We start from the raw sequence: 54517 nt of genomic DNA on the forward strand, positions 1-54517 counted from the left end.
CCGACGGCCGCATCGTCGACGAACTCCACCACCCCACCGCCGACACCGTCCTGGACCGCATGCGCCGCTTCGACGCCAAGGGCCGCACCAGCTGAGCCCGTTCACACGTCCGAGCCCACCGATCCCCGAGTACCCCCAGGACTGACGCTCCCCCATGTTCCGCACCGCACTGCGCAACGTACTGGCCCACAAGGGCCGACTGCTGATGACGATGCTCGCCGTCCTGCTCGGCACCGCCTTCGTGGCCGGCACCCTCGTCTTCTCCGACACCGTGGGCCAGGCCCTCCGGACCCAGAACTCCAAGAGCTACGCCGACATCGCCGTCACGGTCAGCGACGACTCGGCCGTCGGCCGCGGCTACGACCACGGCGTCAGCCACGCCGCCGGCGCCCCGGCCCTCACCGAGGACGCCCGCCAGAAGATCGCCGCCCTCCCCGGCGTCGCCGACGCCCGCGGGGTCGTCAGCGGCTTCGCCGGCATCGCCGACAAGAAGGGCGCGCTGATCGGCAACGGCTTCTCCACCACCGGCACGAACTACGTGCCGGGCGCCGACGGCACCGACCCGCGCTACCCGCTGGTCCAGGGCCGCGGCCCCAAGGACGCCACCGAGATCGCGCTGGACACCAGGACCGCCGAGAAGGGCGGCTTCAAGGTCGGCGACACCGTCCGGGTCGCGGTCAACGGGCCGGTGATGGAGCTCAAGCTCACCGGCACCCTCCACACCAACGACCCGCGGGTGATGGCCGGGGGCTCGCTGGCCGCCTTCGACGGCGCCACGGCCCAGGACCTCTACCTCAGCCCCGGCCGCTACGCGTCGCTGGACGTCAAGGCCAAGCCCGGCACCGACGACGCCGCGCTGCTCACCGCCGTCAAGCAGGCCCTGCCCCAGGGTGACAACATCGAGGCCCGGACCGGCCGCGAGCTGGCCGCCGCGCAGGACCGGATGATCGCCCAGGGCAGCAAGATCCTGAACACCTTCCTGCTGAGCTTCGCCGCCATCGCCCTGTTCGTCGGCATCTTCATCATCGCCAACACCTTCTCCATGCTGGTCGCCCAGCGCACCAAGGAGCTGGCCCTGCTGCGCGCCGTCGGCGCCACCCGTCGGCAGATCACCCGCTCGGTGAAGATCGAGGCCGCGCTGGTCGGCCTGACCGCCTCGGTCGGCGGCCTGCTGACCGGCATCGGGATCGCCGTCGGGCTCAGGGCGCTGCTCAACGGCCCGATGGACCTCAACCTGCCCGACGGCCCCCTGGTGATCGCCCCCAACACCATCCTGATCGCGCTCGCGGTCGGCGTGCTGGTGACCCTGGTGGCCGCCTGGCTGCCCGCCCGCCGGGCCTCCCGGATCGCCCCGGTGGCGGCGATGAGCGCCGTCGAGCAGCCCGCCACCCAGAAGAGCCTGGTGGTCCGCAACACCGTCGGCCTGCTGTTCTCGGTCGCCGGACTGGGCGGACTGGCCGCCGGTATCAGCGGCAAGGAGGTCAAGCTGGTCGGCCTCGGCGCGGGCGCCCTGCTGCTCGGCGTTTTCGTGCTGACCCCGCTGCTGTCCCGGCCGCTGATCGCGCTTCTCGCCCCGCTGCTGCGCGCCGTGTACGGCACCCCGGGCAAGCTCGCCCAGGAGAACGCGGTGCGCAATCCCCGCCGCACCGCCGCCACCGCCTCGGCGTTGACCATCGGCGTCACCCTGATCACCTCGCTGACCGTGATCGGCGCCTCGGTGAACAAGGCCGTGGACGACTCCACCGACAGCGACATCAAGGCCGACTACACCGTCGCCATGCAGAACGGCACGATGCTGTCCAATGAGGTCGCCACCCAGATCGCCAAGACGCCCGGGGTCAGCGCGATGAGCGTCGAACGCGGCCTCCGGGTCACCGTCGGCCAGGGCGAGGACGACGAGTACCTGACCGCGGTGGACGCGGCGACCATCGACCGGTTGGCCACCGTCAAGATCAAGGAAGGCTCGGCGGACGCGCTCAAGCAGGGCAAGCTGCTGGTCAGTTCCAGCCGCGGCGAGCGCGCCGGCTACCGGCTCGGCGACACCCTCGCCGTCACCTACCCGGACGGCACCAAGGGGTCGCTCACCGTCGGCGGCGTCCTGGAGGCCAACACCGCGCTGGCCCCCGTGATCGCCCCGGATGCCGTGGTCGCCCCGCACGCCCAGCCCGGCTCCGGCCCGGACAAGGTCCTGGTCAAGGGCGACCACGGCGCGACCGAGCAGCTCAAGCAGGCGCTGCGCGACGCCACCGGCGGCAACCCGCTGATCGCGGTCAAGGGCGACAAGGACATCAAGGCGGAGAGCCGCAAGGCCGTCACCGGCCTGCTGAACATGATGTACGGGCTGCTCGGCATGTCCGTGGTGATCGCGGTGCTCGGTGTGGTCAACACCATGGCGATGTCGGTGTTCGAGCGCCGCCGGGAGATCGGCATGCTGCGGGCGATCGGCCTGGACCGGCTGGGCATCCGCCGGATGGTCCGGCTGGAGTCGCTGCTGATCGCGCTGTTCGGCGGGCTGGTCGGGATCGGCCTGGGCATCCTGACCGCCTGGGCGGCGATCCGGACGCTGGCGGACGACCTCAAGGGCATCAGCACCGTGGTGCCGCCGGTGCAGATCGCCTGCTTCCTGCTCGCGGCCGCCGTGATCGGCCTGCTGGCCGCGCTCTGGCCGGCCCACAAGGCGGCGAAGCTGGACATTCTGGGCGCGATCAAGAGCGAGTAGCCTTCCCGCCCCGCGTCACCCCTGGAGCCCCGGACGGTCCGACCGTCCGGGGCTCCGTCGTTACTCCCGCACCGGGACCGGTGCCGGTCCAGGGCGGTCCGGGGCGATCGGTGCCGATCGGTGGCGGCTTGTCGGTGGTGCGTGCAAGGATCGGCGGAAACTGACACAACGTCACACCACGGGGGTGGGTCGTGATTTCGAGCTGGATCACCGGGACGGACTCGAGCGGACACGCGCACACGGCGAAGATCGTCACGCGCGGGAACGACGAACGCTATGTGGAGTGCGACAGCTGCGACTACCAGCGGCGGGTGTCCTGGAGTGCCCGCGACACCGCCGAATCGCACCTGTGGAGCGCCCACGGCGCGTCCGGGTTCCACCAGCGGCTCGCGGCCGGCCCGTGGGTGGCGGCCGGGATCGCGCTGCTGCTGGTGTGCTTCTTCCTGGCCAAGGCCCACGTGTTCTAGGCGTGTCTGACAATTCGCGTCGGCGCGCGCCCGGCGGGAATTGTCAGACACGCCCTGGGGCCTCCGGAACGACCCCGCCCCGCCCGGCGGGTGGCCGGGCGGGGCGGGGGCGGTGCGACTGTGTTGCGGAGGCGTGCGGTGAACTGCCGGGTCAGGCGGCCGGCTTGGCGGCGACCGGCTTCGCCCCGGCCTTGTTCCCGGAGTTCCCGAACAGGTTGAAGAACACGGCCAGCGTGGGCAGCAGGTAGACCAGCCAGATCACCAGCTGCAGCACCGTCGGGTCCGGCTGGAAGTTGAACACGCCCTTCAGAAGGGTGCCGTACCAGCTGTCCTTGGGGATGGTGCTGGAGAAGTCGAAGGCCACGCTGTGCAGGCCGGGCAGCCAGCCGGCCTCCTGGAGGTCGTGCACACCGTAGGCGAGCACGCCGGCCGCGACCACGACCAGCATCGCGCCCGTCCAGGTGAAGAACTTCGCCAGGTTGATCTTCAGCGCGCCGCGGTAGAACAGCCAGCCGAGCACCACCGAGGTGAGCAGGCCGAGGGCGGCGCCGACCAGCGGGTTCCAGCCGTCGTCCGTGGCCTGCACCGCCGACCAGATGAACAGTGCGGTCTCCAGGCCCTCGCGGCCGACCGCCAGGAAGGAGGTGACCACCAGGGCCGTGGTGCCCATCGCGATCGCCGCGTCCAGCTTGCCGTGCAGTTCGGTCTTCAGGTGCCGGGCGGTCCGGCGCATCCAGAACACCATCCAGGTCACCAGCCCGACCGAGATGATCGACAGCGAGCCGCCGAGCGCCTCCTGGGCCTCGAAGGTGAGCTGGGAGGAACCGAACTGCAGCACCGCGCCGAAGACCATGGAGAGCACCACGGCCGCGCTGACGCCCAGCCACACCGGCGACAGCTTGTCCCGGCGGTCGGTCTTGACCAGGTAGGCGATCAGGATGCAGACGACCAGGCTGGCTTCGAGGCCTTCGCGCAGGCCGATCAGGTAGTTGCCGAACACGGCACTCTCCTCGGGGTTCGAACGGGGCGGGGGATCAGCCGAGGAGCGATTGGCCCCACCACTCCCCCGGCTTTCGCACGCCCGCCGGACAGGCGAAGTGGGCGGAGCCGACGTGCTGGATGTACTCGTTGAGCTTGTCGGAGGCCGCGAGGCGCTGCTGCAGCGGCACGAAGGCCTTGCGGGTGTCGCGCTGGTAGGCGAGGAAGAACAGCCCGGCGTCCAGACGGCCGAGGCCGTCGGTGCCGTCGGTGAAGGAGAAGCCGCGGCGCAGGATCATCAGGCCGCCGTTGGCGTCCGGGTGGGCCAGCGCGACGTGCGAGGTCGCGGGCATCGCCTTGAGGTCGGGGGCGTCGTGCTCCTTGGCGCGGCCGTACGGGGCGCCCTCGCCCTTGGTGCGGCCGAAGGTGTCCTCCTGGTCCTTGAGCGAGGCGCGGTCCCAGGTCTCGATGTGCATCCGGATGCGGCGGGCGACCAGGTAGGAGCCCCCGGTCATCCACTCCGGGCCGTCGCCGGGGGCGGCCCAGACGTGCTGGGCCAGGTTGGTGGCGTCGGTGCCCGCGATGTTGTGGGTGCCGTCCTTGAAACCCATCAGGTTGCGCGGGGTCTGCTCGTCCGGGGTGGTCGAGGAGGTCTTGCCGAAGCCGAGCTGGGACCAGCGGATGTTGACGGTGCCCATGCCGATCCGGGCCAGGTTGCGGATCGCGTGCACGGCGACCTGCGGGTCGTCGGCGCAGGCCTGGACGCAGAGGTCGCCGCCGCTGCGCAGCGGGTCGAGCTTGTCGCCCTTGAAGGGGGGCAGTTCGACCAGGGCGTCCGGGCGCTGGGCCTTGATGCCGAAGCGGTCGACGCCGTCCTTCTCGAACAGGCTGGGACCGAAGCCGATGGTGAGGGTGAGCCGGGAGGCGGGCAGGCCGAGCGCCTCGCCGGTGTCGTCCGGCGGGGCCTCCGCCGAGCCGGGAACGGCGCCGGTGCCGACCTCGCGGCCGCCGGTCATCGCGGCGGCCGCCTTGGTCCACTCCTTGAGCAGCTTGACCAGGGACTCCCGGGTGGCCTTCTCGGAGACGTCGAAGGCCGCGAAGTGCAGCCGGTCCTGGACCGGGGTGGCGATCCCGGACTGGTGCTCCCCGTAGAAGGGCACCTCCCCGGCGGCCGTCGCGCTCGCCGCCGGGGCCGGGTCGTCGTCCTGCCGGACGGCTGCGGCCACCGAGCCGACCGCGGCGGCGCCGAGTGCGACGCCCGCACCGGCCCAGCCGATGACGGCGCGGCGGCTGACCGCGCCCGGGTTGGCGGGGGCGGCAGCGGCCGGGGTGCCGTTCTGCTGCTCGTTCTCGGCGTCCATCGGTGGGCGGGCCCTTCTCACTCTCACTGAACTACTGCAACTGCTGGAACTGCCGGTGCCGAACGACTACTTGACGACCACGGCGGCGGCCAGCCGCGACAGCGGCTCGCCCAGCGAGTTGACCGCGTCGGAGAAGGTCTTGCGCTCGGCCTCGGTGACCTTGTCGTACGGCGTGAAGGTGCCGTCGGCCTGCTTGTACTTGGCGAGCAGGGTGGTGATGGCGGCGAACTCGGAGTCCAGGGTCCTGGCCAGCTCCGGGTCCTTCTCGGCGGCGACCGGCTTCAGCAGCTCGTAGGCCTTCTGGGCGCCCTCGACGTTGGCCTGGAAGTCAGCCAGGTCGGTGTGGCTGTAGCGGTCCTCCTCGCCGGTGATCTTGTTGGTGGCGACCTCGTCCAGCAGTTCCTTGGCGCCGTTGGCCATGCTGGTCGCGGTGATCTCCGCCGCGGGGATCTTCTTCTGCCAGTCCTTGAGGTCGGCGACCAACTGGTCGGCGAGGGTCTTCTCCTGGTCGCCGATCTTCGCGTCGGCCCAGAGCGCCTTCTCCAGGCGGTGCCAGCCGGTCCAGGCCTGGCCCTGCTCGAGCTTGTCCTCGCGGGTGTCGGTCTTGGGGTCGACGTCCCCGAAGCTCTCGGCGACCGGCTCGGTGCGCTCCCAGCCGGTGCGCGAGGGCGCGTACAGCGACTTGGCCTTCTCGACGTCGCCAGCCTTGATCGCGGCGGCGAACGCCTCGACGGCCGGAACGGTGAGGTCGGCCTGCTCCTGGGCGTACGTGCGGTAGGAGTCCACGGCGGCGGCCAGGCGCGGGTCGGCCGGGGCGGCGGTGCGGCCGCCCTCGCCGGTGACCGTGATCTTCTGGCGGATGCCGTCGCCGACCATGCCGGGCTTGCAGGCGATCTCGTACGAGCCGGCCTTGATCTCGGCGTTGATGCTGGCCTTGGTGCCGGGGCCGATGTTCTCCCGCTCGGTGACGATCTTGTCGCCGGCGGCGTAGACGTAGACCTCGGTGGTCTTGGAGCCCTTGTTGCTGATGTCCAGCACCACGTGACCGGCCGGGAAGCTGGTCCTGGAGACCTCGCAGGCGGTATCGGTGGCGTTGATCTTCACCGCGTCCGAGCCGCCCGCCTTGTCGTCCTTCTTCGACGCGCAGCCGGCCAGGGCGGCGGTCGCCACGGCGAGGCTGAGCAGCGCGGCTGCGGTGGAACGACGACGGGCGGGCATGGGGGCTCCAACGGAAAAGGGCATGGGGGTGCCAAGGCCGGGTAAAGCGCCGGCCGGGCCGGTGCCTCCTGTTTAGCTAAGGCATACCTTACGTAAGAAGTCTTTACCGTCGATACCCGGCCCCCTGCCCTGCCCGAACCGTTACCTCCCCGCCCGAACCGTCACCTCCCCGGCCGCCGCTCCCCCGGCACCCGACGGGTCGCCGCGCGGGCCGTCCAGCGGCCCTCGTGGCGGCTGATCCGGATCGGGTGGCCGAAGGTGTCGCTGATCAGCTCGGTGGTCATCACCTCGTCCACCGGCCCGGCCGCCAGGCACTCGCCCTCGCGCAGCAGCAGGGCGTGGGTGGTGCTCTCCGGCAGCTCCTCCAGGTGGTGGGTGACCAGCACGCTCGCCAGCTCCGGGTGCTGGTGGCGCAGCAGGTCCAGGCTGTCCAGCAGCAGCTCACGGGCGGTGAGGTCGAGCCCGGTGGCGGGCTCGTCGAGCAGCAGCAGGCGGGGGCTGGGCATCAGCGCGCGGGCGATCAGCGCCCGGCCGCGCTCGCCCTGGGACAGGGTGGTCCACGGCGCGTCGGCCATCGCGGCCATGCCGAGCGTCTCGATCAGCTGCTCGGCCCGCTCCACCGCCTCGGGGGCGGGCTTGCGGTGCCACTCCGGCTCGATCGTGTTGGTGGCCCCGGTGAGCACCACCTCGCGCACGCTCAGCGGCGAGCGCAGGGGGTGGCGCGGGTTGACGTGCCCCAGGTGGGCGCGCAACTCCCGGATGTCGACCCGGCCCAGTCGGCGGCCGAGCACGTCCACGGTGCCCCGGGTCGGGTGGGAGACCGCGCCGAGCAGGGCGAGCAGGGTGGACTTGCCCGCGCCGTTGGGTCCGAGCAGCGCCCAGTGCTCGCCGGGCTGGATCTCCAGGGTGATCCCGCGCAGCAGGTGCCGGCCGTCGCGCACGACGTCCACGTCCTGGGTGTGCAGCAGCGGGCCGTCGAAGGACGGGTCCATGGGGCGGGTCTCCGTTCACGGTGCCGGTCAGGGGGCGGGGCGCCGCACCCGACCGGTCCGGCGCCGACCGTCCGTGTGCACCGTACAACCGTCGGCCGGAGCGGAGTCCGGCCGTCCGCAGAGTGGACCGGCCGGAACCCTGTTGTGCGAAGGGAGTTGGGAGGAACATGGTGCCCTTCAGTGGGGGACGAGGGGGAAACGTGATGGTCGCGGACGAGGAACGATCCGACAGCCTGCACGGGCTGGTCGAGCGGCAGGCCCGCCTCGCACCGCGGGCGGTGGCGGTGCGCTGCGGCGAGGCCGAGCTGACGTACGGCGAACTGGACGCCCGGGCGGACCGGCTGGCCGCCGCACTGGCCGGGCACGGGCTGGCGCCCGGCGGCCGGGCGGCGGTCGCGCTGGGTCGGGGAACCGAGGTGTACGTGGCGCTGCTGGCGGTGCTCAAGGCGGGCGCCGCGTTCGTGCCGCTGGAGCCGACCGCGCCGGACGCACTGCTGCGGCACGTGCTGGCCGACGCCGCGCCCGACCTGGTGGTCACCGAGGAGCGCCACCGGGTGCGGCTGGCGGACGCGGGCCGGGCCCGGCTGCTCTGTCTCGACGAACTGCCCCTGTCGGAGGCGGAGTTCGAGCGTCCCGAGGTCACCCCCGGCGACCTCGCCTGCGTCTTCTACACCTCCGGCTCCACCGGCCTGCCCATCGGCGCGATGGTCGAGCACCGCAACCTGCTGGCCGCGTACGCGGGTTGGCGCGAGGTGTACGGGCTGACGGCCGAGGACCGGATCCTGCAGACGGCGAGCCTGGAGTTCGACGTCTTCACCGCCGACTGGGTCCGGGCGCTGGGCACCGGCGCCACGCTGGTGGTCACCCCGTTCAACCTCACCCTGGACCGCACCGCCGACCTCGCCGCCCTGCCCGCGCTGGTCGCGGAGGAGCGGATCACCGTCCTGGAGCTGAACGTCCGCACCGCGCGCCGCCTCACCGCCCTGCTGGCCGCGAGCGGCGCCGCGATGCCGGGGGTGCGGCTGCTCACCGTCGGCGCCGAGAAGTGGTACCTGGACGAGCAGTTGGACCTGCAACAGCTGCTCGGCGGAGACACCCGGGTGCTGAACGTCTACGGCCTGGCCGAGGCCACCGTGGACAGCACCTGGTTCGAGGTGCGCGGCGCGGCCGCCGCCGAGGGCGCGGAGCGGGTCTCGCTGGTCGGCCGGCCCTTCCCCGGCACCCGGGTGTACGTACTGGGCCCGAACACCGCCCCGGTGGCGCCCGGGCGGGTCGGCGAGATCGCGATCGCGGGCTCCGGCCTGACCCGCGGCTACCTCGACCGGCCCGCGGACACCGCGCGCCGCTTCGTCCGGGCGAACTACGACCCGGACGGGCGGGTACTGCTCACCGGCGACCTCGGGCTGCTGCGGGCGGACGGCGTACTGGAGTTCGTCGGCCGGGCCGCGACCGTGGTCGGCCCGCTGAACGGGGACCGGGCAACCACGGTCACCACCCGGGTCAAGGCCGCGGCCCGCGCCGAGGGCGCGCTGCGCGCCCACCCGGCGGTGCGGGAGGCCGCCGTGGTCGAGGTGCAGCCCGCACCGGGGCGGCGGCTGCTGGTCGGCTACGCGGTGCCCGCACAGGGGGCGCCGGAGGGCGCTTCGGAGGGGGTGGACGGCTGGTCGCTCACCCAGTACCTGCTGGCGGAGCTCAAGGGCTTCTCCGCACCCGCCGCCGTGATCTGCGTCCCGGAGCTGCCGCGCACCCGCGCCGGAAAGCTGGACCGCGCCGCACTGCCGCTGCCGGCCCCGCCCGCGCACGCCGCGCCGCGCTCGGCCAAGTCGGGCGGCAGCCGGAAGGGCGGCGGCAAGGCCGGGGGCGGGGCGAACGGCACGGAGGCGACGAGCTGCCTGGCGCTGTTCATCACGGTGGTCGCCACCGTCCTCAGCCGGGCCCTCACCGACGACTTCTTCCCCGGCTCCACGGACCTCTCGGGAGTGCCCGGCACGTACCACTTCTGGTTCGGGCTCCTCTACTTCTGCGAGTGCGCCGCGTTCGGCGGCGGGCTGGCCTTCCTGCTCCTCGGCCTCCCCTCGGTGCTGCGCCAGGGCCGCTCGCTCCGGCTGTCGCTGCTCACCCACCTTTCGGTGTCCTGGCTGCTCGCCAACTGGTGGCTGCAGGACAACCTCTACCGGCTGACCGCGGCCACCGACTGGCCGCGCGAGACGACGATGGTCTACGTGTTCAACATTCCGCTGATGCTGGCCGCGGTGATCGTCGTGACCTTCCTGCTGAGCAAGCCGAAACCGAAGACGAAGCCGTAGGGCTCAGCCCAACGCAGCTCGACTCGGCTCGGCCCAACCCAACCCAGCCCGGCCAGCTCCGCCCGGCTCGGCTCAGCCCAGCGCCTCGAACATCCCGGTCAGCGCGTGGTTGGCCGCCTCGACCAGCGCCTGCGCGGCGTCCAGCGCCTCGCCGTCCGACCCGGCCAGGGCCAGGCCGACGACGGGCTCGGGGTCGTGGCAGGCGGTCGGGATCAGCGGCAGCAGGGTGACGTCGAGCCGGGCGCAGCGCGGGCGCAGCCGCTCCAGGTGGTCGTGCAGCGCCTCGGGGGCGAGCCGGGCGCCGAGCGGCATCGCGTCCATGGTGCGGACCAGATGGCCCGGGCCGCGCACCTGGTCGAGGCGCTCGCGCAGCATGAAGGCGATGGCGGGGCCGGTGAGCCGCAGGTTGATCTCGGTGGGGGCGAGCCGGCGCTGGCGGTCGGTGACGAAGTCGACGTCGTACCAGCCGCGGTAGCCGTCGGCGGCCAGCCGCTCCCCCACCGCGAGGGCGAAGGCGCGGGCCGTCTCGGCGGCGGCCCGCGGCACCGCGCCGGGGCCGACGGTGACGCCCTGGTAGCGGGTTCCGGCCACCTCCATCACGCCCGCCCCGACCGGGTGCACGGTACCGTCCGGGCCGATGACGGCGTCGTAGGTGAGGTCGCGAAGCCGGGCGGCCGGGCCCGGGTCCACGTACTCCTCCAACAGCAACTCTCCGTCCGGCGGCAGGATTTCGGAGCGCACCAGGTGGCGCAGCAGGGCGCCACCGCCGCCGGCGGCGAACAGTTCGGCGGGCTCGACCACGACGGTGCCGTAGCCGCCGACGCCGTGCGGGCTCTTCAGCACGGTGGTCAGGCCGCGGGCGGCGCGGACGGTCAGTCTGCGGACGGCCCGGCGGCGACCGCCCGGGCGCTCCTGCTGCGGCAGCACGACCCCGGGGTGTGCGGGCGCGAGCTGCGCGAACAGCCCGTGCGCGGCGGCCTTGGACTCGTAGCGATGGACGGCGGCCAGCCCGGGCCCCTCGCCCTGGGCCGCCGTGCGGCCCCAACTGACCACCGGACGGCCGGAGTCCGCGATCGACGCGGCCAGCGCCGGTCGCGCGGCGAGCGCTTCGGCGAGCGTCCGGTCGGACGCCACACCGCTGTGCACCTCGACCGGGCCCCACCTCAACTCCCGGCCCAGCCAGTCGGTCCACTCCCGGTCCACCTCGGCGGGCAGCACCAGCACCGCCGGCTCCGGGCTGTACCCGACGGCCAGGCAGGCGTAGTGGTGCGCCTGGCGCAGCCGCCGCACGCGCTGCTCGGCGTCCATCCCGGGCGCGAAGAACTGCGCGTTGAAGTCCGCGACGTTCCCGAGGTGCACCGCCGCCCGACCGCCGGTCCAGGCCCCCACCCATCCGTCCATGGAGCGAGAGCTTAGGGCGTCGGAGCGCCGACAGGCACCGCGCGCGCGGTAGTCGGCGGTCACGACGGCAGTGTGGACGGCTTGTTAAGTTCCGATCATTTTTGACCCGACAAGGACACAACTTGGCAAAGTTATGACCTTTCCTCTAGCTCAATCTGACTGATCGCCGTCAATCTCGGTCGCAGCTCTTTGCAGCCCCTTTCCCTGCAGCTACCCCCCACTGGAGCCAGAGTTGAGCCCCACCTCCCCCTCCCGTCGTGTCCGCACGGCCGGGGCGATAGCCGTCGTCGCCGCCCTCGCCGCCGTGGCCGTCCCCGCCACCACGGCCTCCGCCGCGCCCGCCACCCGCGAGGCGGCGATAGCCCAGGCCCGCGCCAACGTCACCCACAACTCCGGGGTGTTCGGCTACGGCGCGGGCCAGGACCTCGTCCTCAAGGACGTCGTCCTCGACGCCGACGGCGCCTCCCACGTCCGCTTCGACCGCACCTACCAGGGCCTCCCGGTGGTCGGCGGCGACCTGGTCGTCCACCAGGACGCCCGCGGCAGGCTCACGGACACCTCCCGGGCGGCCGCCCACGACGCCGCCGTGAAGTCCACCACCCCCAAGGTGCCCGCCCGGTCCGGCGCCGCGAACGCGCTCCCCGCCCCCGGCGTGCGGGACGCCGTCAGCACCCCCGAACTGGTCGTCTGGGCCGCCGACGGCACCCCTCGCCTGGCCTGGCGCACCGTCGTCGAGGGCACCGGCGAGCACGGCCAGCCGGCCGGCAAGGTGGTCGTCACCGACGCCACCACCGGCGAGCAGATCGAGTCCTACGACGCCGAGCACCAGGCCGCCGGCACCGGGAACTCCGAGTACACCGGCCAGGTCACCGTCGACACGACCCCGGCCAACGGCGGCTACACCCTCACCGACCCGGTCCGCGGCCACGTCACCAAGGACGCCGGCAACCTCTCCGCTAGCTCGGTCAAGGCCACCTCCGGCACCCCGTTCACCAGCACCACCAACGTGTGGGGCGACGGCAGGAAGTTCTCCACCGACCGCGCCACCGCCGCCGTCGACGCCCACGCCAACACCGCCTGGACGTACGACTACTACAAGAACGTGCACGGCCGGAACGGCATCAAGAACGACGGCAAGGGCGCGACCGTCTTCGTCCACGTCGGCACCAACTGGGACAACGCCCAGTGGTCCGACAGCTGTTTCTGCATGATGACCGGCGACGGCAACGGCAGCACCGACCCCGAGCAGGTCGACCTCGACACCATGGGCCACGAGATGACCCACGGCGTCACCAGCGCCACCGCCAACCTCCGCTACAGCGGCGAGTCCGGCGGCCTGAACGAGTCCACCAGCGACATCTTCGGCACCATGGTGGAGTGGTACGCCAACAACAAGATCGACACCGGCGACTACCTGTTCAGCGACCAGTCCACCCCGCCGTGGCTGCGCCGCTTCGACAAGCCCTCCCTGGACGGCAGTTCGGCCGACTGCTGGAGCAGCTCGGTCGGCAGGCTCGACGTCCACAACTCCTCAGGCGTCGGCAACCACTGGTTCTACCTCGCCAGCGAGGGCAGCGGCAGCAAGACCATCAACGGCGTCACCTACAACAGCCCCACCTGCAACAAGTCCACCGTCGGCGGCATCGGCAACCAGAAGGTCGCCAAGATCTGGTACCGCGCGCTGACCGTCTACATGACCTCCACCACCAACTACAAGGGCGCCCGCGCCGCCTCCCTCAACGCCGCCCGCGACCTCTACGGCGCCGGCAGCACCGAGTACAACGCGGTCGCCGCCGCGTGGAGCGCCGTCAGCGTCAACTAGCCCCGGTCCGGCCGATCTTGCCGGACCGGCTACCGGATCAGCCGTCGAACCCGACGTGCACGTGGTCGTGGTGGGTGTCGTCGGTGAAGAACCGGTTGCCGACGCCCGCGATCGCCACCGGCCCGCCCACGTTGTACGAACCGGCCGCCGCCGCGTCCCGCATGAAGGACTCGATCAGCTGCCGGGGCGTGGCCGGGTCCACCACCGCCCGGCCGTCGATCCGCCACACGTCGAAGGCCCGGCCCAGCGGATGGTCGCTGGGCCGGGCCGTCCCGAAGACGTCCAGGGGGTGGCCGGTGCGTACCACGCTCACCGACAGCGCGTACGGGCCGGCCAGCCGCAGCATCGCCGTCAGCACGGTGTCGTGGACGGTGCCGCTGCGCAGGTCGGCCGCCGCCTCCGGCGGCAGCTCGATCCTCGGCTCGGCCAGCACCCTGGCCACCGCCGGGGCGGGCGAGCCGGCGGCCGGGCCCGGGTCCCCCGGGTGCAGCGCGGTGACGGCCCAGCGCGGCTCGGCCCGGCTCAGCCGGACGTCCACCGTGATGCCGCCCGAGGCCACCGAGCCGTCCGGCTGCCTGGTCCACTGCCGGCAGACCACCAGCACGCTCGCCGAGTCGGCAAGGATCCCGCCGTACTGGGCGACGATCACCTCCAGGCTCGCCTCCGACGCCGCCGGGGCGAGCCTGCCCGCCTGGTCCGCCAGCCCGGGCGGCAGGCCCAGCGCCGCCACCCGGGCCCGGGCCGCCTCCACCCCCTGCCCGCCGGGCGGCCAGGCGCCGAGCGCGGCGACCAGCTCGACGGCGCGGCGCTTGACGTCGGGCTGGATCTCGCCGGGGCCGGGCTGCCAGAGCAGCGGATTGGGCAGCGGCGTAGGGGTCGGCGTCGGCGTTTCGGTGGGCGTGGCGGTCGGCACCTGGCTCCGGGAAGAACCCGAACTCGCCACGGCCGCACCGGGCTTGGCCCCGCTGGAACACCCGGCCACCCCCAGCAGCACCGCCGCCGCCCCCGCCCGCAGCACCCCGCGCCGGCCCGTGCCCCGGTCACCGTCCCCGGCCCCGTCCCGCCCTCCGCATCCGTCTCCGCGAGTCATGCGGTCAGTATGCGACCGGCGGCCCGGCCGGGCGCGGGCGTCAGCCCAGACGGCGGATCGGCTCACCCGCCAGGAAGGCCGCGATGTCCTCCACCGCCTCGCTGAAGTACCGCCGGTAGTTGTCCTGCGAGACGTATCCCAGGTGCGGGGTGGCCAGCAGCCGGGGCGCGCTGCGCAGCGGGTGGCCGGCGGGCAGCGGCTCGGTGTCGAAGACGTCCACGGCGGCGCCCGCGATCCGGCCGCCGGTGAGCGCGGCGAGCAGCGCGTCCTGGTCGACGATCGCCGCCCGGGAGGTGTTGACCAGGTAGGCCTCGGGCTTCATCAGGGCGAGTTCGGCGGCGCCGATCAGCCCGCGGGTGCCCGCGTCGGACGCCAGGTGGATCGACACGAAGTCGCTCTCCCCGAGCAGTTGCTCCTTCGTCCCGGCCCGGCGCACCCCCGCCTCGGCCGCCCGTTCGTCGGTCAGGCTGCGGCTCCAGGCGAGCACGTCCATGCCGAAGGCGAGCCCCACCCGGGCCACCGCGCCGCCGATCCGTCCGAGGCCGAGCAGCCCGAGCGTCCGTCCGTGCAGGTCGGCCCCGACGGTGCTCTGCCAGGGCCCGCCCTCGCGCAGCGCGGTGTTCTCCTGGACGATGCCGCGGGCCAGGCCGAGCAGCAGCGCCCAGGTCAGCTCGACCGGCGGGGTGCCGGAGCTGGCCGTGCCGCAGACCGTGACGCCGTGCGCCGCGGCGGCCTCGTGGTCGATCACCGAGTTGCGCATCCCGGAGGCGATCAGCAGCTTGAGCCGCGGCAGCCGGGCGAACAGCGTGGCGGGGAACGGCACCCGCTCGCGCAGGGTGACCACGATGTCGAACCCGGCGAGGGCGGCGGCCAGTTCCTCCTCCGAGCCGTGGTGCTCGCGGAAGGCCGTCACCTCCACCCGATCGGCCACCGGGGACCAGTCGGCGGAGCTGGTGGCGACGCCCTGGAAGTCGTCCAGGACGGCGCAGCGAAGCATCGGAAACGTCATGCCCGCAGCTTCCCAGACGGCGGCGGCCGGGTGGACCGGGCCCGTGGCGGTTGCCGGTCCGGACGACGGTCCGTGAGCGGGGCTGGGCCTTCAGCTGTCCGGGTTCAGCAGCGCCTCGGCGGTGGCCGTCCGGGCGTACAGCACCCAGCGGCCGGCGCGGTGGGCGCTGACCAGCCGGGCGTCCCGTAGGGCCGTCAGGTACTGGGAGACGGCCGAGGGGGACAGTCCGGTGCGCCGGGCGAGTTCGCCGGTCGAGGCGGGGGCGGCGAGTTCGGCGAGCAGCAGGGCGCGGGAGCGGCCGAGCACCGCCACGAGCGCCCGGGTGCCGGGTGAGGGGGCCGGCGCCGTCCACAGACCGCCGATCCCCCGGGCCGGGTAGGCGAGTTGCGGCGGGTCCGGCGGGGCGAGCCGGGTGTAGAGGGCGGGGCCGGTGAAGGCGGACGGGATCAGCAGCAGGCCAGGCCCGGCGGTGCCGCGCGGCAGCGGGCGGGAGCGACGGCTCAGTCGCAGGGCGCCGTCCGTCCAGCGCAGTTCCGTGTGCAGGTCGTTCAGCACCCGCTCGGCGCCGTGTTCGGCGGCCTGCCGGGCCCGGTGCAGCACGTCGGCGTCGAGCACCCCGCGGATCCGCGCCCAGTACGGCGCGAGGGCCAGCTCCCAGTACGCCTCGACGGCCTCGGCGAGCCGCGCCAGCCCGGCCCCGGGGTCGGCGTGCAGGGCCCGCAGCCGGGGGCCGAGGGCACCCTGGTCCGCGGCCAGCCGGTCCAGGTCACGCCGGACCTGCCCGGCGGGGGTGGCCCGGATCGCGGCGAGTTCACCGGCGAGGGTGGGGGCGGGGCCGTCCGGGGCCGGGTTGATGAAGTCGGGCACGTACCCGCTCGGCGGCACCACTTCGGCGAGCAGCCCGGACACCGCCGGGCCGAGCGTCGCCAGCCGGGGCCGCACCTGCTCCACCCAGGGCCCGTGAACGGCGTGCGGCAGCCCGGAGCGCAGCAGGCGCAGGCTCGGCCCGACCTCCCACATCGGTGCGACCGCGAACCGCATCCGTGCCAGGTCGCCCGCCGTGACCCGCAGTTCCGCCAAGGCCCGCCCCCGTGGATTCACACATGTCCGAATCAGTGGCGATCAGGCTAGTGCAGTGGCGATCATGACCGGCATGACCACCGACACCACCCCGACCGCCGACACCACCCCGACCGCCGCCGCCTCCGGCACCTGGCAGCTCGGCGACCGCGCCGTCCACCGGATCGGCTTCGGCACGATGCGCCTGCCCCAGACCGGACCGGCGCTGGTGCCCCACGCCGTGCCCCGCGATCGCGACCAGGCCCTGCGGGTGCTGCGCCGCGCGGTCGAGCTGGGCGTCAACCACATCGACACCGCCGCCTTCTACTTCTCCCCGCTGCGCTCCGCCAACGAGCTGGTCAACCGCGCCCTCGCGCCGTACGCCGACGACCTGGTGATCGCCACCAAGGTGGGCCCCGCCCGTGGCACCGACGGCCGGTGGAGCGACCACGCCCGCACCCCCGAGGCGCTGCGCGCCCAGGTCGAGGAGAACCTGCGCCAGCTCGGCCGCGACCACCTCGACCTGGTCAACCTGCGGATCCTCGGCACCGACTCGATCGCCGAACGCTTCGGCGCGCTCGCCGAGTTGGCGCAGGCCGGCCTGATCCGCCGGCTCGGTCTGTCCAACATCCACCCGCACCAGCTCGCCGAGGCCCAGGCCATCGCCCCGGTCAGCTGCGTGCAGAACCCGTACGGCATCGGCGCCCCGGCCTGCCAGGACGAACTACTGCGGCTCTGCGGGGAGCAGGGCATCGCCTTCGTCCCCTTCTACGCGATCGCCGGCGCCGGGCGGGAGGGCGGCGCCGGCGGGACGGAACCCGCCGAGGTCCGCACGGTGGCCGAGGCCCGCGGCATCAGCACCGCGCAGGTCCGGCTCGCCTGGACGCTGCACCGAGGCCCGCACGTCCTCGCCATTCCGGGCACCGGCGACGTGGCGCACCTGGAGGACAACATCGCGGCGGGCGCCGTGCGTCTGACGGCCGAGGAGCTCGCCCTGCTGGAGCGGGCCCACACCGGCTGACCCGGAACCACCGGCGGGCCCACCGGCGTCGCTCCGGGGAACCGTTCCCGACCCCGGAGCCCGCCCGTGCCCGCCACCGCAGCCGCCACCACAGCCACCGCGACCGCGACCGCGACCGCGACCCGCTACCTCTACCTCGCCCGGCACGGCGAGGCCACCCAGGACGGCCCGGACGGAGGCGGCCTCACCCCCGCCGGCCGCCGCCAGGCCGCGCTGCTCGGCCGCCGGCTGGCCTCCCGCCCCATCACGGCCGTCCATCACGGGCCGCTGCCCCGGGCCGCCGAGACCGCGCGGCTGGTCGGGGAGCGGCTCGACGGGGCGACGGTGTCGGCCTGCGCGGAGGCCGGCGACTTCGTCCCGTACGTCCCGGCTGCCGACGAACTCCCCGCCGACAGCGCCGAGTTCCTGCTGCGCTTCCTGGCCGGCGCCTCCCCCGAGGAGCGCGCCGCCGGCCCGGAACTGGCCCGCCGGGCCGTCGACCGCTTCACCGGTCCGGCGCCGGGCACCGAGGTGCGGCACGAACTGGTCGTCACCCACGCCTTCCTGATCGGCTGGCTGGTCCGCCACGCCCTGGACGCCCCGGCCTGGCGCTGGCTCGGCCTCAACGCCGCCAACGCGGCCCTCACCGTCCTACGCTTCGCCCCGGGCCGCCCATCGGCCGTCCTGGTCCTCAACGACCAGACCCACCTGCCCGAGGAGCTCCGCTGGACGGGCTTCCCGCTCGAACTGCGACTCTGAGCGGCCGACGGAGTGCCGGCGCCGGAAGTCGGCCCGCCCGACTTCCGGCGCGACCGGCGGGCGACAAGCGGCGACCGGCGACCGGCTACCGCTGGGCGGCGGCCTGGTACAGATGGCGGCTCACATCGCCGACCAGGGTGATCCTGACCCGCCGTTCCGCGAACCGCCAACGGCCGTCGACGCGTTCGAAGCGGTCCTGGTAGCGCCCGGCGGCGACGGGCTGCAGCGGTAGCTCGGGCAGGGCCTGCAGCACGGTGACGTACGAGCGCGCGGCCGCCGTCCCCGCCTGCTCGTCCACCTCGACGGCGAGGTTGCTGACCACGTGCTGGGTGCGCGGCGTGCCGTCCACGTAGACGATCACCGTGTCCCGGAACATCCGCTCGATCGCCTCGCGCCCGCGCACCGGCCCGCCGCTGCCGGTGAAGACGGCGTCGGCGAGCAGCTCGCCCAGCCCCGCGAAGTCCCCGTCGTCCACCAGCTCGGCGTAGCGCGCGATCAGGTTCCCGATCGCCTGGTGCCCCGCCGCCCGCTCCCCTGGCGCACCGTTCGCCATCGACACAACTCCCCCTCGTGCAGTCATCCGAGCCCTCCCCGGCGGGCGCCGACGACCGCCGACGACCGCCGTCGGGCCCGACGGGCCCGACGGGCTCATGATCCGGATCGTCCCTCTGCCGGGCGGTGCTGTCAAAGCGGGTCGGACCGGCCCTACCGCGGGCGTTCCAGGACCAGTTCGGTCCAGCTCACGTCCTGGCGTCCGTGCAGGTCGAGGCGTTCGCCGCGGTGGAGCAGCCGCAGGCCGTGGGTCTCGGCCAGGGTGACGGTGGGCTCGGCCGGGAGGTCGAACATCCGGCGACCGGGCGGGACCGGCCCGTGCCGCAGGGTGAGGGCGAGCCGACCGCCGGGGGCCAGCAGCCGGGCCACGGCGGCCATCGCGGGCGGGCGCTCGGCGGGGGCGAGGTGCATCCACACCGCGGTGATCAGGACGAGGTCGAAGCGCTCGCCCTCCGCGCTCAGGCCGGGCAGGGCGGGCAGCGCGTCGGCGACCCACCGTACGCCGGAGTCGGCATGCAGCCCTCCGCCGAGGGCGCGCAGTTGGGGTGTCGGCTCGGCCGCCACCACCCGGTGGCCCAGCGCCGCGAGGGCGGCAGCGTCGCGGCCGGTGCCGGCGCCGATGTCCAGGACGGCGGCGGGTGGGGCCGGGTAGAGGTGCAGCAGTGCGCGGTGGACCTCGGTGTAGTCCACGCTCTCGTACTGGACGGCGAGTTGTGCCGCCGCCTCGCCGTACCCGGCCGTGCCCGCCGGGGCGCTCACGCCGCCTCCCGGACGACCACCGCGTCACCGGCGGCGGCCGCGCCCGCGAAGAAGTCCCGCAGGTCTCGCAGGTCGTTGACGACCCGGCTGGCCCAGGACTCCGACCAGGGCGGCGCGGAGTCGAGTTGGGCGACCCTGCGGGCGAGCACCGTGTGCTGCTGGCGGACGAGTTCGCCGAGCGCGGAGTCCCGCAGGAAGGTGAAGGCGGCGGCGACCTGTTCGGGGCGCAGCACCAGCATCTCGTCTCCGTTCTCGCGGTGGGCGCCTGCGTAGACGGGCAGCCGGGCGGCCGGGTCGGGGTGCAGGCCGTTCTCGGTGAGCGCGAGTTCCATCAGGACGGCGGTCTGCCGCACGCCGAGGGCGAGTCCGGCTTCGACCAGCCGGTCGTAGTCGACGTCGCGGCTCCGGGGCACCAGTTCGCCGAGTTCCTCGGCTGAACAGGCGTCCACGGCCTGACCCGGCAGGCGACGCCAGAAGTGATCCACGCTCACCCGGAAAGCGTAGCGAACAGCGGGCCCGGCGATCGGTGACCGCGGGCCCGTCTCAGCATTCGGGCTGCGTCAGGATCCGAAGGGCGGGCTTCAGGCCTCGCCGGGGTGCCAGGCCGGCCATTCCCAGGGGCGGTCGGCCCAGTGCACCTTGGCGGGGTCACGCGGGTCGAGGCCGGGGAAGAGCTGCTGGATGCGGGGTTCGAACTCCTCGGGGGCGAGCGGCTCCCAGCCGTGGCCCTCGAAGTGGACGAGGCGGTAGCGGCTGTCGGTCCGGAACTCGGCGATCTCGACCGGGTGTGCGGACGTGCTGGTGTTATCCATGACCCCCAGCATGTGGCGCGACGGCAATCAGCGCCCGCTCAGACCCCTCTTCCGGGTCATGTCCCGGCGTCGGCGCGCTCGTTGAGCACGGAAAGGTACGGCGGGGGCGGTGCTGGAAGGACGATCACATGACTGGGCAGCCCACCGGAGAGCAGTGGCAATGGCCGTCGAACGCCTGGCAGCCCCCTCCGGTCCCCGTTCCGGCGCAGGCCGGGCCGCCTCCGCTGGGGCCGGATCCGGGGCCGGGCCAGGGCCCGCGGCGCCGTTCGCGGAAGGTCTGGGCGGTGACGGCGGGCGGGACGCTGGTGCTGCTGGCCGCGGTGCTGGTGATGTGCGGGCCGGGTTCCGGCGATGACCTCCGGGTGGTGGCGGTGCCGGGGGCCTCGCCGACGGCGTCCCCCTCGGACCTGCTGCCGGTCGTCCCGCCGGGCGGCACGCCCTCGCCCTCTCCGGGACCGTCGCCCGCGCCGTGGGGCGCCCTGCCGGTCGGCGGTACTCCGGCCGCGGCCTCCGGAGCGGCGGCCTCCGGCGGGGCGGAGCAGGCCGAAGCCCAGCACGCCTCGCCCGGGGCGCACCCCAAACCGGGGCGCGGCTCGCACCCGGGTGCGAGCGGACGCCCGACCCCGAGCGCGGGCCCGGGCGCGCCGGGGATCCCCTCGCTCGGCCCGGGCACGATCTGCGACCAGGCCGAGCGGGTCGGCCGCTGGCCGGCCGGTTCGGAGCAGGCCCGGATCTGCCGCGGCGTGTACGGCTGACCCGCACCAGGGGCCGCCGCGCGCCGGGAGCGGCCCCACGGCGTACCCCGCACGGCCCCACGGCGTACCCCGCACCGGCCTCACGACGTGCCCAGCAGCCCCTTGTCCAGCCGGGGCGCCAGCACCCGGGCCAGGGTGTCCGTGATGTGCCCGGTGTCCCGGTAGAGCACCACGCCCTCCAGGACGGCCGGGCAGTCCGGCCCGCTGCCCGGGCAGAGAACCGGCCCGAGGTCGAGGGTCCGGACGCCGTAGCGGGCCGCGAGGCCGCCGTCGAGCAGCGGGTCGGGCTCGAAGGCGGTCTCCCGGGGGAAGAAGCAGGCGTCGGAGCGGCCGTCGGAGGCGGCCAGGCAGGTGGGGATGTCCTTGCCCGGCATCGGGGTGTCGCCGAGGTAGGCGAGCGGGGCGCCGATCGCGGTCAGCCGGTCCAGGGTGCGGGTCCAGCCGGCGGTGCGCTCCTCCTGGCTGCCGTAGCGGTTGAGACCGGCCATCAGGACCAGCCGGGGCTTGGGCCCGGAGGTGAGGCGGGTGAGGGTGTTCTCGCGCCAGCGGTCGCATTCGTCGTAGGTGCGGCCGAGGACGTCGTTGCGCACGGTCAGGGTGGCCAGCGGGCAGCCCGGCTTGACCAGCACCTCCAGCGCCCAGTGCCGCTGTTCGGCCAGTTCGAGCCCGGCGGAGATCCACTGTCCGGCGTGCGAGTCGCCGAGCAGCACGATCCGGTCGGGACTGTCCTGGTTGCCGAACAGGCAGCGCGGGCTGGCGTCGGCGTTGAGCGGGATCTCGCAGCCCTTGCCGGGCGGGAAGTCCTCCCGGGCGCGGGCGAGCGAGGGGGTGAGGCCGAGCACCCGGGTGCCGGGGGCGAGCAGGGCGGGTCCGTCCACGGCTCCGGCGGGGGCGGCGGCCGGGGTGTCCGCGGTGCCGCCGAGCGCGCGGACGGTGCCGCCGCCGAGGGTGAGGGCGGCGATCAGCGGGATGACCAGGGCGCTGGCGCCGACGGCGAGGCCGCGCCGGGGCGCCGGGCTGCTGCCGTACCGCAGCGGCTGCTCGACCAGGCGCAGGGTGAGCCAGGCGGGCAGGGCGCTGGCGGCGGTCAGGGCGAGCAGCACCGTCCAGGGCAGCTGGCCGTACCGGGCCTGGGCGATGGTGAGCACCGGCCAGTGCCACAGGTACCAGGCGTACGAGAGGCGGCCGGCGGCGCGCAGCGGGCGGGTGGCGAGCAGTCCGCGGACCGCGCGGTCGGCGGGGGCGGCGAGCAGCAGGGCGGCGGCGCCCAGGACGGGCAGCAGGGCGGCCGCGCCGGGGAAGGGCGTGTTGCGGTCGAACAGCAGGACCGCCGCGAGGACGGCCGCCAGGCCCGCCCAGCCGAGCAGGCGCAGCGCCCCGGTCAGGGCGCGCCCGGGGGTGCGGGCGGCGAGGGCGCTGCCGAGCAGGGCGGCGCAGGCGCCGGCCGCGAACTCCCAGAGCCGGCTGCCGGTGGAGAAGTAGGCGAGCGGCGCGGAGGTGGCCGTCCAGCGCAGGCAGAGGGCCAGGGAGGTGCCGCCGATGGCGAGGGTGGCGAGGGTGATCGCCAGGGTGCGGCGGCGGCCGTGCAGGTAGCGGGCGAGGCCGACCAGCAGGACGCCCCAGAGCAGGTAGAACTGGTTCTCCACGCCGAGGGACCAGAAGTGCTGGAGCGGGCTGGGGTCGCGTTCGGCGGCCAGGTAGTCGGTCTGTTGGCCGACGAAGCGCCAGTTGGCGAACTGGCCGGCGGCGGCGATGAGGTCGCGGGCGAGGTCGGTGCCGCGCAGCGGGTCGAGCAGGGCGCCGCCGGCGGCCGCGGTGGCGACCAGCACGGTTGCGGCGGCGGGCAGGATGCGCCGGGCCCGGCGGGCGGCGAAGTCCCACAGGCCGATCGGGCGGCCGGTGAGCAACCCGGTGATCAGGAAGCCGGAGATGACGAAGAAGACGTCGACGCCGACGAAGCCGCCGGCGGGGCCGGGGACGGCGGCGTGGAAGGCGAGTACGGAGAGCACGGCGATGCCGCGAAGCCCCTCGATGTCGGGGCGGAAGGCGGTGCGCCGGCGGGGTTCGCCGGTCTGCGCCACCTCGGCGGTGCCGGAGGCGGAGGTCCGGTCGGTTCCGGCGGCGACGGCCTGCCGGTCCAACCGGACGGCTCCGGGCAGCAGTTCGGCGGAAGGGGACGTGGAAGACTTCGGTGGTACGGCCGTTGACACGGCGGTGCTCCTTGCTGGGCTGGCAGCGGTGGTCGGGCCGGCCGGCCGGGCCGATGGGGCGGCCGGGCGGCGGGGTCCGCGCCGGTGGGGCGACGCGCAAGGAAACGCAGCGTTGGACAGTGGGTCGGGTTCTGGAGTGCCGGCTCTTGGAAGGCCGGTTCCAGGGGCCCGTTCCGGAAGGTCGGGCTTCAGAAGATCAGCGGATCGGCCCAGCCGGAGGCGAGCACCCCGCACAGCAGCAGCACGGCGGTGAGGGCGACGGCCTCCGCCTGCCCGAAGCCGAGGTCGGAGCGGCGCCGCACCGGCGCGGCGACCTCGCCGCCCTTGCCCCCGGCCCCGCCGAGCAGCGGCCACAGCGCCCTGATCAGCGGGATCATGCTGTACGCGGTGAGCCCGAGCAGCGCGGTGAGCGCCCAGAAGGGCCGCCAGCCGTACTCCAGCGCGGCGCGCACCAGTCCCACCCCGCCGGCCAGGACGACGAAGCCGAGCCAGCCGACCCCGAGCCGGGCGACGCTTCGGGCCAGGGACGTCCCGCCGGAGACGGCGCCGGTGGGCACCCAGTCGGCGGAGCGGCGGCGCAGCGCGTGGGCGATGGCGATCACGTGGCAGAGCCCGCCCAGGAGTTGGACCCGGGTGACCTCGAAGCGCCAGCGGGTGCGGGACATCGCGGGCAGCAGGACGAGGGCGACCCAGATCGGCGGCAGGAAGGGCAGCACCTGCCAGGGCTGGATCTGCTCGGGGGCGAAGAACAGCATGATCAGCGCGGGCAGCGGCACGGCGAACACGTTCACCGCGCTGGTGAGGTAGCCGAGGATGCCGTTCCAGAAGCAGAGCCGGGCCGACCGCGGGAGCGGTCCCCGGCGGAAGTCCGGGTCACGGACGAGGGCCAGGGAGCCGAGGCACCAGCGGTACTGCTGGCTGATGAAGGCGGGAAGGCCGGTGGGCGACATCCCCTTGGCGACCAGCGCGGGGACGTAGCGGGTGCTCCAGCCGGCGCGGGCGAGGGCGAGGCCGGTGTAGAGGTCCTCGCTGTGGTCGATCTCGGCGAAGCCGCCGATCCGTTGCAGGGCGGCGCGTCGGTAGAGCGCGTTGGTGCCGCAGCAGACGGTGCCGTCCTGGGCGTCCCGGGAGGGCTGGATCCAGCGGTAGAAGATCTCCTGGGTCGCTCCCGCGGCGCGTTCGAGCCAGGACATGTCGGCGTCGGTGTCGAAGCACTGCGGGCTCTGCACGATGCCGACCCCGGGGTTGTCGAGGTAGGGCACCAGGTGGTGCAGGAAGTCGGGGCGGGGGCAGAAGTCGGCGTCGAGCACGGCGACGATCTCGCCGTCGCCCTCGGCCAGGCCGTGGTTGAGGTTGCCGGCCTTCTTGAACCGGCCGCGGTCGGGGCGGGCGCGGTACTGGAAGCCGTAGGAGCGGGCGAGTTCGCGCACCTCGGGGCGGTCGGCGTCGTCGAGGACCAGGACGGTGAGCTCGCCGGGCCACTGGACGGCGGCGGTGTGCCGGTAGGCGTTGTCCAGGACGGCCAGTGGTTCGCCGGCGGTCGGCAGCAGCAGGTCCACGCTCGGGTGGCGGGCGGGGTTCCAGGCGCGCAGCAGCAGGTCGTGCGAGTCACGGGTGAAGCGGCGGGCGCGCTGACCGTCGGTGAGCGAGAGCAGCCAGGTGACGGCGTTGAGCACGGTGAGCGCCAGGAACGGCCAGAGCAGCGGCTTGCTCAGCGCGAACAGGCCGAGGGTGGCGGTGGCTCCCGCGTAGGAGAGGGTGGCGCAGAGCAGCACCCAGCGGCGCTGCGGGCCGAAGTACCAGTAGAGCTCCTGGTCGTCGGGCGGGCTGGGGAGTCGGAGGTCGGGGTCCGCGGGTGTCCGGCGCGGACCGGTGGCGGGTGCGGGCATGGCGGTGCCATGGAGTACGGGCATGCGGAGAAGGCCCCCCTGGGCATCGGACGGAACTTTGCCGTTCGACCACAGCCTCTCATATTGGTCTGGACCAATCATGAACGAGGTATGACATCTCCGCATCGCCCCAGCTCAGCGACTTGAAGTTGCGTCAGACTGACGCCGGACCGTCGAACGATCAGTTCACCGACCCTCCAGGCGCCTCCCTCAGACCGCCTTCAGCTCCTTGATCAGCCGCTCGAAGCGGAGATCCGGCCGACGCGGGATTCCGAACCGCTCGTCCCCGTACGGGAAGGGGCTGTACTCGCCGGTCCGGCGGAAGCCGCGCCGCTCGTACCAGGCGATCAGCTCCGAGCGCTGCTCGATCACCGTCATCTCCATCACGCCGACGCCCCACTCCTCGCCCGCCAGTCGCTCCGCCCGGGCCAGCACCGCCCGGCCGATCCCGCCGCCCTGCAGGCCGGGCCGGACCGAGAACATCCCGAAGTAGGCGCGGTCGCCGCGCCGTTCCAGCTGGCAGCAGGCGAGCAGTTCGCCGTCCCGCTCGGCCAGCAGCACCAGGCCGTCGGCGTGACCGACGGCCTCCGCCACGGCCTCGGCGTCGGTCCGCTGCCCGCCCAGCAGGTCCGCCTCGCTGGTCCAGCCGGCCTTGCTGGTCTCGCCCCGGTAGGCGGACTCGACCAGCGCGACCAGGGCCGGGACGTCGGCGAGGGTCGCGGTGCGGAAGTCGGGCTCCCCGCTGGGCTCGGCAGCGGGCCCGGTGGCGGGCCCGGTGGTGGGCCCGGTGGTGGGCCCGGTGGTGGGCCCGGTGGTGGGCCCGGTGGTGGGCCCGGTGGTGGTCTCGGACATGGTGGTTCCTCCTCGGCAGACCTCGGCGGACGTCGGAAGACGTCGACTTCCGGGGCATGCTGCCACAGCACACGGCGGGCCGATCGATCCGGCCCGGAGCGTGGCCGGTCGAAACCGGAAGCCGGAAGCCGGAAGCCGACCAGGTGGCCCTCGCCGATCAGCCGCACCACTGCAGGGCCCAGCGCCAACCGCCGCCGCGACAGGCCCGCTCACACCGCGCTGAACGGAACGGGCCAGCGGCGCATGTGCGTGGGCAGGGTCAGTAGCGAGTCTCCGAGGCCGTACATCAAGTCCTCCGCCGACAGCAGACCGGCCGCCTCCCGCTGCGTCTCGGTGAGGAGACCGACCGCCAGCGGAGTGCGTCCGGCCAGGAACGTGGCGATCAGATCCGGGTGGTCGAGCATCAGATGGACGTCACGTTCCGCCCGGGCGTCCTTGACCGTGATGAACCCCGGCCCCCGCCGGAAGTAGCACAGCCCGTACCGGAACGCCTCCTCCCAGGCTCGCCGGCGGTCGGCCGTGAGCCCGGCGATCCTGCGCGGCGGCCAGAGGTGGCGCAGCGGCGCGGTATCGAGTTCGCTGCCGCCGGTGGCCGTCCACCGGACCGCCACGCCCTCCTCCAGGCAGACCCGCAGGAACGCCAGGAATGCCAGGGTGGCACCTGGGTCCCCGCCGAGGTCGACCTCGTCGCGCACGAGGATGGCACCGCGCTCCACCGTGGCGCCGTGGCCGGGGTCGTGTCTCCGCAACAGCTCTGCCGCCCGGTCACCGAACACCGCCGTCACGCGTTTCCCTCCCACGACTCCGGGAAGACGCGCGCCGGGAGGTCCCGCACCGCCAGTGCCACGGCGTCCTCCCCGTCGCGATAGACGAGCCCGAGTCCCGCCAGGCGCACCAGCGCCGCGGCCACCTCCTCCTCCGACGCCCGCCATCCCCGCTCGGCGAGCGCCCGGTGCACGGACCGCGGGGTACGGACCCGCTCGGTGAGCCGGTACACGGCAGCGTCCAGACCGCGCAGTAGGTGGTCGCGCGCCGACCAGCCGTGCCTGCGGTCGGCGATCCGCACCTCGCCGTCGGCGTCGGCCACCACCACCAGGGACGAGGCGGCGTGGGCGGCCTGCCACGCCTCGACCGCTCGGTGGAGCCGTGCCTCGACCTCGCCCCGGATCCCCTGCGGCGGTGTGTCGAACAGGTAGACCAGGTCCGCCAGTTCCTCCGGAGGCAGATCGTAGATGTGGTCGTACACGCGGGACGGGGTCCGCTCGGCGAACCCCAGCTCCGGGCGTTCGAAATTCGGGCTGAATCGTTCCAGCGCTATGCGTATCGTGCCGCCCGGCGGCTGGAGGTGCACCAGCGCGGGCATCTGGTCGATCACGGCCCGGTAGTCCGCGTCGCGTTCCCCGGGGAAGCCGTAGAGGTAGTTCCAACTCACCGTCAGGCCGCGGTCGTGGCAGTCGCGTAGCAGGCGCACGTTCCGGGCACCGCCGACGCCCTTGTCCATGAGGTCGAGCACCCGGGCGTTGAGGCTCTCGATGCCCGGCTGGATGTGCACCACCCCGGCTGCCGCGAGCAGGTCGAGCTGGTCGGGGCGGAGATTGGACTTGACCTCGTAGTGCACCCGCAGGTCCCAGCCACTGGCGGCCATCCGCGGCAGCAGGTCACCGAAGTAGCCCATGTCCATGATGTTGTCCACCATCACCAGGTCCAGGATGCGGTGGCGCTCGACCAGGTCGGACACCTCCTGCCACACGGCGTCGGCGTCCTTGCTGCGGAAGGCGATGGCCGAGCCGTTGAGCCCGCAGAAGGTGCAGTGGTGCTTCTCCCCCCACCAGCAGCCGCGCGCTCCCTCGACTGCGAGCTTGGGCTCCACGAAGGTGCGCGTCGGCGATGCCTCCAGGGCGCGCTGCCAGTCGGTGTAGTCGGGGGCGGGGATCAGGCCGGGCGGGACCTGCGCGGCGCTCTCGGGGTTCGCCACCGGCCGGTCGCCGTCCCACCAGCACAACCCTGGAACGTCGAGCGGCCGGGTGGCCGCGGCGACGTGGCCCAGCAGCGCCGGGAAGGCCAGTTCGCCCTCGCCCCGGACTGCGAAGTCGACGAAGCGGTGGTTGCGGTGCAGTGCCGCGCCCATCGGTCCGTCGCAGTTCGCTCCGCCCATGACGGTCCGCACGTCGGGGCGCCGCTGCTTGAGCAGCCGGGCGACCGCGAGGCTCGGCACGTTCTGCATGAACGTGGTGGTGAACCCCACGACGTCCGGGTCCGCGCTCAGGATCTCGTCGACGACCTGCTCGACGAAGGGGCGCGCGAAGGGGCGCATCCTGCGCACCACCTCGATGTCGACGCCACTGGCCTTGGCGTAGTGGTCGAGCTCGAACTCGCGCCAGTGGTCGTCGTCGTAGAGCACCCCGGCGAACACCCAGTCCCCCAGCCCGTGGTGCAGGCCGGTCTCCGCGACGTGCGTGTAGTCGTGCGGGGTGAGGTCCCCACCGCTCTCGGCGAGCAGGAACGCGGCCCAGTCCATCGCCGCGTGCACCTCGGAGACCTCGGCTTCCGGCCGGGTCAGTGCCACGCGGCGGCGCAGGATGCCGATCGCCAGCGAGGGCAGCTCCAGCAGCTGCCACGGCATCGACACCAGGCTCAGCCTCAAACTCCGCTCCCGCGTCGGGTCGGGACCCCGCAGTGGGTGGGGCCCCGACCGTCGAACAGTCTGTCCTGGCTTCGGCTCAGTTCTCCCGGTCGGCGGACGAATCGACCCGGGACGGGGGAGCATCGATCCGGTAGGCCGGTGGGGCGTCGATCCGGTACACCGGCGGCGCGTCGATCCGCGGAGTCGAGTTCGAAGCCCCGCTGCTCATCACGGTCTTGGTGATCTGCATCGTGGTCACCTCCTCTCCTACGGGCAGTGGCGCGCGACGACCCGGACGTTCACTCGCTTCCGGGCTCGCACGCCAAGTCACTTTAATCGGCAAATGGTTACTGGTGAATAGCCGCGCAGGGGGACGACCGATGCGGGTACAGCACGGTTCTGTACGGGTCTCGCGCGGGCGGGCCTCGAAGACGGGTGCCGTCGCGGGCGCCGATGAGGCGATCCCCCTACCCTGGCGCCGAGCTCGCCGGCGACGACCGGCTGAGCGCCCTCGCGCTCGGCTGATCCGGTGATCCGGCAAAGCGGTCCGCCGGCGGCTCCCCGCGGGCCGGGGAGCCGCTCAGGGCGTGTCTGACAGTTCGCGTCGGATCAGCGCGCGGCGTCGGGGTGCGTGCATCGCAAGGCGGAGGAGGGAGTCCGTGCGGTGGGGGCACCTCCCGGTCGAAGGCCGGGGGCCGTCGGCGACCGGCGACCACGCGGCGAGGCGCGTGCCCCGGCGTCGCGCGCCCGGCGGGAATCGTCGGACACGCCCTACGGCCGGTCGGTCAGCTCCGGCGCGAACACCGTGCCCAGCGGCTCCGGCCCCACGTACTGCTGGCAGTTGCACTGCCCGGGCTCGAAGCTCACCGGGCGGCGGTCGGCGTCCCAGGCGGTGGGCGTCTCGACCACCTCGTGGCAGCGGCCCTGCCGGTCGTGCTTGGCCAGGTGGTGGGTGCAGCCGCAGACCGGCTCGGGCGGCCGGTGGGCCTCCTCCAGGGCGAGGCGCTGCTGGTGCTGGGCGTCGAGCAGTTCGAGCTTGCGCTCGTGCCGGTCCTTGATGTCCCGGCGCACCCGGTTGACGATGTTCCCGCCCCCGTACAGGACGGCGGGCGCCAGCCACCACAGGTCCCACAACGAGCTCATCGACGTCCCCCCAGCCTGCCGTTCTTCCGGACCAGATCATACGGCCGACCAGCGGGTACGGTGCCCGCGCGGCTGGCGCCGCCGTCCGGCTCAGCGGATGATCGGCAGCACCGGCGCCGAACTGCGGCCCGCCGCCGCTTCGATGAAGGTCACCGGGTCGGTGGCCTCGGCCAGCAGCGCACGGGTGAAGTGCAGCGCTCCCTCGGCCGGGGCCGGGCCGCCGACCGCCGCGATCAGGTCGAGCAGGTGGACGGTCGCCTCCATCAGCGCGACCTCGCCGAGCGCCCCCACCGTCACGGGCCCGAGCAGCGGGTGCGTCACCACCGTGTCGGACGCGAGGTCCGCGATGCCGGCCAGGGCGGCCGGCCCCTCGGCGCCGAACCGGGCGATCAGCGCTGCCGGTTCGATCGCCTTCGCGGCCTCCTTGGCCAACTCGGCGACCTGGCCGGCGGCGGTGTGGGCGAGCCCGCCCGGCTGGTTGAACGTCCGCAGGATGTCCGCCCCGCTGGTCAGCCCGGCCGGGCCGTCGACCACGATGGCGCGCAACCCGGCGAACTGCTCCGGTACCGGCGCCACATGGGCGTAGAGGTCCCGCACCGTCCACTCGGTCAGCCGGGTGGGCCGGTCCCAGTCCGCCGCGCTCAGGGCCGCTCCGCGTTCCGCCCAGGACGACCAGGCCTCGGCCAACATCTCGTTGACGCTGGTGTTCTGACTGCCCATCGTCTCCTCCTCGAACCACCGTTCACCGGAACACCCCCACGGTACCTTCCACCCCGGGAAAAACCCCTTGCACCCCTGCGGTCCGGCCGCCACCATCGGCCCATGACCTACGCCTCCGCCCGCCCGCTGCCCCTGACCGCCACCGCCCGCCCGGCCGCCGTCCAGCAGCAGCCCGGCCGCACCCGGAGGCGCGACCGCGCCCGCGGATGAGGGCCGCGCTGCTCGCGGGGCTGCTCGCCGGGTACGGCGTGGCCGTCCCGGTGGGGGCCGTCGGGGCCTACCTGGTGGCGCTCACCGCGCGGAGCTCACTGCGCACGGGGGCCTGCGCCGCCCTCGGCGTGGCCACCGCGGACGGGCTGTACGCGCTGCTCGCGGCCGTCGGTGGCGGCGGCCTCGCGCCGCTGCTGGCGCCGGCGGCCGGTCCGCTGCGGATCGCCTCGGCCGTGGTGCTGCTCGCCCTGGCCGTCCGCACCGCCGTCACCGCCCTGCGTGCCCGACGCTCCCCGGGCACCCCGGGCACCCTGACGGCGCCGACCCCGCCCGGCCCGGTGCGCGCCTTCCTGACCATGCTGGGGATCACCCTGCTCAACCCGCTCACCGTGCTCTACTTCGCCGCCCTGATCCTGGGCGGCGACGGCCGGGCCGGCGACACCTCGGGCCCGCTCGCCCGGGCGGTGTTCACCCTCGCCGTCTTCGCCGCCTCCGCGAGCTGGCAGCTGCTGCTCGCCTCCGGCGGCGCCCTGCTGGGCCGGTCCCTGACCGGTGCCCGCGGCCGGCTGTACACCGCCCTCGGCTCGGCCGCCCTGGTCGGCGGGCTCGCCCTGCGGCTGCTGCTGGGGTGACCTCGGCGGCAGCCGACGGTGGCGAGCCGGTTCGGTTCGGTCGGTCAGTTCGTTCGGTTCGTTCGGTTCGTTCGGTTCGGTCAGATCCTGGCGCCGAGCATCCGCAGCACCAACTCGCCGTAGCGGCGGCCGAGTTCCTCCGGGGTCTCGGAGGAGCGCTCGGTGTACCAGCGGGAGACGTCGATACCCAGCGAGGTGACCGCGCGGGCCGCCGTGCGCACCTCGGAGACCTGGAACTCCCCGGCCGCCGCGCCCGCCTCGATCAGGGTGCTGACCTCGCGCTCGATGTCCAGGCGCAGCGCGGCGACCAGTGCGTAGTCGTCCTCGGGCAGGGCGTGCAGTTCGTAGTTGACCACCCGGCCGACGGTCCGGGCCCGGGCGTGCCAAGCGGTGAACTGCTCGACCAGTCGCCGCATCCGCTCCGCCGGGCCGCCGCCCCCGGCCGCCGCCTCCCGCACCAGGGTGAGGGTGGCGGCGTGCCCGGCCCGGCTGATCTCGGCGAGCAGGGCGGCCTTGGACTGGTAGTGGATGTACAGCGCGGCGGGGCTCATCCCGGCCGCGGTGGCGATGTCCCGGGTGGTGGTGGCGTGGAAGCCGCGCTCCGCGAACGACTCGACAGCCGCCTGGAGCAGCCGGTACGCCGCCTCGGGGCGGGTGTCGGCGCCGGGCAGGGTCGGCCAGAGGTCGGCGATGGGCGTGCTGGTCATGGCGTCATCCTCGCAGAGAACTCGTACAGGCTTTCCCGTCGGCCGTCCGGCGTCGGGGCGGGGGCGGGGGCCGGTCGGACTGTTGACAGGCTCCCCCACCGACACCATGCTGAGCAAGCGCTTAGTCAGCAACCCCGGACTGATCAGCGGACCCGGGTTGATCAGCGAACCCCAGACCGTCAGCAATCCAGAGCAGGGCAGACCGGAAAGGCAGGACCCTCCGTGGTGCACTCCTTCAAGGGCCGGGTGGCCGTCGTGACCGGATCGAGCCGCGGCATCGGCCTCGGCATCGCCCGGGAACTCGTCGACCGAGGCGCCAAGGTCTGCCTCACCGCCCGCAACCCCGAGCCGCTCGCCGAGGCCGTCCGCGACCTGGGCGGCCCGGACAACGCGATCGCCGTCGCGGGCAAGGCCGACGACCCGGCCCACCAGGAGGAGGCGGTCACCCGCACCCTGGAGGCCTTCGGACGGCTCGACCACCTGGTCAACAACACCGGCATCAACCCGGTGTACGGGCCGGTCCTGGAGACCGACGAGGCCGCCGCCGCCAAGATCTTCGCCGTCAACGTGCTCGGCCCGCTGGCCTGGACCCGCCGGGCGCACGCCGCCTGGATGGGTGAGCACGGCGGCTCGATCGTCAACGTCGCCTCGATCGCCGGCATCCGCGCCTCGCTCGGGATCGGCATGTACGGCGTCAGCAAGGCCGCGCTGATCCGGCTCACCACCGAACTGGGCGCCGAGCTGGGCCCGCAGGGCATCCGGGTCAACGCCGTCGCCCCGGCCGTGGTGAAGACCAGGTTCGCCGAGGCGCTCTACGAGGGCCGGGAGGAGAAGGTCGCCAAGGCCTATCCGCTGGGCCGGCTCGGCGTCCCCGAGGACGTCGCGGGCGCGGTGGCGTTCCTGCTCTCCCCCGAGGCCGGCTGGATCACCGGCCAGACCCTGGTGGTGGACGGCGGGGTCACGCTCGGCGGTGGCATGTGACGGCCGACCTGAAGGGCCAGGGCGTGGTGGTCACGGGCGCCGGCCGGGGCATCGGCGCCGCGCTGGCCCGGGCCTTCGCCGCGGCGGGTGCCCGGGTGGTGGTCAACGACCTGGACGCCGAGGCCGCCCACGCGGTCGCCGCGGACTGCGCCGGCACCGCCCTGCCCGGCGACGCCGCCTCCGCCGCCGGTCTGGCCGCCCTGGTCGACCGCTCCCGCGCGGAACTCGGCGAGATCGACCTGTGGTGCGCCAACGCCGGCGTCGCCCCGACCGGCGGCGCCGACGCACCGGCCGCGGCCTGGGCGAGCGCCTGGGAGGTCAACGTGATGGCCCACGTCCGGGCCGCCGAGCTGCTGCTGCCCCGCTGGCTGGAGCGCGGCCAGGGCCGCTTCCTGGCCACCGTCTCCGCCGCCGGGCTGCTCACCATGCTCGGATCGGCGCCGTACGCGGTCAGCAAGCACGGCGCGCTCGCCTTCGCCGAGTGGCTCTCCGCCACCTACCGCCACCGCGGCGTACGGGTGCACGCGCTCTGCCCCCAGGGGGTGCGCACCGACATGCTGGCCTCCACCGGCGCCGTCGGCGAGGTGCTGCTCGCGCCGACCGCGCTGGACCCGGAGGCCGTCGCCGAGGCGACGCTGGACGCGCTGCGCGAGGACCGCTTCCTGATCCTGCCGCACCCGGAGACCGCCGAGTTCTACCGCACCCGGGCCACCGAGCCGGACCGCTGGATCGCCGGGATGAACCGGCTCCAGCAGGGCCTGGAGCAGGGCGGGGCGCTGTGAGGGCCTGGCAGGTGCACGAGCTGGGCGAGCCGGCCGCCGTGCTGCGGCTGGCCGAGGAGGTCGCCCGGCCGGTGCCGGGGCCGGGGCAGCTGCTGGTCCGGGTCCGGGCGGCGGCGGTGAACTTCCCGGACGCGCTGATGGTGCGCGGGCAGTACCAGGTCCGTCCGCCGCTGCCGTTCACCCCGGGCGTGGAGCTGTGCGGCGAGGTCGCCGAGGGCGCCCGGCGGGGTGAGCGGCTGATCGGCAACCCGGTGCTGCCGCACGGTGCCTTCGCCGAGTACGCGCTGCTGGACGCCGCGGCGGCGTTCCCGGCGCCCGAGGCGCTGGACGACGCCGAGGCGGCGGCGCTGCACATCGGCTACCAGACCGCCTGGTTCGCCCTGCACCGCCGGGCCCGGCTGCGGGCCGGGGAGACCCTGCTGGTGCACGCGGCGGCCGGCGGGGTCGGCAGCGCGGCCGTCCAGCTCGGCCGGGCCGCCGGGGCCCGGGTGGTCGCCGTGGTCGGCGGGCCCGCGAAGGCCGACGCGGCCCGGGCGCTCGGCGCCGACCTGGTGGTGGACCGCACCGGCGCGGACTTCGTCGCCGCCGTCAAGGAGTTCACCGGCGGGCGCGGTGCGGACGTGGTCTTCGACCCGGTCGGCGGCGACGCCTACACCGGCTCCACCAAGTGCGTGGCCTTCGAGGGCCGGATCGTGGTGGTGGGCTTCGCGGCCGGGAAGATCCCGGCACCGGCGCTCAACCACGCCCTGGTGAAGAACTACGCGATCCTCGGCCTGCACTGGGGCCTCTACAACACCCACGACCCGCGGGCGGTCCGCGCCGCCCACGACCAGCTGACCGAGCTCGCCGACCAGGGCGTGGTCCGTCCGCTGGTCAGCGCCCGGGTGCCGCTGGCCGAGGCCGCGGCGGCCGTCCAGCTGGTCGCCGACGGGCGCAGCACCGGGCGGATCGCCGTCCTGGGCGACTGAGTTCATGGGCGCCTGGATTCAGGCGTGGGGCTACCGCCCCGTGATGACCTCCAGGGCCGGGCGCGGCCGGCGGCCCAGCAGCGCCGCCAGGTCGCCCGCCTCGCCGGGCCCGGCCAGGAAGCCGTGCGCGATCGCCGAGTAGGTGCCCACCAGCATCGGCACCTGGAAGTCGGAGGCGTCCGAGGCCGCCACTACGGCCCGGGCCTGCGCGAGCCGGCCCGGGCGGTACTCGGCACCGAGCGCCTCGGCCAGCTCCGCGCCGCCCACCGCCTCCTCCCCCACCAGCTCGTACGTCCGCCCCGCGTGCCCGGCCGGCGCCAGGGCCACGTTCACCGCCGCCTCGGCGAGGTCCGCCCGGGCCACCGCGGCCAAGCGGCCGGCCCCCAGCGGTGCGGTGATCACCCCGTCCGGGCCGGGCGCGGCGATCGCGGCCAGCAGTTCCGCGTAGAGGCCGTTGCGCAGCACCGTCCAGCGCAGCGTGCCGGACGCGCGCAGCCGCCGCTCCGTCCACCGGTGCGCCAGCGCGTACGGCAGGTGGTCGCCGTCGCCGGACAGGCTGGTGTAGACGACGTGCTCGACGCCCGCCCGCTCGGCCGACTCGATCGCGGCGCCGTGCCGGGCGATCACCACGTCGTCCTCGGCGGCGCCGGCCGAGATCAGCAGCAGGGTCCGCACCCCCTCGAAGGCCTCGGCCAGGGTCTCCGGCCGGTCGAAGTCCACCAGCCGGACGGGTACTTCGGCCGCCACCCGCTCCGGCGTCCGGCTCCCGGCGACGACGCCCTCCCGGGCGCCGAGCCTCTCCAGTACGAGGGTGCCGAGGCCTCCGTTGACACCGGTGACGAGCAGCATGGTTCTCCTTGGGACGTGCGACCGCTGGGGACGGGTCCATCCTCGGTAGCCTGGGCGTCCGGCGTAAGGAGGCACTTCCATGTCAGTAGGGCACACCGCGGTAACCACCGCTCCCCGCCCGGTCGTCTGGTGCGAGGACGACGTGGACTGCGGGATCCGCGACCTGCTGAACCGGCTCGGCGACAAGTGGTCCGTGCTGGCCGTGGTCGAACTCGCCCAGGGCGTACGGCGGTTCCGCGAGCTGCAACGCGCCCTGCCGGGCATCTCGCAGCGGATGCTGACCCTGACGGTGCGCCGGCTGGAGCGCGACGGCCTGGTCTCCCGCACCGTCCACCCGACCGTCCCGCCCCAGGTGGAGTACGAGCTGACGCCCCTCGGGCACAGCCTCACCCACCTGGTGCGGGCGATGGTCGACTGGTCCTACTCCCACCACGACGCGATCGTGACCTCCCGACAGCAGTGGGACGAGGCCAACCCGGGCTCCGAGATCCGCTGAGCCGACGCCCGCCCGGAGGCCGGCGGGCACGACCGCGTGCCTCAGCCCGTCCGCCGCACCGCGATGACGTTGTCGGTGACGGTCGCGCTCCGCCCCTGGGGGCCGGTGGCGGTGCGCTGCGGCGCGTGGCAGCGCTCGGTGTGCCAGCCGGCGCCGAGCCGCAGCTCGGCGAGGGCCTCCTCGGGGGTGGGGAAGCGCACGTCCTGCCCGGCCTGCCAGGACCAGGGGGCCACCGAGGCGTGGTCCACGACGATCAGCAGCCCGCCCGGCGCCACCGCCGCCGCGGCGCGGCGCAGTACGGCGGCCCGGGGGAGCTCGACGGGCGTGTGGAAGTAGCTCGCGCCGACCAGGTCGAAGGCCCCCTCGGGGAAGCTCCGCGCCAGGTCGTGGCGGGCGGGATGGACCAGCGCGGCCACCCCCGCGGCCCGGGCCCGGTCGGCGACCCGGTCCAGCGCGGTGGCGGCGATGTCGACGGCGGTGACGTCCCAGCCGAGGCCGGCCAGCCAGAGCGCGTCGCCGCCGTGCCCGCAGCCGAGGTCCAGCGCCGTGCCGGGCTCGGGCGCGAGGGTGGTGACCAGCTCCGCCAGGACGGCGTTGGGCCGGGTGCCCCACTCGGCGTCCAGGCCGGCGTAGTGGGTCTCCCAGAAGGTCGCGGGGTCGCTGTCGGTGTGCATCGGGGGCCTTTCGTCAGGCGACGGGGTTCGCGGCCGGCATCGCGCGCCGGCCCGGCTGCCACCGACGGTGCCGCGCGCCCTGCCGGGCTTGCAACGCCCCATGCCGTTTCGGCAACCTGAGCGGCGTGGACCACGCGAAGAAGGACGTCCTGGCCGCCGTCGGCCCCCGGCTGCGCGAGCTGCGCCGCCGACGCGGGATGACCCTGGCGGACCTCGCCGAACGGACCGGCATCAACGAGAGCACCCTCTCCCGGCTGGAGGGCGGCACCCGCAAGCCCACCCTGGAGCTGCTGCTGCCGCTCGCCGAGGTGCACGCCGTTCCCCTGGACGACCTGGCCGGCGCGCCGCGCACCGGGGACCCTCGCATCCACCTGCGCCCGGTGGTCCGGGACGGCATGACGTACGTGCCGCTCAGCCACCCCGGCGGCGTCCAGGCCCACAAGCTGGTGATCCCGCCCCGGCCCGGCACCGAGCCGGAGTTGATGACCCATGAGGGCTTCGAGTGGGTCTTTGTGCTCTCCGGCCGGCTGCGGCTGCTGCTGGGCGACCAGAGCCTGGTCCTCCGGGCGGGCGAGGCCGCCGAGTTCGACACCCACGTGCCGCACTGGCTCGGCCCGGACGGCGAGCGGACGGTCGAACTCCTCGTCCTCTTCGGCCACCAGGGCGAGCGGGCCCACCTCCGGGCCCGCACGCCCTGATCCCGCCGCTACCGCTCGTAGGTCATCTCCGGGAAGCGCGCCGAGGGCCCGTCCAGCAGGTGGTCGTCGTGGCCGCGCAGCCAGCGGTCGAAGAACGACGCGACGTACGAGCGGGTGGCCGACACCGCGCGGTCCGGGCGGACGTCGCCGACGTCGTCGGTCAGCTGCGTCCCGCTGATCGCGCCCTGCCGGGCGAGCTGGGGCAGCAGGGACTGGGCGTCGGTGTAGGAGCCGTGCCGGGAGCCGGTGAGGGTCACGTCGGCGTGCCAGCCGCTGCTGTGCTGCCACAGGGCGTCCCAGCCGGGCTGCTGGTGGTAGCTGCCGGAGTCGGGGTTCTGGGTGCCCATGAGCAGGAAGGGCCGGGTCAGGCCGTCCTGGGCGACGGTGGGCAGGAAGACGCCGGTCCGGCCGTCCGGGCCGGGGAAGTGCAGCTGGCCGTCGAGGTTGACGCCGACCTTGAGTCGCGGGTCGTCGTGCATGGTCTGGAGGGCCGCGGAGCCGCCCCCGGAGTGGCCGACCATGCCGATCCGATCGAGGTCGAGGGAGGCGGCGAGGCCGGTCGGCAGCTGCCGGTCGCGGCGCAGCCCGGAGAGCTGGTCCAGGACGAAGCGGGTGTCGTCGACCCGGCTCTGCAGCATCTTGCGCAGGAGGGCGCCGATGTCGAGTCCGGGCTTGGTCATCAGCGCGGGGAAGACGGAGGTGGCGAGGTCCCCGTCGGGGAAGGCGACCTCGGAGGCCTCGTAGGTGTGGTCGACGGTGACGACGACGTAGCCGCGCGAGGCGAGGTCCTCCACCAGGCCGGTGCCCCAGGTGCGCGGGTCGCCGAAGCCCGCCTCGTACAGCACGACGGGCCGCTTGCCGCCCGGCAGGGCGGGCGCGTCGGCGCGGGCGTGGGTGCGGATGCCCGCCCAGTCGGTGCGGCCGGGTTCGAAGCCGTTGTTGCCCTGGCCGACGCTCCCGGCGCTGCCGAAGTGGTCGGCGGCGGCGGGGAGCATGTACGGCGCGCGGTCGTCGCCGGTGGCGGGCCGGGTGGTCGGGTACCAGAGGCTGATCATCAGCCTGCGGTGCTGCCCGGGCTTCCAGGGGTCGTCCCGGGCGTCGTCCGTGAGCTGGAGGGACGTCGTGCCGATCGGGTACGGCCCGGTGGGCTGCGGCAGCCAGGCCCTGGCCTGCCGCTGCCCGCCGCCGTCGGCCGGCGCCGCCACCGCCCCCGGTGCGCCGACCACGCCCAACGTCGCCGTCGCCGCCAGCAGTACCGCCGCCACGGCCCGTCCCCGCCTGCTCATCGCTGTCTCCTCGTCCTGATCGGTCACGGAGGAGACGCTACGGGCGGAGCGGGGGCCGGGCCGTCATACCCGGGAGCCAACTCCCCCTGAGTACCCGGGTATCACACCCCTACGGTGGGCGAGACCCCCGGCGCGCCCCGGCACACGGCGACCCGGGGGGTCAGCGGTACTGCTTGAGTTCCCGCCGGGCCAGCGAGCGCTTGTGCACCTCGTCCGGCCCGTCGGCGAGCCGCAAGGTGCGGTTGCCGGCCCACAGCTGGGCGAGCGGGGTGTCCTGGCTGACCCCGGCCGCGCCGTGCGCCTGGACGGCCTTGTCGAGGATCCACTCCACCGTACGCGGCGTGGCGATCTTGATGGCCTGGATCTCGGTGTGCGCACCCCGGTTGCCGACGGTGTCCATCAGCCAGGCCGTCTTGAGCACCAGCAGCCTCAACTGCTCGATGCGGACCCGTGATTCGGCGATCCAGTCCTGCACCACGCCCTGCTCGGCCAGCGGACGGCCGAAGGCCACCCGCTCGTTCGCCCGGCGGCACATCAGCTCCAGCGCCCGCTCGGCGAGACCGATCGCCCGCATGCAGTGGTGGATCCGGCCGGGCCCCAGCCGGGCCTGGGCGATGGCGAAGCCGCCGCCCTCCTCACCGATCAGGTTCTCGACCGGGACGCGGACGTCCTCGAACAGCACCTCGGCGTGACCGCCGTGGTCGGCGTCGTCGTAGCCGAAGACCGTCATACCGCGCTTGACGGTGACGCCCGGGGTGTCGCGCGGCACGATCACCATGCTCTGCTGGCGGTGCGGGGCGGCGTCCGGGTCGGTCTTGCCCATCACGATGAACAGCTTGCAGTCCGGGTTCATCGCCCCGGTGATGTACCACTTGCGGCCGTTGATCAGGTACTGGTCGCCGTCCCGCTCGATCCGGGTGGCGATGTTGGTCGCGTCCGAGGAGGCCACCTCGGGCTCGGTCATGGCGAACGCCGAGCGGATCTCGGCGTCGAGCAGGGGGCGCAGCCATCGCTCCTTCTGCTCGGCGCTGCCGAACTGGGCGAGGAGTTCCATGTTCCCGGTGTCGGGGGCGGCGCAGTTCAGGGCGGGCGGGGCCAACTGGATGCTGCGGCCGGTGATCTCGGCGAGCGGGGCGTACTGGAGGTTGGTGAGGCCGGCGCCGTGCTCACCCGGATTCCTGTGCTTGTCCACGAAGAAGAGGTTCCACAGGCCCTGCTTGCGGGCCTCCGCCTGGAGGTCGGCGACCACCGGCGGGACGCTCCACGGCTCGCGGGCCGGGTCGGCGAGCTGGCGGGCGAGAGTGGTCTCGGCGGGGTGGACGTGCTCGGCCATGAAGGCGAGGAGTTGCTCGCGGAGTTCCTCGGTGCGGGAGTCGTACGCGAAGTCCATGGTTCTTAGCCCTCCTTGAGGGTGCTCAGGCCGTGCCGAGCGAGGATCGGGCCCATCTCACCGGCGCGCTCGAAACCGGCGCCCAGGGTACGGCCCTGCTGGAAGCGGAAGTGGATGCCCTCGGCGACTGCGGCCAGCTTGAAGGAGGCGAAGGCCACGTACCAGTCGAGGTCGGCAGCCTGACGGCCGGTCAGTTGGGCGTAGTACGAGACGATCTCGTCGGCCTTGGGGAAGCCGGGGGCGGTCATCGCGGACGGGATGATGCCGCCGCCCACCCCGGCGAGTTCGGTGTACATCACGAGGAGGCCGATGTCTGTGAGCGGGTCGCCGAGGGTGGACATCTCCCAGTCGAGGACGGCGGTGATGGCATCGGTGTCGTCGACGAGGACGTTGTCGAGGCGGTAGTCGCCGTGGACGAGGGCGGGGGCGGGCGAGGTGGGTGGGTGCTCGGCGAGCAGGGCGTGCAGCCGGTCGAGGTCCGGGAGATCGCGGCTGCGGGAGTTCTCCAACTGGGTGGACCAGCGGCGCAGCTGGCGCTCCAGGTAGCCGTCGGGGCGGCCGAAGTCGGCCAGGCCGACGGTGGCGGGGTCAATCTTGTGCAGGGCGGCGAGGGTCTCGACCAGGCGTCGGCCGAGGGCGGTGACCCGGTCCTCACCGAGGGCGAGGAGGGCCTTGCGGGAGCGGTGGGCGACGCCGTCGACGTGCTCCATGAGGTACCAGGGGGCGCCGAGGACGTCGGTGCCGTGGTCGATGAGGAGCATCTCGGGGACGGGGACGTCGGTGTCCCGGAGGGCCGACATCACCCGGTGCTCGCGGCCCATGTCGTGCGCGGTGGCCAGGACGTGCCCGAGCGGTGGGCGGCGGAGGACCCAGCGGGAACGGCCGTCCGTGAGGACGTACGTGAGGTTCGAGCGGCCCCCCTCGATGAGGTCGGCCCGCAGCGGCCCGTGGAGGAGGCCGGGAAGTTCCGCGTCCAGGTGGGAGCGGAGCCGGGCCAGATCCAGTCCGGGCGGGTCAGCGGGGGTCTCGGCCATCGAGCGGCTCCTCGGGGAAAGCGGATCATTGACTAAGCGCTTGCTTAGCATTCAACGGAGAAGGGGCCGTGTCAATGCCGCGAGCCCCTGGACCGGCCGGTCCGGGGGCTCGCGGGAGGAGGAACGAGGAGGTCGGACGTCGCCGAACTCGCCGGAGACGCTCCCGGCTCCTCCGCCCGCATCCGGCGATTCTTCAGCCCCGAGGACGCCGAGACCTTCCGACGTGCCGTCAGCTGACTGGTCCCCGTCAGGGTGAGCCGGGCTCCGAGCTGGGCACCCCACACTGTGCGGGGGCCCACATCGACGACCGTCTCACCCGACCAGAAGGGACCACCCATGGCGTCCAGGTTCGCCACAGCCACCGCCGCCGTCCTCCTCTCCGCCGCCGGACTCGCCCCGGCCGCCTCCGCCACCACCGGCCGTTCGGCCACCGCCGCACAGCTCAGCGCCTTCTGGACCCCCGCCCGCATGGCCGCCGCCGTCCCCCTGGACGCCAGGGCCGCCCAGCCCACGGCCGACGGCCCGCGCCCCGACGAGTACATCCCCCCGAGCCGGAGCTTCGACGGGATCCCCCAGGCCGGCGCCTTCTTCTGGACCGACGCCACCGGCACCGGGCGCACCTGCAGCGCCTCCGTCGTCCACAGCCCGGACCACGACCTGGTGCTGAGCGCGGGCCACTGCCTCAAGGGCTACGCCGGCACCTCCCCCGAGCGGCACCTGGGCTTCGTTCCCCAGTACCACGACGGGCTCAAGCCGTTCGGCATCTTCCCGGTCGAGGAGAACGGCGTCTACCTCGCCCAGGAGTACTACGAACGGGGCGAACACGCCGGCGCCGCCTACGACTTCGGCTTCGCCGTGACCGAGCCCAACCAGGACGGCCAACGCCTCGAAGACGCCGTCGGCGCCGTCCGGCTCCTCACCGACACGGGGTACGTCCACGCCCCGGTCCGGATGATCGGCTACCCGGGCGGCGCCCAGAAGCCGGTGGAGTGCCTCAGCTGGACGACCACTTGGCCCAGCGACGACCCCTCCGACCCGGGCGCCTTCGAACGCATCGCCTGTGACGGCTTCACCGGCGGCACCTCCGGTGGCCCCATGCTCGTCCCGTGGTTCGGCGGCTGGGCCGTGATCGGCCTCATCGGCGGCTACCACACCGGCGGCAACACTCCCCAGGTCTCCTACAGCGCCCCCTTCACCTCCGCCCTCCGCACCCTCTACCGGGCCGCCACCACCGGCACCCCACCCGCGGGCCCGACCCCTGGCTACGTCTTGGAGTGACGGCCCCCTGCCACGGGAGGCCGCTCCCGGCATGCCTTCGGCCCGCGCCACCTGGTACGCGGTGCAGGCCGAAGCCGCCTTCGTCGCCAGGCCGTTGGGGACGCCGCGTCAGCCGAGCCGGCCGGTCGGCCGTACGGTGATGCGGTTGATGTCCACGCCCACGCGCTGGTTGACGGCGAAGGCGATCGTGTCGGCGATCTGCTCGGGGGTCATCGTCGGCGAGGCGTCGGGGTGCGACCGAACCGACGATCACGATCCGGCCCTTGGGCTCCCTGGGGTCCGGCAGGGTCTCCCGCACCAGCAGGGCCGAACCCGGGACGTTCCCGGGACGTTGGTGAGGACCATGGCGCGCATGTCCTCGGGGGCGTGGCCCTCCAGGTTACCGGGCAGCGAGAAACCGGCGTTGGCGATGACGTTGTCCGATCGGCCCCAGCCGTCCACCACGACCAGCCGCTCGCCCGCTCCGGCCGACGCGGCGAAGGCGGCCAGCTGGTCCGCGTCAGGTCCGGTGACGGCCACGCGGTGGCCCCGCGCCGGAACCAGCAGGCCGCCGCCCTGCCCGGCCGCCGACTCCGCCCGCACCGTCGACCTCCGCCGGACCCTCATCGCCACCGCACCACGACGGGTCGGCCGGGGGGCTTGATCACGACGGGGGGTCGGGGCCAGGATCTCCTCCGGTTGGATCACAACGGGGGGAGTCGTAATGTCCGAGGACCGATCGGTCGGTCGTGGGCTGAGGCAGCGCCATATCGCCATGATCGCGCTGGGTGGTGCGATCGGGGCCGGGCTGTTCGTCGGCTCCGGTGTCGGGATCGCCGCGGCGGGGCCCGGCATCGTGGTGTCGTACGTGGTGGCCGGGGCGCTGACCGTGCTGGTCATGCGGATGCTCGGCGAGATGTCGGCCGCCCGTCCCGGCTCCGGGTCGTTCTCCGCGCACGCAGCCCGTGCCTGGGGGCCGTGGGCCGGGCTACTGGCCGGCTGGATGTACTGGGCGCTGCTGGTGGTGAGCGTGGCCGCGGAGGCGATCGGGGCGTCGCGGATCATGGCGGGATGGCTGCCGCAGGTGCCGGCCTGGGCGTGGGTGGCGGTGTTCATGGCGCTGTTCACCGGGACGAACCTGGCGGGCGTGCGGCACTTCGGTGAGCTGGAGTTCTGGTTCGCCGGGGTGAAGGCGGCCTCGATCTGCGTGTTCGTCCTGCTGGGCGCAGCTGCCGTGTTCACCGGCCGGACTCCGGCGGTGGAGAACCTGGCCGGGCACGGCGGGCTGCTGCCGCACGGCTGGCACGGGGTCGCGGTGGGCACCCTCGCGGCGGTGTTCGCGTACGGCGGGCTGGAGACGGTGACCATTGCCGCAGCCGAGTGCGAGGACCCGGTGGCCGCAGTGCGCCGGGCGGTGCGCACGGTGCTCTGGCGGGTGGCACTGTTCTACATCGGCTCGATGGCGGTGATCGTCACCGTGGTGCCGTGGGACGACCCGGCGGTCGCCGGCGGCCCGTACGCGGCGGCGATCGGCCGGATCGGGGTACCGGGCGCGGCGCAGCTGATGGACGCGGTCGTGCTGGTGGCTCTGCTGTCGGCGATGAACGCCAACATCTACGGCTCCTCGCGGATGCTGCACGCCCTCGCCGCCCGCGGCGACGCACCGCGCCTGCTGACCCGGCGCCGGGGCGGGCAGGACGCCGTCGGGAGCGGCCGGGCCGTGCTCGCCTCGGCCGCGTTCGGCTTCGCGTCGGTGGTGCTCAGCCTGCTGTGGCCGCAGACCGTCTTCCCGTTCCTGCTGAACTCGATCGGGACGGCGATCCTGGTGGTCTGGATCCTGATCGCCGCGTCCCACCTGCGACTGCACGGGCGCGGGCGCGGAGGGCCGAGGACGGCCCCGATGCGCGGCTTCCCGTACCTGGGGTACCTGGCGCTGGCGGCGGTGGCCGGGGTGCTGGTGTTCATGCTGGTGGACCCGGGCAGCCGCAGCCAGGTGCTCTGCACCGGCGCGTGGACGGCGGTGCTGCTGCTGGTAGCCGGGGTGCGGCGGCTCCGGCGCGGGCCGGGCAGGGCACCGACGGCTGGCGATGCGGCAGCCGTGGAACCGGCGGCCGGCGTTCCGGCGGCCGTGGGCCCGGCCGTGACTGCGGACCCGGACGCCGGGCCCGCCGCCGGGGTCACCGCTCGCGTGCGTACCGCGCCAGGAACAGGTCGACCCCGGAACTGATCATCCGGTGCATCCCGGCCTCGTCCAGTTCGGCCTCCGGGCTGAACGTCCGCACCAGCTGCGGCACGCCCACCGTGCAGGCGACCAGCTGCTGCACGGCCAGCGCCGGGTCGTCCACGGCGAGCACGCCGCGGCGGTCCAGTTCGGCGAATGCCGCGATCAGCGGGCCGTTGTTCATGTCGTAGCTGACCCGGTACCAGAGCTGGCCGAGCTGGGGGAAGCGGTCGATCTCGCCGATCACCAGGCGGCGCAGCGACATGATGTCGGGGCGCAGCAGGATGCGGGTCCAGTCGAGGGTGAGGGTGATGAGCGCGGAGCGCAGGTCGTCGGCCTCGGCGATGGTGGAGTTCCACGGCTTGAGGTCCTCGTAGGTGGTGGGCAGTATGCCGCCGATCACCGCGAGGAAGAGCCGTTCCTTGCTGCCGAAGTGCTTGTAGATGGTCGCCTTGGAGACGCCGGAGCGGGCGGTGATGGCGTCCATCGAGGCGGCCGAGTAGCCCTCCTTGAGGAACTCGGCGAGTGCGGCGTCGATGATCGCCTGCCGGCGTCGCTGGGCGGCGTCGGTGGGCCCCGGGATGATCGGGATGCCGAACTCGTCGGTCGGCTGGGGGCTGTCGGCGGCCATCTGGGTTCTCCTCGGGTGCTCGGGGGGAGACGATACGGGCCAGTATAGGAAACTGAACGGTTTGGTTGGGCGCGCGGCGTACGGTGCAGCGCGCGGTGACGGGCCCGGCGCCGGGCCCGATCGGCGCGTCCGGCGCCCGGTCAGTGCACCAGCGAGGCGAGGTACGGACCCAGCGCGGCGATCCGCTCGCCGGACGCCGCCAGTTGCGGGCCCAGCGCAGCACCGAGCAGGAAGACCAGGTTGAACAGCCCGATCGCCTCCGGCCGCCGCTGCGGTGCCACGGCCTCGGCGGCGGCACCGGTCAGGACGCCTTGGCCGCCCGCGTTGACACAGGCGCTGGCCCCGGTGCCCAGGAGCACCAGCGGCGCCCAGGGGCCGAACGCGGCGAGCGCGAGTCCGGCGAACGAGACGCCGAGGAGCAGGCCGGTGGTCCGCCGCAGGCCCAGCCGGGGCGCGGCGCGCACCAGCGACCAGGAGAGCAGCGCGCCGGTCAGGGCGGCGAGCGAGCCGACGGCGCCGGTCTGGACGGCGCTCCAGCCGGTCAGCGCGGCGGCCCGTCGCGGTGCGCCGTAGACCAGGCCGAAGTTGACGGTCGCCAGGACCAGCATCACCGCCGCGACGGCCCGGAAGCGCGGCACCGCCAGGGCGTCCAGGCCGAGGAAGGAGCGGCTCGCCGCCCGCACGCCCCGCGCCGGCTCCGGTCCGGCCCCGGCCGCCGGGCCCACGACCGGGACCGTGCCCGGTCCGACGCACCCCCGCAGTACGGCCGGCAGTACCGCCAGGGTCAGCACCGGCAGCACCAGGCAGGCCCGCCAGCCCAGCCCGGCCGCCACCGCCGCGCCGATGAACAGCCCGGCGGTGCCGCCCGCCGCGCTGCCGATCGCGACGACCCCGGAGGCGCGTCCGTCCGGTTGGCGCGCGGCCAGCTGGAAGGCGGCCACGTTGAACCCGGCCGCACCGACCGCCTGCAGAGCGCGCCCGGCGATCAGCGGGCCGAGGTCCGCTCCGGCGGCGAGCGTGACCAGCGCCCCGAGCACCAGCGCCCCCGCGGAGGCGAGCAGCAGCGCCCGAGGGCCGCGCCGCCCGGCCGTGGCGGTGAGTAGCGGGGTACCGAGCATCATGCCGAGCCCGTAGCCGCTCATCAGCCAGGCGGCGGGGCCGGGGCCGGTGTGCAGCTCCCGCGCCATGAGTGGCAGGACGAGGCTCGGGCTGGAGAGCCCGGCCGCCCCCGGGGCGGCGACCGACGCGAGGAGCAGACCGGTCCGGAGCGACCCCTGTACGCCCCGGCCGGTGCCGCCCTCCGCCGGCTCCGGCGGGAACGCACCCGCCCCCGCCGCCGTGTCCAGCACTCCCGAGCTCATGCCGGGATGCTCCCGAACTTTCCGTTCGAGAAGTCGAGTCGGGCCTGCCGGAGCTCGGCCTCGGTGTTCATCACGAACGGGCCGCCGCGGGCCACCGGCTCGCCGATCGGCTCGCCGGCCAGGATCAGCACCTCGGCCGGACCGTCCGGCGCGGCGACGACGATCCGCTCGCCGTCGTGCGCCAGCACCGCGAGTTGGCCGTCCGCCAGCGGCGCGTCGGGCAGTTCGACGGCGCCGGAGAGCACGTAGACGGCGGCGTTGTGACCGGCCGGCACGGTGAACTCGGCCCGCCCGCCGACGGGCAGGACGGCGTGCGCGAGCAGGACCGGCAGGTGCGTCTCGAAGGGGCCGGCGACGCCGTGGCTGCGGCCCGCGATCACCTTGATCCGGCTGCCGTCCTCGGTGTGCACCACCGGGATGGTGTCGGGGCCCTGGTTCTGGCTGCGGGCCGGGAGGTCCTTCAGCCGGGCCGGCAGGTTCACCCAGATCTGGAGCATGTGCTGGCGGCCGCCGTGGCCGAGCAGTTCGGCGGTCGGCTCGTTGGAGTGGACGATGCCGGCGCCGGCGGTGAGCCACTCGACCTCGCCGGCGACGCTGGTGCCGCGCCGGCCGGTCGAGTCGGCCCAGTCCATCGAGCCCTCGATGAGGTAGGAGACCGCCTCGAACCCGCGGTGCGGGTGGGCGGGGGCGCCCTTGGCCTCGCCGGGGGCGAGCAGCAGCGGGCCGGTCTGGTCGACCATCAGGAACGGGTCGAGCATCGGGAGCTCGGCCACCGGGAACGGGCGGCGGACGGGGAAGCCAGCGCCTTCGAAGGTGTGCACGGGATCGATGACGGTGGCGGTCGATCGGACGGGAGCGGTCGGGCGGGCGGGGGCGGCCTGGGCCGCGGCGAGCTGAGTCGGCGTCATGCCGGAAACTGAACTACACGATTCAGTCCAGAGTCAAGACTGAACCGTCTGGTTGACGCATTGAACTGAACGGTTTAGATTTCTCGGCGTCGGAACGACAGCGCGGCCCGGCCCGGCACACGCCCCGCCCCGCCCCGCTCCCGTTCCGGCACCGGAACGACAGCGCGGCCCGGCCCGGCACACGCCCCGCCCCGCCCCGCTCCCGTTCCGGCACCGGAACACCAGCCCGGCCCGGCCCGGCACACGCCCCGCCCCCGTTCCGCACCGCGGGCAGGCCACCCGCACCCGTACTCGCACCCACACCGCAAGGAGCACCGCCATGAGCGCGTCCAAGGTCTTCGCCATCTCCGGCTCGCTGCGCGCCGACTCGCACAACACCGCGCTGCTGCGCGCCGCCCGGAAGCTCGACCCGGCCGGCATGGAGATCGAGATCTACGACGGACTGCGCGAGATCCCGCCCTACGACTACGACCTCGACCACCCGGGCGTGCGCCCCGCCGTCGTCGAGGAGCTGCGCCGCAAGGTGCTGGAGGCCGACGGCCTGCTGATCGCCACCCCGGAGTTCAACTACTCGATCCCCGGCGTGCTCAAGAACGCCCTGGACTGGCTGAGCACCGACTGGAGCAAGACCGAGGGCCTGCCGCTGCACCGCAAGCCCACCGCGATCATGGGCGCCGCCCCCACCAACTTCGGCTCCGTCCGCGCCCAGCTGGCGCTGCGCCAGGTCTTCGTCTGGACCGACAGCGACGTCGTGGTCAAGCCCGAACTCGTCGCCTTCCGCTCGCACGAGCGCTTCGACGAGGAGGGCACGCTGACCGACGAGGGCACCATCGGCATCCTCAAGGGCCTGCTCACCGCCCTCCAGGGCAAGATCGACGCCGCCCGCTCATGACCCGCCCCGGGCCCGATACCCGGGTCCGACGCCCGACCGGCGCCCCACCGGCGCCCGACGGCCCCGAAACCCGCCGCCCCCACGCGGCATGAAGCCCCGCCGGGCGCCCTCGGGCTCCGGCGGGGCTTCGCCACACCTGCGGCGCCCTCGCGCCCGGCCGCTCCTCGGCCGCTCCGCAGGAGGCGGCCCGACCGCCGCAGGTGCCGCGGCGGGCCCGGCGAACCGCTCGGCGCGGCACCCTCCGCCGGACCGGCGGACGGCCTCCCCCGCCGGCTGTGCGGATCAGACCGCCCGCCGGTAGAGCCATACGCCCAGCGGGGCGAAGACGGCCACGATGCCAGCGTCCCAGGCCAGGGCCTGGAACACGTACGAGGCGGTGGGTCCGCCCAGGACGAGCGCGCGGACGGCCTCAGCGTTCAGCGATACCGGCTGGTTGGCCGCGAAAGCCTGCAGCCAGCCCGGCATGGTGTGCACCGGGACGAACACGGCGGAGGCGAAGACCAGCGGCGCGAGCACGGGGAAGGCCGCGGCCTGGGCGGTCTCCGGATCGCCGACGGCCAGCCCGACGACGGCGAAGATCCAGGACATCGCGAAGCCGAAAGCCAGGACCAGCAGCGTCCCGGCCAGGAACGCCGGCACGTTGGTGTGAATGCGGAATCCGACGGCGAAGCCGACCGCCGTCATCATCGCCACCACGAACACGTTCCGGATGAGGTCTGCCAGCGTGCGGCCGGACAGCACCGCGGACCGGGCCATCGGCAGCGAGCGGAACCGCTCCATCAGCCCGGTGCGCATGTCGGTGGCCAGACCGATGGCAGTGTTCATGGCCCCGAACACGGCGGTCTGCACGAAGATACCGGGCATGAGGAAGTCGACATAGGGCACGTTGCCGAGGCTGCTTCCGATCACCCCGCCGAACACGTAGCGGAACATCAGGACGAAGACCAGCGGCTGGATCGTGGAGAACACCAGCAGCCGCGGCACACGGCGCAGGGCGATCAGGTTCCGTCCGGCAACCGCGAGTGCGTCCTGGACCGGTTCGGACAGGCGATCGATCACGCTGTCGCGCACTGTCGGGAAGCGCAGCGGACGCGCGGTGGCGGTCACGGGGTCCCTCCAGGGGTTTCGCGGGACTCGGGGGTCTCGCCGTCCGGCGTGCGGTGTCCGGTCAGGGAGAGGAAGACGTCGTCCAGGCTGGGCTCGCGCACCGAGAGCGTGCGCGGGGTGAGGTTCACCGCGTCCAGGCTGTGCAGGGCGCCCAGCACGAGGTCCGAGCCGTCGCGGGAGGTCAGGCGCAGCAGGGAGCCGTCGCGTTCGGGTGGCCGGGTCAGCCTCGGCGCGAGAAGGTCTGCGGCGCGTTCCGCGCGGGCAGGGTCGCCCATGCCGAGTTCGACGACGGTGTCCCCGAGGCTTTCCTTGAGGGCGGCGGGGGTGTCGTCGGCGATGACGCGTCCCTCGCTGATGACGGCGACGCGGGACGCCAGGCGGTCGGCCTCCTCCAGGTACTGGGTGGTGAGGAGGACTGTGGTGCCGTCGGCGACGAGTTCCCTGATCAGGTCCCACAGGGCGTTGCGGCTGCCGGGGTCGAGTCCGGTGGTGGGTTCGTCCAGGAACAGCACCGGTGGGCGGGCGACGAGGGCGGCGGCCACGTCCAGGCGGCGGCGCATGCCGCCGGAGTAGGTGCGCACTGGCCGGTCGGCCGCGTCGGCGAGGTCGAAGCGTTCCAGCAGGTCGTCGGCCCGGCGGCGGCCCAGGGGCCTGGGCAGGTGGGTCAGGCGTGCGATCAGGCGCAGGTTCTCGATGCCAGTGAGGTTGGGGTCGACGGCGGCGTACTGTCCGGCCAGCCCGATCAGGCGGCGGACCATCCGTGCCTCGCGCCCCACGTCGTGCCCCAGTACCTCGGCCCGCCCCGCGGTCGGGTGGAGGATCGTGGTCAGGATGCGGATCACGGTGGTCTTGCCCGCGCCGTTCGGCCCGAGCAGCCCGAACACCGTGGACTGGGGGACTTCGAAATCGACGTCGTCCAGCGCGAGCAGCGAACCGTAGCGCTTGCTCAGCCCGGAGACGGCGATCGCTGCCTGGCCCATCAGTCCACTCCGTTCCTCGATCCTCTGAGGGTGCGTTCGGCGCGAGCGCCCTTTCGCTGGAGAATGCCCGGGTCGCGCCGAGCCCCGCAGCCTTCGCCGCGGTCACCCCGCCCGTCTCACTGCTCTCCACGATCCGCCGCGGACCACTGCCGCGCCTGAGCCGTTCGGCCCCCAACGCGCGCCGACCAGCCCCGGCACCGCCACGACCACCTCCGCAACCGGCGCACGCTGAGCACACAATCGGGCACAGGGCGCCACCATCCGCCCTGAGACTCGATCTGTCCGCAGAACCGGGGCCGCTCCGCTCGAAAATCTCTTCGGCGATCCGAGCAACCTTTCCCACCCTTCACGTCATCGATCACATGAGTGCCCTGTTGATCGAATGATCGAACCGTCGGCTGAGCGAAGGGGATCACGTGCGGACCGCTCGAGGCGCAGCCGTCCTGTTGGCCATGGGGGTCGTCGCGTCCCTCACGCTGACCACGGGGGACTCGTTCTCGGAGGGCAGACCGAACGCCGCCGCCCCCGACCCGACGACACCGGAGCCCGAACCCGCCGCCGGAGCCCCCGCGCCCGAGCCGAGCGCGACGCCGACCTGGGACGGCCAGGTCAAGGTGATCGGTGACGGTTCGACCTCCTACACCGGCCCGCAGCCCAAGCAGCCCAAGCCGGAGAAGCTCAAACCGGGTGAGCAGCCGCCGCAGTTCGTGGTCTTCTCCTGGGACGGCGCCCTGGAGGGCGACGACCACCTGTTCTCCCGGTTCCGCAAGCTGGGCGCGGACAACAACGCCCGGATGACGTACTTCCTGACCGGCCTCTACACCCTCCCCAAGTCGAAGCGGAGCCTCTACCACCCGCCCCAGCACGACCCGGGCGCCGCGTCCATCGACTACGCGACCGACGCCCACATCAAGGACACCCTGGAGCAGTTGCGGCTGGCCTGGCTGGACGGCAACGAGATCGGCACCCACTTCAACGGCCACTTCTGCGGGGCGAAGGGCGGCGGTGAGTGGAGCACCGAGGAGTGGAAGAGCGAGCTGGACCAGTCGGTCTCCTTCGTCACCAACTGGAAGACCAACACCGGCTACCAGAATCTCCCGCCGCTGCCCTTCGACTACACCAAGGAGCTGGTCGGCGGGCGGGCGCCGTGTCTGGAGGGGCAGAAGAACCTCCTCCAGGCGGAGAAGGCGGCCGGGTTCCGCTACGACGCCAGCTCCCCGGGGGAGTTCCAGGTCTGGCCGACGAAGAAGGACGGCATCTGGAACTTTCCGCTCCAGATGCTGCCCTTCCCGGCCAAGTCCACCCAGGGCCTGTCGATGGACTTCAACTTCCTCGCGGGCCAGTCCGGCAATTCCACCAAGGGCGATCCGAAGAAGTACGACGAGTGGGAGAAGGAGGCCCGGGACAGCTATCTCGCCGGCTTCAACCGGGTCTACAACGGCAGCCGCGCCCCGCTGTTCATCGGGAACCACTTCGAGGACTGGAACGGCGGCATCTACATGGACGCCGTCGCGGACGTGGTGAAGGACGTCTGCCACCGCGACGGCGTCCGCTGCGTGTCGTTCCGCCAGGTCGCCGACTGGCTGGACGCCCAGGACCCGAAGGTCCTCAACAGCCTGCGCCAACTCGACCCGGGCCAACCGGGCGACTGGTCCCGCCTACCCAGGTGACCCCGGGGCTCCGGGCCGCGCGGGCGGCCCCGGAAGCCCTCCGGAGCGGCCCTCAGCGCCGGGCCAGCGCCAGCAGGCTCAGGCCGAACATCAGCACCCCCAGCGGGAGGTGGACGGCCGGCACGTGCGCGATGCCGAGCACGACCTGCGCCGAGGCGAGGGCCAGGAAGCCGGACGCCTCCCACACCGGCCGCACCGGCCCACCGCCCGGCTTCCACGCCAGCACCGCCGCCAGCAGGTACAGCATCGACGCCCCGTACATCACCCGGGCGCCGACGCCGTGCAGTGTCTCCCCGTAGGAGGTGGCCAGCAGCAGTCCGGCGGAGACGGCCTGGAGGAGGATGGTCAGGGTCTGCAGGGCGATCGCGGCCCGCAGGTACGGGAAGGTGCGCGGCGCCGTCGTCGCCTGGGTGGTCGCCATGGTCACGGTCCTCTTTTCCGCCCGGGGGCAGTGGATCGGTAGGGTCTCACCAGCCCGACGACACGGGCCCACGAAAGGTAAGGCGAAGGCATGGGGGCAGCGGGGGTGGGCGCCGACGGCACGGCCGGCGAGCGGCGCCAACTGATCAACGTCGCCTACCGCCTGCTCGGCTCGCTGACCGAGTCCGAGGACGCCGTACAGGAGGCCTACGCCCGCTGGTACGCCCTCCCGCCGGGCAAGCGGCGGGAGATCCTGGCCCCCGGCGCCTGGCTGACGACCGTCACCGGCCGGATCTGCCTGGACCAGCTCGGCTCGGCCCGGGCCCGGCGGGAGCGGTACGTCGGGGCCTGGCTGCCCGAACCGCTGCCGGACGGATCCGGTGCCGAGGATCTCGCCGACCAGGTGGTGCTGGACGAGTCGGTGGCGATGGCCTTCCTGGTCGTCCTGGAGTCGATGACCCCCGCCGAGCGGGTGGCCTTCGTCCTGCACGACGTCTTCCGCTACCCCTTCGCCGAGATCGCCGCCGTCCTCGGCCGCACCCCGGCGGCCTGCAAGCAGTTGGCCTCCTCCGCCCGCCGCCGGGTCGGCACCGCCACCACCCCCGCGCGGACCGCCGACCGGGCCGACACCGTACGGCGGGTCAGGCAGGCCTGGCAGCGCAAGGACATCGAGGCCCTGGTCGCCGTGCTGGACCCGGCCGCCGTGATGACCGCCGACGGCGGCGGCCTGGCGAGTGCGGTGCTGCACCCGGTCGAGGGCGGCGAGCGGATCGCCCGGTACCTGCTGGCCATCGCCGAGCGGGCGCCGGGGCTGGAGCTCCTGGAGCGCTCGGTGAACGGCGCACCGGGCCTGGTGGCCCGGCGCGCCGGTGTCGTCCTGACGGTGGCCGCGTTCGACGTCGCCGACGGCCGGGTGACCAGGATCTGGGCGGTCCGCAACCCGGAGAAGCTCCGCCGGTGGACGGACAGGGCCTGAGCCGCTACCCGGCCGCCTTCATGAACGACGTCCAGATCCGGCCCGGCAGTTCGGAGTCCGGGGTGTCCGGTGCCGCCCCGCCGACCCCCTCCAGCGAGAGCAGCTTCATGTCCTTGAGGTCCGCCCGGAAGACGGTGACCGCCGTCGACAGCTGCCCGTTGTAGCCGACGGTCCAGCCGGCGGTACGGTCCGGGGTGGTCCCGGGCTTGGCCGCCAGGCCGGGGCCGGCCGCCGCCAGGGACTGGGCGCTGCCACCGCGGACCGCGCCCTTGAGCGCCGTGTCCACGTCCGCCGCCACCGCCGCGGGCAGGGCCCGGACGGCGGTCGGCAGCCGCAGGTCGACCGCGGCGCCGTTGCGGGTGACGCCCAGCACCGAGTACGGGTCGGTGTGGCTGCCGCCGGCCGCGAAGGCGGCGTAGGCGTCGGCGGCGCGGATGGCGCTGGGCGTGGAGTTGCCCGTGCCGAAGGCGGGCACCAGCTCGCCCATGCTGTCGGGGAGCAGGCCGAGGGCGGCCGCGGTCTGCTGCACGTTGTCCAGGCCGACGTCCATGCCGAGTTGCATCATCGGCCCGTTGACGGACTGTTCGATCGCACCCCGCAGGCTGACCCGGCCCCAGTTGCGCTTGCCGTCGTTGGCGGTCTTCACGATCTTCCCGTCCCGCCCCCAGTACGGGCCCTCCGGGGTCTGCACGTTGACCCCGTTGTCGCCGTCGTAGGTGGTGCCGGGCGTCACCGGGGTGCGCGGGCCGCCGCGCTGGTGCTGCACGCCCTGGCTGAGTCCGGCCGCGTACACCAGCGGGGTGAAGGCCGAACCCATCGGCACCGTCGAGGTGTTGGCGTTGTCGAAGCCCTGTTTGCGGTAGTCGGGGCCGCCGTAGAGCGCGACGATCC

52 protein-coding genes and 1 pseudogene (1 of these 53 cut by a window edge) are annotated in these 54517 nt (G+C 73.8%); 19 read left to right on the forward strand and 34 right to left on the reverse strand.

Translation table 11 applies throughout. The features are described from left to right. The 3 genes and pseudogenes from ACZ7BZ_RS10630 to ACZ7BZ_RS10640 form a co-directional block, all read left to right on the forward strand. A pseudogene (locus ACZ7BZ_RS10630) lies at nucleotides 1-95 on the forward strand (ABC transporter ATP-binding protein); the annotation flags it as partial. A 59-nt stretch (nucleotides 96-154) separates the two neighbouring features. Continuing rightward, nucleotides 155-2719: an ABC transporter permease gene (locus ACZ7BZ_RS10635; protein WP_470358035.1), complete on the forward strand. Its 2565-nt coding sequence runs from the start codon at nucleotides 155-157 to the stop codon at nucleotides 2717-2719. A gap of 278 nt (nucleotides 2720-2997) precedes the next feature. Further along, nucleotides 2998-3186, forward strand: coding sequence for a hypothetical protein (locus ACZ7BZ_RS10640; protein WP_470358036.1), 189 nt, complete (start codon nucleotides 2998-3000; stop codon nucleotides 3184-3186). Between the two features lie 151 nt (nucleotides 3187-3337). On the opposite strand, the gene efeU is transcribed toward ACZ7BZ_RS10640, so the two are convergent. The 4 genes from efeU to ACZ7BZ_RS10660 form a co-directional block, all read right to left on the reverse strand. Then, nucleotides 3338-4186: an iron uptake transporter permease EfeU gene (gene efeU, locus ACZ7BZ_RS10645; protein ID WP_470358037.1), complete on the reverse strand. Its 849-nt coding sequence runs from the start codon at nucleotides 4184-4186 to the stop codon at nucleotides 3338-3340. A 34-nt stretch (nucleotides 4187-4220) separates the two neighbouring features. Continuing rightward, nucleotides 4221-5525, reverse strand: coding sequence for an iron uptake transporter deferrochelatase/peroxidase subunit (efeB, locus tag ACZ7BZ_RS10650; protein WP_470358038.1), 1305 nt, complete (start codon nucleotides 5523-5525; stop codon nucleotides 4221-4223). Between the two features lie 66 nt (nucleotides 5526-5591). Continuing rightward, nucleotides 5592-6743, reverse strand: coding sequence for an iron uptake system protein EfeO (gene efeO, locus ACZ7BZ_RS10655; protein WP_470358039.1), 1152 nt, complete (start codon nucleotides 6741-6743; stop codon nucleotides 5592-5594). A gap of 161 nt (nucleotides 6744-6904) precedes the next feature. Continuing rightward, nucleotides 6905-7735 (reverse strand): ABC transporter ATP-binding protein, encoded by an 831-nt coding sequence (locus ACZ7BZ_RS10660; RefSeq protein WP_470358040.1) that lies wholly within the window; start codon nucleotides 7733-7735, stop codon nucleotides 6905-6907. A 203-nt stretch (nucleotides 7736-7938) separates the two neighbouring features. Between ACZ7BZ_RS10660 and ACZ7BZ_RS10665 the strand changes: the two genes are divergently transcribed. Next, a complete protein-coding gene (locus ACZ7BZ_RS10665) occupies nucleotides 7939-10041 on the forward strand; it encodes an AMP-binding protein (RefSeq protein WP_470358266.1) in 2103 nt (700 codons plus the stop codon). Nucleotides 10042-10113: 72 nt separating this feature from the next. Here ACZ7BZ_RS10665 and ACZ7BZ_RS10670 read toward each other — a convergent pair whose 3' ends face one another. Continuing rightward, on the reverse strand, nucleotides 10114-11442 hold the full coding sequence (locus ACZ7BZ_RS10670) for a hypothetical protein (protein ID WP_470358041.1): 1329 nt from the start codon (nucleotides 11440-11442) through the stop codon (nucleotides 10114-10116). Nucleotides 11443-11674: 232 nt separating this feature from the next. On the opposite strand from ACZ7BZ_RS10670, the gene ACZ7BZ_RS10675 reads away from it, so the two are divergent. After that, entirely contained in the window at nucleotides 11675-13264 is a 1590-nt protein-coding gene (locus ACZ7BZ_RS10675) for a M4 family metallopeptidase (RefSeq protein WP_470358042.1), read from the forward strand. A 37-nt stretch (nucleotides 13265-13301) separates the two neighbouring features. Here the strand turns inward: ACZ7BZ_RS10675 and ACZ7BZ_RS10680 are convergent, their stop codons facing one another. The 3 genes from ACZ7BZ_RS10680 to ACZ7BZ_RS10690 all read right to left on the reverse strand — a co-directional run bounded on the left by ACZ7BZ_RS10680 (nucleotide 13302) and on the right by ACZ7BZ_RS10690 (nucleotide 16443). Next, the gene (locus ACZ7BZ_RS10680) at nucleotides 13302-14354 is read right to left on the reverse strand and encodes a hypothetical protein (RefSeq protein ID WP_470358043.1); all 1053 of its coding nucleotides are present in this window, start codon (nucleotides 14352-14354) and stop codon (nucleotides 13302-13304) included. Between the two features lie 40 nt (nucleotides 14355-14394). Continuing rightward, nucleotides 14395-15363, reverse strand: a complete 969-nt coding sequence (locus ACZ7BZ_RS10685; protein WP_470358044.1) for a D-2-hydroxyacid dehydrogenase family protein — start codon at nucleotides 15361-15363, stop codon at nucleotides 14395-14397. 90 nt (nucleotides 15364-15453) lie between these two features. Continuing rightward, nucleotides 15454-16443: an ArsR family transcriptional regulator gene (locus tag ACZ7BZ_RS10690; protein ID WP_470358045.1), complete on the reverse strand. Its 990-nt coding sequence runs from the start codon at nucleotides 16441-16443 to the stop codon at nucleotides 15454-15456. A gap of 64 nt (nucleotides 16444-16507) precedes the next feature. Between ACZ7BZ_RS10690 and ACZ7BZ_RS10695 the strand changes: the two genes are divergently transcribed. Next, nucleotides 16508-17443 (forward strand): aldo/keto reductase, encoded by a 936-nt coding sequence (locus ACZ7BZ_RS10695; RefSeq protein ID WP_470358267.1) that lies wholly within the window; start codon nucleotides 16508-16510, stop codon nucleotides 17441-17443. A gap of 66 nt (nucleotides 17444-17509) precedes the next feature. After that, the gene (locus ACZ7BZ_RS10700) at nucleotides 17510-18181 is read left to right on the forward strand and encodes a histidine phosphatase family protein (RefSeq protein WP_470358046.1); all 672 of its coding nucleotides are present in this window, start codon (nucleotides 17510-17512) and stop codon (nucleotides 18179-18181) included. An 85-nt stretch (nucleotides 18182-18266) separates the two neighbouring features. Here the strand turns inward: ACZ7BZ_RS10700 and ACZ7BZ_RS10705 are convergent, their stop codons facing one another. From ACZ7BZ_RS10705 to ACZ7BZ_RS10720, 4 genes are all read right to left on the reverse strand, one after another. Beyond that, nucleotides 18267-18734: a nuclear transport factor 2 family protein gene (locus ACZ7BZ_RS10705; RefSeq protein WP_470358047.1), complete on the reverse strand. Its 468-nt coding sequence runs from the start codon at nucleotides 18732-18734 to the stop codon at nucleotides 18267-18269. Nucleotides 18735-18886: 152 nt separating this feature from the next. Further along, nucleotides 18887-19492, reverse strand: coding sequence for a class I SAM-dependent methyltransferase (locus tag ACZ7BZ_RS10710; RefSeq protein WP_470358048.1), 606 nt, complete (start codon nucleotides 19490-19492; stop codon nucleotides 18887-18889). Continuing rightward, nucleotides 19489-19983: a hypothetical protein gene (locus ACZ7BZ_RS10715; RefSeq protein ID WP_470358049.1), complete on the reverse strand. Its 495-nt coding sequence runs from the start codon at nucleotides 19981-19983 to the stop codon at nucleotides 19489-19491. Before ACZ7BZ_RS10715 ends, ACZ7BZ_RS10710 begins: the two co-directional genes overlap by 4 nt. 90 nt (nucleotides 19984-20073) lie before the next feature. Beyond that, on the reverse strand, nucleotides 20074-20304 hold the full coding sequence (locus ACZ7BZ_RS10720) for a hypothetical protein (protein ID WP_470358050.1): 231 nt from the start codon (nucleotides 20302-20304) through the stop codon (nucleotides 20074-20076). A gap of 128 nt (nucleotides 20305-20432) precedes the next feature. Here ACZ7BZ_RS10720 and ACZ7BZ_RS10725 point away from each other — a divergent pair, with 128 nt between their 5' ends. Next, on the forward strand, nucleotides 20433-21059 hold the full coding sequence (locus ACZ7BZ_RS10725; protein ID WP_470358051.1) for a hypothetical protein: 627 nt from the start codon (nucleotides 20433-20435) through the stop codon (nucleotides 21057-21059). A gap of 80 nt (nucleotides 21060-21139) precedes the next feature. Here the strand turns inward: ACZ7BZ_RS10725 and ACZ7BZ_RS10730 are convergent, their stop codons facing one another. The 8 genes from ACZ7BZ_RS10730 to ACZ7BZ_RS10765 all read right to left on the reverse strand — a co-directional run bounded on the left by ACZ7BZ_RS10730 (nucleotide 21140) and on the right by ACZ7BZ_RS10765 (nucleotide 30496). Then, nucleotides 21140-23269 carry an acyltransferase family protein gene (locus ACZ7BZ_RS10730; protein ID WP_470358052.1) on the reverse strand — a complete coding sequence of 710 codons (2130 nt, stop codon included), beginning with the start codon at nucleotides 23267-23269 and terminating at the stop codon, nucleotides 21140-21142. 188 nt (nucleotides 23270-23457) lie between these two features. Next, on the reverse strand, nucleotides 23458-25182 hold the full coding sequence (locus ACZ7BZ_RS10735; protein WP_470358053.1) for a glycosyltransferase family 2 protein: 1725 nt from the start codon (nucleotides 25180-25182) through the stop codon (nucleotides 23458-23460). A gap of 186 nt (nucleotides 25183-25368) precedes the next feature. After that, entirely contained in the window at nucleotides 25369-26010 is a 642-nt protein-coding gene (locus tag ACZ7BZ_RS10740) for a GNAT family N-acetyltransferase (protein ID WP_470358054.1), read from the reverse strand. 209 nt (nucleotides 26011-26219) lie between these two features. Then, on the reverse strand, nucleotides 26220-26795 hold the full coding sequence (locus ACZ7BZ_RS10745; protein WP_470358055.1) for a DUF5825 family protein: 576 nt from the start codon (nucleotides 26793-26795) through the stop codon (nucleotides 26220-26222). Next, complete coding sequence (locus ACZ7BZ_RS10750; RefSeq protein ID WP_470358056.1) at nucleotides 26792-28633, reverse strand: RiPP maturation radical SAM C-methyltransferase; 1842 nt, start codon at nucleotides 28631-28633, stop codon at nucleotides 26792-26794. Before ACZ7BZ_RS10750 ends, ACZ7BZ_RS10745 begins: the two co-directional genes overlap by 4 nt. A gap of 97 nt (nucleotides 28634-28730) precedes the next feature. Then, nucleotides 28731-28892 carry a hypothetical protein gene (locus ACZ7BZ_RS10755; RefSeq protein WP_470358057.1) on the reverse strand — a complete coding sequence of 54 codons (162 nt, stop codon included), beginning with the start codon at nucleotides 28890-28892 and terminating at the stop codon, nucleotides 28731-28733. A gap of 512 nt (nucleotides 28893-29404) precedes the next feature. After that, complete coding sequence (locus tag ACZ7BZ_RS10760; protein WP_470358058.1) at nucleotides 29405-29776, reverse strand: hypothetical protein; 372 nt, start codon at nucleotides 29774-29776, stop codon at nucleotides 29405-29407. Between the two features lie 90 nt (nucleotides 29777-29866). Continuing rightward, on the reverse strand, nucleotides 29867-30496 hold the full coding sequence (locus ACZ7BZ_RS10765) for a maleylpyruvate isomerase N-terminal domain-containing protein (protein ID WP_470358059.1): 630 nt from the start codon (nucleotides 30494-30496) through the stop codon (nucleotides 29867-29869). Between the two features lie 206 nt (nucleotides 30497-30702). Here ACZ7BZ_RS10765 and ACZ7BZ_RS10770 point away from each other — a divergent pair, with 206 nt between their 5' ends. Further along, nucleotides 30703-31338, forward strand: a complete 636-nt coding sequence (locus tag ACZ7BZ_RS10770; protein ID WP_470358060.1) for a LysE family transporter — start codon at nucleotides 30703-30705, stop codon at nucleotides 31336-31338. Between the two features lie 80 nt (nucleotides 31339-31418). On the opposite strand, the gene ACZ7BZ_RS10775 is transcribed toward ACZ7BZ_RS10770, so the two are convergent. Beyond that, nucleotides 31419-32045: a TetR/AcrR family transcriptional regulator gene (locus tag ACZ7BZ_RS10775; protein WP_470358061.1), complete on the reverse strand. Its 627-nt coding sequence runs from the start codon at nucleotides 32043-32045 to the stop codon at nucleotides 31419-31421. Between the two features lie 222 nt (nucleotides 32046-32267). On the opposite strand from ACZ7BZ_RS10775, the gene ACZ7BZ_RS10780 reads away from it, so the two are divergent. Genes ACZ7BZ_RS10780 through ACZ7BZ_RS10790 form a run of 3 tightly spaced genes read left to right on the forward strand, consistent with a single transcriptional unit; the run spans nucleotide 32268 to nucleotide 34776 of the window. Beyond that, nucleotides 32268-33026, forward strand: coding sequence for an SDR family oxidoreductase (locus ACZ7BZ_RS10780; protein WP_380457411.1), 759 nt, complete (start codon nucleotides 32268-32270; stop codon nucleotides 33024-33026). Next, nucleotides 33023-33808 carry an SDR family NAD(P)-dependent oxidoreductase gene (locus ACZ7BZ_RS10785; RefSeq protein ID WP_470358062.1) on the forward strand — a complete coding sequence of 262 codons (786 nt, stop codon included), beginning with the start codon at nucleotides 33023-33025 and terminating at the stop codon, nucleotides 33806-33808. The genes ACZ7BZ_RS10780 and ACZ7BZ_RS10785 overlap by 4 nt, the downstream gene beginning before the upstream one ends. Continuing rightward, nucleotides 33805-34776, forward strand: a complete 972-nt coding sequence (locus ACZ7BZ_RS10790; RefSeq protein WP_470358063.1) for an NADPH:quinone oxidoreductase family protein — start codon at nucleotides 33805-33807, stop codon at nucleotides 34774-34776. The genes ACZ7BZ_RS10785 and ACZ7BZ_RS10790 overlap by 4 nt, the downstream gene beginning before the upstream one ends. Before the next feature lie 30 nt (nucleotides 34777-34806). On the opposite strand, the gene ACZ7BZ_RS10795 is transcribed toward ACZ7BZ_RS10790, so the two are convergent. Continuing rightward, nucleotides 34807-35625, reverse strand: coding sequence for an NAD(P)H-binding protein (locus tag ACZ7BZ_RS10795; protein WP_470358064.1), 819 nt, complete (start codon nucleotides 35623-35625; stop codon nucleotides 34807-34809). Between the two features lie 79 nt (nucleotides 35626-35704). Between ACZ7BZ_RS10795 and ACZ7BZ_RS10800 the strand changes: the two genes are divergently transcribed. Beyond that, a complete protein-coding gene (locus tag ACZ7BZ_RS10800) occupies nucleotides 35705-36121 on the forward strand; it encodes a winged helix-turn-helix transcriptional regulator (protein WP_470358065.1) in 417 nt (138 codons plus the stop codon). 41 nt (nucleotides 36122-36162) lie between these two features. Here the strand turns inward: ACZ7BZ_RS10800 and ACZ7BZ_RS10805 are convergent, their stop codons facing one another. Beyond that, nucleotides 36163-36795, reverse strand: coding sequence for a class I SAM-dependent methyltransferase (locus ACZ7BZ_RS10805; protein WP_470358066.1), 633 nt, complete (start codon nucleotides 36793-36795; stop codon nucleotides 36163-36165). Nucleotides 36796-36920: 125 nt separating this feature from the next. Here ACZ7BZ_RS10805 and ACZ7BZ_RS10810 point away from each other — a divergent pair, with 125 nt between their 5' ends. Next, a complete protein-coding gene (locus ACZ7BZ_RS10810; protein ID WP_470358067.1) occupies nucleotides 36921-37493 on the forward strand; it encodes a helix-turn-helix domain-containing protein in 573 nt (190 codons plus the stop codon). A gap of 8 nt (nucleotides 37494-37501) precedes the next feature. Here the strand turns inward: ACZ7BZ_RS10810 and ACZ7BZ_RS10815 are convergent, their stop codons facing one another. The 3 genes from ACZ7BZ_RS10815 to ACZ7BZ_RS10825 all read right to left on the reverse strand — a co-directional run bounded on the left by ACZ7BZ_RS10815 (nucleotide 37502) and on the right by ACZ7BZ_RS10825 (nucleotide 41203). Continuing rightward, nucleotides 37502-38779, reverse strand: coding sequence for an alpha/beta hydrolase family protein (locus tag ACZ7BZ_RS10815; RefSeq protein ID WP_470358068.1), 1278 nt, complete (start codon nucleotides 38777-38779; stop codon nucleotides 37502-37504). Nucleotides 38780-38939: 160 nt separating this feature from the next. Next, a complete protein-coding gene (locus ACZ7BZ_RS10820; protein WP_470358069.1) occupies nucleotides 38940-40169 on the reverse strand; it encodes an acyl-CoA dehydrogenase family protein in 1230 nt (409 codons plus the stop codon). 5 nt (nucleotides 40170-40174) lie between these two features. After that, nucleotides 40175-41203, reverse strand: coding sequence for a phosphotransferase family protein (locus tag ACZ7BZ_RS10825; RefSeq protein WP_470358070.1), 1029 nt, complete (start codon nucleotides 41201-41203; stop codon nucleotides 40175-40177). A 336-nt stretch (nucleotides 41204-41539) separates the two neighbouring features. On the opposite strand from ACZ7BZ_RS10825, the gene ACZ7BZ_RS10830 reads away from it, so the two are divergent. Further along, nucleotides 41540-42481: a trypsin-like serine peptidase gene (locus ACZ7BZ_RS10830; RefSeq protein WP_470358071.1), complete on the forward strand. Its 942-nt coding sequence runs from the start codon at nucleotides 41540-41542 to the stop codon at nucleotides 42479-42481. Between the two features lie 249 nt (nucleotides 42482-42730). On the opposite strand, the gene ACZ7BZ_RS10835 is transcribed toward ACZ7BZ_RS10830, so the two are convergent. After that, nucleotides 42731-43063 carry a hypothetical protein gene (locus ACZ7BZ_RS10835; protein ID WP_470358072.1) on the reverse strand — a complete coding sequence of 111 codons (333 nt, stop codon included), beginning with the start codon at nucleotides 43061-43063 and terminating at the stop codon, nucleotides 42731-42733. Nucleotides 43064-43235: 172 nt separating this feature from the next. Here ACZ7BZ_RS10835 and ACZ7BZ_RS10840 point away from each other — a divergent pair, with 172 nt between their 5' ends. Next, the gene (locus ACZ7BZ_RS10840; RefSeq protein WP_470358073.1) at nucleotides 43236-44687 is read left to right on the forward strand and encodes an amino acid permease; all 1452 of its coding nucleotides are present in this window, start codon (nucleotides 43236-43238) and stop codon (nucleotides 44685-44687) included. Here ACZ7BZ_RS10840 and ACZ7BZ_RS10845 read toward each other — a convergent pair. The 3 genes from ACZ7BZ_RS10845 to ACZ7BZ_RS10855 form a co-directional block, all read right to left on the reverse strand. After that, entirely contained in the window at nucleotides 44638-45312 is a 675-nt protein-coding gene (locus tag ACZ7BZ_RS10845; RefSeq protein ID WP_380457376.1) for a TetR/AcrR family transcriptional regulator, read from the reverse strand. The genes ACZ7BZ_RS10840 and ACZ7BZ_RS10845 overlap by 50 nt on opposite strands. Nucleotides 45313-45452: 140 nt before the next feature. Next, complete coding sequence (locus ACZ7BZ_RS10850; protein WP_470358074.1) at nucleotides 45453-46673, reverse strand: MFS transporter; 1221 nt, start codon at nucleotides 46671-46673, stop codon at nucleotides 45453-45455. After that, a complete protein-coding gene (locus ACZ7BZ_RS10855; protein WP_470358075.1) occupies nucleotides 46670-47581 on the reverse strand; it encodes a pirin family protein in 912 nt (303 codons plus the stop codon). The genes ACZ7BZ_RS10850 and ACZ7BZ_RS10855 overlap by 4 nt, the downstream gene beginning before the upstream one ends. Before the next feature lie 319 nt (nucleotides 47582-47900). Here ACZ7BZ_RS10855 and ACZ7BZ_RS10860 point away from each other — a divergent pair, with 319 nt between their 5' ends. Then, nucleotides 47901-48473 carry an NADPH-dependent FMN reductase gene (locus tag ACZ7BZ_RS10860; RefSeq protein WP_470358076.1) on the forward strand — a complete coding sequence of 191 codons (573 nt, stop codon included), beginning with the start codon at nucleotides 47901-47903 and terminating at the stop codon, nucleotides 48471-48473. A gap of 282 nt (nucleotides 48474-48755) precedes the next feature. Here the strand turns inward: ACZ7BZ_RS10860 and ACZ7BZ_RS10865 are convergent, their stop codons facing one another. Further along, the gene (locus ACZ7BZ_RS10865) at nucleotides 48756-49580 is read right to left on the reverse strand and encodes an ABC transporter permease (protein ID WP_380457368.1); all 825 of its coding nucleotides are present in this window, start codon (nucleotides 49578-49580) and stop codon (nucleotides 48756-48758) included. After that, nucleotides 49577-50560 carry an ATP-binding cassette domain-containing protein gene (locus ACZ7BZ_RS10870; RefSeq protein WP_470358077.1) on the reverse strand — a complete coding sequence of 328 codons (984 nt, stop codon included), beginning with the start codon at nucleotides 50558-50560 and terminating at the stop codon, nucleotides 49577-49579. The genes ACZ7BZ_RS10865 and ACZ7BZ_RS10870 overlap by 4 nt, the downstream gene beginning before the upstream one ends. A gap of 452 nt (nucleotides 50561-51012) precedes the next feature. On the opposite strand from ACZ7BZ_RS10870, the gene ACZ7BZ_RS10875 reads away from it, so the two are divergent. Further along, entirely contained in the window at nucleotides 51013-52230 is a 1218-nt protein-coding gene (locus ACZ7BZ_RS10875; RefSeq protein ID WP_470358268.1) for a polysaccharide deacetylase family protein, read from the forward strand. Nucleotides 52231-52282: 52 nt separating this feature from the next. On the opposite strand, the gene ACZ7BZ_RS10880 is transcribed toward ACZ7BZ_RS10875, so the two are convergent. After that, complete coding sequence (locus ACZ7BZ_RS10880) at nucleotides 52283-52651, reverse strand: hypothetical protein (RefSeq protein WP_470358078.1); 369 nt, start codon at nucleotides 52649-52651, stop codon at nucleotides 52283-52285. 90 nt (nucleotides 52652-52741) lie between these two features. Between ACZ7BZ_RS10880 and sigJ the strand changes: the two genes are divergently transcribed. After that, a complete protein-coding gene (gene sigJ, locus ACZ7BZ_RS10885; protein ID WP_470358079.1) occupies nucleotides 52742-53626 on the forward strand; it encodes an RNA polymerase sigma factor SigJ in 885 nt (294 codons plus the stop codon). A 4-nt stretch (nucleotides 53627-53630) separates the two neighbouring features. On the opposite strand, the gene ACZ7BZ_RS10890 is transcribed toward sigJ, so the two are convergent. Further along, nucleotides 53631-54517 carry the final stretch of a transglycosylase domain-containing protein gene (locus ACZ7BZ_RS10890; RefSeq protein ID WP_470358080.1) on the reverse strand. 1186 nt of this gene lie beyond the right edge of the window, so only the last 887 of its 2073 coding nucleotides appear in the window; the start codon falls outside the window, past its right edge; the stop codon is at nucleotides 53631-53633.

The sequence above is a fragment of the Kitasatospora sp. NPDC036934 genome (assembly GCF_055608425.1).

What these genes read in the sequence shown, in the direction of transcription:
- ACZ7BZ_RS10635 (WP_470358035.1), top strand. Translation starts at nt 155, where the DNA reads ATGTTCCGCACCGCACTGCGCAACGTACTGGCCCACAAGGGCCGACTG.
- efeB (WP_470358038.1), bottom strand. Translation starts at nt 5,525, where the DNA reads ATGGACGCCGAGAACGAGCAGCAGAACGGCACCCCGGCCGCTGCCGCC.
- efeO (WP_470358039.1), bottom strand. Translation starts at nt 6,743, where the DNA reads ATGCCCGCCCGTCGTCGTTCCACCGCAGCCGCGCTGCTCAGCCTCGCC.
- ACZ7BZ_RS10660 (WP_470358040.1), bottom strand. Translation starts at nt 7,735, where the DNA reads ATGGACCCGTCCTTCGACGGCCCGCTGCTGCACACCCAGGACGTGGAC.
- ACZ7BZ_RS10665 (WP_470358266.1), top strand. Translation starts at nt 7,939, where the DNA reads ATGGTCGCGGACGAGGAACGATCCGACAGCCTGCACGGGCTGGTCGAG.
- ACZ7BZ_RS10670 (WP_470358041.1), bottom strand. Translation starts at nt 11,442, where the DNA reads ATGGACGGATGGGTGGGGGCCTGGACCGGCGGTCGGGCGGCGGTGCAC.
- ACZ7BZ_RS10680 (WP_470358043.1), bottom strand. Translation starts at nt 14,354, where the DNA reads ATGACTCGCGGAGACGGATGCGGAGGGCGGGACGGGGCCGGGGACGGT.
- ACZ7BZ_RS10685 (WP_470358044.1), bottom strand. Translation starts at nt 15,363, where the DNA reads ATGACGTTTCCGATGCTTCGCTGCGCCGTCCTGGACGACTTCCAGGGC.
- ACZ7BZ_RS10695 (WP_470358267.1), top strand. Translation starts at nt 16,508, where the DNA reads ATGACCGGCATGACCACCGACACCACCCCGACCGCCGACACCACCCCG.
- ACZ7BZ_RS10705 (WP_470358047.1), bottom strand. Translation starts at nt 18,734, where the DNA reads ATGGCGAACGGTGCGCCAGGGGAGCGGGCGGCGGGGCACCAGGCGATC.
- ACZ7BZ_RS10720 (WP_470358050.1), bottom strand. Translation starts at nt 20,304, where the DNA reads ATGGATAACACCAGCACGTCCGCACACCCGGTCGAGATCGCCGAGTTC.
- ACZ7BZ_RS10725 (WP_470358051.1), top strand. Translation starts at nt 20,433, where the DNA reads ATGACTGGGCAGCCCACCGGAGAGCAGTGGCAATGGCCGTCGAACGCC.
- ACZ7BZ_RS10735 (WP_470358053.1), bottom strand. Translation starts at nt 25,182, where the DNA reads ATGCCCGTACTCCATGGCACCGCCATGCCCGCACCCGCCACCGGTCCG.
- ACZ7BZ_RS10740 (WP_470358054.1), bottom strand. Translation starts at nt 26,010, where the DNA reads ATGTCCGAGACCACCACCGGGCCCACCACCGGGCCCACCACCGGGCCC.
- ACZ7BZ_RS10750 (WP_470358056.1), bottom strand. Translation starts at nt 28,633, where the DNA reads ATGCCGTGGCAGCTGCTGGAGCTGCCCTCGCTGGCGATCGGCATCCTG.
- ACZ7BZ_RS10760 (WP_470358058.1), bottom strand. Translation starts at nt 29,776, where the DNA reads ATGAGCTCGTTGTGGGACCTGTGGTGGCTGGCGCCCGCCGTCCTGTAC.
- ACZ7BZ_RS10765 (WP_470358059.1), bottom strand. Translation starts at nt 30,496, where the DNA reads ATGGGCAGTCAGAACACCAGCGTCAACGAGATGTTGGCCGAGGCCTGG.
- ACZ7BZ_RS10770 (WP_470358060.1), top strand. Translation starts at nt 30,703, where the DNA reads ATGAGGGCCGCGCTGCTCGCGGGGCTGCTCGCCGGGTACGGCGTGGCC.
- ACZ7BZ_RS10775 (WP_470358061.1), bottom strand. Translation starts at nt 32,045, where the DNA reads ATGACCAGCACGCCCATCGCCGACCTCTGGCCGACCCTGCCCGGCGCC.
- ACZ7BZ_RS10795 (WP_470358064.1), bottom strand. Translation starts at nt 35,625, where the DNA reads ATGCTGCTCGTCACCGGTGTCAACGGAGGCCTCGGCACCCTCGTACTG.
- ACZ7BZ_RS10800 (WP_470358065.1), top strand. Translation starts at nt 35,705, where the DNA reads ATGTCAGTAGGGCACACCGCGGTAACCACCGCTCCCCGCCCGGTCGTC.
- ACZ7BZ_RS10805 (WP_470358066.1), bottom strand. Translation starts at nt 36,795, where the DNA reads ATGCACACCGACAGCGACCCCGCGACCTTCTGGGAGACCCACTACGCC.
- ACZ7BZ_RS10815 (WP_470358068.1), bottom strand. Translation starts at nt 38,779, where the DNA reads ATGAGCAGGCGGGGACGGGCCGTGGCGGCGGTACTGCTGGCGGCGACG.
- ACZ7BZ_RS10820 (WP_470358069.1), bottom strand. Translation starts at nt 40,169, where the DNA reads ATGGACTTCGCGTACGACTCCCGCACCGAGGAACTCCGCGAGCAACTC.
- ACZ7BZ_RS10825 (WP_470358070.1), bottom strand. Translation starts at nt 41,203, where the DNA reads ATGGCCGAGACCCCCGCTGACCCGCCCGGACTGGATCTGGCCCGGCTC.
- ACZ7BZ_RS10830 (WP_470358071.1), top strand. Translation starts at nt 41,540, where the DNA reads ATGGCGTCCAGGTTCGCCACAGCCACCGCCGCCGTCCTCCTCTCCGCC.
- ACZ7BZ_RS10840 (WP_470358073.1), top strand. Translation starts at nt 43,236, where the DNA reads ATGATCGCGCTGGGTGGTGCGATCGGGGCCGGGCTGTTCGTCGGCTCC.
- ACZ7BZ_RS10845 (WP_380457376.1), bottom strand. Translation starts at nt 45,312, where the DNA reads ATGGCCGCCGACAGCCCCCAGCCGACCGACGAGTTCGGCATCCCGATC.
- ACZ7BZ_RS10850 (WP_470358074.1), bottom strand. Translation starts at nt 46,673, where the DNA reads ATGAGCTCGGGAGTGCTGGACACGGCGGCGGGGGCGGGTGCGTTCCCG.
- ACZ7BZ_RS10855 (WP_470358075.1), bottom strand. Translation starts at nt 47,581, where the DNA reads ATGACGCCGACTCAGCTCGCCGCGGCCCAGGCCGCCCCCGCCCGCCCG.
- ACZ7BZ_RS10860 (WP_470358076.1), top strand. Translation starts at nt 47,901, where the DNA reads ATGAGCGCGTCCAAGGTCTTCGCCATCTCCGGCTCGCTGCGCGCCGAC.
- ACZ7BZ_RS10870 (WP_470358077.1), bottom strand. Translation starts at nt 50,560, where the DNA reads ATGGGCCAGGCAGCGATCGCCGTCTCCGGGCTGAGCAAGCGCTACGGT.
- ACZ7BZ_RS10875 (WP_470358268.1), top strand. Translation starts at nt 51,013, where the DNA reads ATGGGGGTCGTCGCGTCCCTCACGCTGACCACGGGGGACTCGTTCTCG.
- ACZ7BZ_RS10880 (WP_470358078.1), bottom strand. Translation starts at nt 52,651, where the DNA reads ATGGCGACCACCCAGGCGACGACGGCGCCGCGCACCTTCCCGTACCTG.
- sigJ (WP_470358079.1), top strand. Translation starts at nt 52,742, where the DNA reads ATGGGGGCAGCGGGGGTGGGCGCCGACGGCACGGCCGGCGAGCGGCGC.